Raw genomic sequence first — 57,338 nt, 5'->3', positions numbered from 1 at the left:
CGCCCAGCACCTCGATCCGCAGGCCGCGGAACTCGTCCGGCTCGTCGGCACCGGTACCCGCACCACGGTCGTCGCCGGCGACCCGGACCAGTCGATCTACGGCTTTCGAGGGGCCGACCCGACATTCCTCGCCGAACTGGCCGACAAGGGTGATCCCCGGCAGGTGTTGCTGCCGGTCAACTTTCGCAGTACGGCGGAGGTCGCGACCACGGCAGCCCGGATCACGTCCCGGCTTCCGGGGCATCTGCCGCATCGGATCTGGAGCCCGGCGCGGGACGGCGGACGGACGTCGGTCCGGGTCCTGAGCACGGCGGCGAAGGAGGCTGCGCTCATCGCCGACACCCTGCGTCGCGCCCACCTCCTCGACGAGGTGCCGTGGTCGGAGATGGCGGTGATCGTGCGCTCGGTGCCGCGCGCCCTGGCGCCGCTGCGTCGTGCCCTGCTGGGTGCAGGTGTGCCCGTCACCACCGCGGCGTCCGAGTTGCCGCTGGCCCGTCAGCACGGGGTGTCGGGACTGATGCTCGTGCTGCGGGCGCTGTCGGGGCAGGAATTCACGGGCGAGGACGCACTCGCCCTGCTCGCCGGCCCCGTCGGCGGCGCAGAACCCGTGGCGCTCCGGCGTCTTCGCCGGGGCCTGCGGCGCGCCGAGCTGGCGTCCGGCGGCGACCGCGACTCCGCCGAGCTCCTCCGTCTCGTGCTGGTGGGCGAGACCGACAGCACCCGCAGGGTCACGGCCAAGCTGACCGACGTCGAAGCGGCATCCCTGAACCGGGTGCTGTCCGTGCTGCGCAAGGCGAAGGTGCCCCTGGACCGTGGGCGCGGCATCGAGGACGTGCTGTGGGCGGCATGGCAGGCCACCGGACTCGAACGCCGCTGGTCGGCGGCCTCCGCCCGCGGAGGTCCGATCGGGGCACAGGCCGACCGCGACCTCGACGCCGTGGTCGCCCTGTTCGACGCCGCGGCGAGTTACGTCGACCGTCTCCCGCGCGCACAGCTCGCCGGGTTCGTCGACTACCTCACCGGGCAAGCCATTCCCACCACGCGGAACGTCTCCGCCGTCCCGGTCGACGCCGTCTCGGTGCTCAGCGCCCACTCGGCTGCCGGCCGCGAATGGGACGTCGTCGCGGTCGCGGGTGTGCAGGAAGGGCTGTGGCCGAGCCTGCGGGCGCGCGGCAGCCTACTCGGCACCGAGGCGCTGATCGACCTGACCGCCGGAGTGTCCGACGGCAGCGAGACGGCCGCCGACCGGATGTCGCGCACCGCACCGCTCCTCGCCGAGGAACGCAGGCTGTTCCTGGTGGCGTGCAGCCGGGCGCGGCGGAGTCTGCTCGTCACCGCGGTCGACTCGGCCAGCGGCGACGCCGATCTCGTTCACTCCCGTTTCGTCGACGAGTTGCTCGCCGGCGACCAGGATTCGGACGTCGAGGAGGCGGTCGTGCAGGCGGAGGATCCGGCGACCCGGGTCCTGGCCCTGCCTGCCCTCGTCGCCGAATTGCGCAGCGTGGTCTGCGATCCGGACGTCGCGGAATCCGATCCCGCCCGGCAGGACCGTGCGGCGCGGCAACTCGCCCGGCTCGCCCACGCCGGAGTGCGCGGCGCACACCCGGACCAGTGGTATGGCACAGCCGAACCGAGCACCGGCGTGGCGTTGTGGAACGAGGAGGACGGCCCCGTGTCGCTGTCGCCGTCCACCGTCGACCTACTCGACACGTGCCCGTTGCGGTGGCTGCTCGAACGCCACGGCGGGACGGACGGCGACAACACCCACGCCATCGCCGGAACGCTCGTGCACACGCTGGTGCAGGCGCTCGCCGGCCGCATCCCGCCCGACCAGGTGGAACGCGCACTCGAGAACGCCTGGGACTCGATCGATCTGGGGTCTCAGTGGTACTCACGACGCGAACTCGACCGCACCCGGGACATGCTCGCCACGTTCACCGCCTGGCTCGGGAACACCCGATCCGAACTCACCGAGGTCGGTGTCGAGGTGGCAGTCGACGGTGTCCTGGAACCGCAGGAAGAGGGTTCCCCGACGATCCGGCTGCGGGGGCGGATCGACCGGCTCGAGCGCGATGCCGAGGGCAGGCCCGTCATCGTCGACGTGAAGACCGCCCGCTCACCCGTCACCAAGGACGACGCCCAGCAGCACGCACAGCTGGCGGCGTACCAGGTGGCGGCGGCGACCGGCGCGATCGACGGGGAGCCCGCGTCGAAACCCGGTGGGGCGCGGCTGGTGTTCGTCGCCAAACCGCACAAGAAGGAAGGCGCGACCCAGCGGGTGCAGGCACCGCTGTCGGACGAGGACCTCGAGACGTGGCTCGCGGTCATCCACGCGGCAGCGGCGGCCACCAAGGGGCCGGAGTTCCTCGCCCGCGTCAACGACGGTTGCCGGCACTGCCCGGTGCGCACGAGTTGCCCCGCGCACGACGAGGGACGGCAGGTGACGTCGGAATGACCGTCCGTATCGACCCGGTGGAACTCGCCATCGGCCTGGGGCAGCATCCACCGACCCCGGAGCAGGCCGCCGTCATCGCGGCGCCCCTCGGCCCGACCCTCGTCGTCGCGGGGGCAGGTGCGGGCAAGACCGAGACGATGGCGGCCCGCGTCGTGTGGCTGGTGGCCAACGGTGTCGTCGACCCCGAGGCGGTGCTGGGGCTCACGTTCACCCGGAAGGCGGCGCAGCAGCTGACCGCCCGGATCAGGAAACGCCTTGCCCGGCTGGCGGGTTCGGACCTGCTCCGCAGGGTCGACCCGAGCGGCGACCTGCGATCGCGGATCCTCGCGGGCGAACCGGAAGTCAGCACCTACCACTCCTACGCCGGGCGACTGCTGTCCGAACACGGGCTCCTGCTGCCCATCGAACCCTCGGCGACACTCCTGTCGGAGACGGAACTGTGGCAGCTGGCGCACCGGGTGGTCAGCTCGTGGGACGGCGACCTCGACACCGACCGGAATCCGGCGTCCGTCACCGAAGCCGTGCTCGCGTTGTCCGGGCAGCTGGCCGAGCACCTCGTCGAACCGGACGATCTGCGGGAGGCGCACACCGAACTCGACAAGCTCGTCCACACCCTGCCCGCCGGACCGCGACAGCGCGGGGGCCCCGGCAAGGAACTGCTCGACATCCTCGACACCCAGCACCGGCGGGTGGACCTCCTTCCCCTGGTACAGCGTCTCGCGGACACGCTGCGCCGCGAAGGTGCGCTCGACTTCGGCAGTCAGATGTCGCTCGCGGCACGCGTCGCCGCGGACCACCCCGAGGTCGGAGTCGCCGAGCGGACCCGCTTCCGGGTGGTGCTGCTCGACGAGTACCAGGACACGGGACACTCGCAGCGGGTGCTGCTGTCGTCCCTGTTCGGTGGCGGTCTCGACGGCGAACTCGCGCTCACCGCGGTGGGCGACCCCATGCAGTCGATCTACGGCTGGCGGGGTGCCTCGGCGGCCAACCTGCCCCGCTTTGCGACGGACTTCCCGCTGACGAACGGAGATCCGGCGCCGACCCTGGAACTGCTCACGAGCTGGCGCAACCCGCCGGAGGCCCTGGCGCTGGCCAACATGGCGTCGGCGTCCCTGCGTGAGCGGGGCGTGTCGGTCAGCACGCTGCGGGCGCGACCACAGGCCGTCCCGGGTGATGTGCGGCTGGCCCTCACCGGTGACGTCGTGCAGGAACGCGAATGGGTGGCCGACCGCATCGCCGAACAGTACGCGGATGCCACGAACCGGGGCGAGGACCCGCCGACCGCCGCGGTGCTGATCCGCCGCAACGCCGACGCCGCACCGATCGCGGAGGTGCTGCGGTCCCGGGGTCTGCCGGTCGAAGTGGTCGGTCTCGGCGGACTTCTCCACACCCCCGAGGTGGCCGACGTGATCGCGATGCTCCGGGTGGTCGCCGACCCGATGGCGGGCAGTGCCGCCGTGCGGATGCTGACCGGGGCGAGATGGCAGATCGGGGCCGCCGACCTGACGGCGCTGTCGCGGCGAGCCTCCGAACTGGCCATCGGAACCGGTTACGGCACCACCGGCGCCGTCACCGATTCGTCCGCACTGGCCGACGCCGTCGGCGAGGCGCTGCCCGGTGAACACGCCGAGCAGGCCGGGCTGGCGGACGCACTGGCGGATCCCGGTCCCGCCGAACGCTATTCGCAAGTCGGCTACGCACGGATCACCGCCGTCGCGGCGGAGTTGGCGTCTCTGCGGGAGCGGATCGGGCAGCCGCTCACCGAGCTGGTGGCCGAGGTCGAACGGGTGCTGGGTATCGGCATCGAGGCGCAGGCCCGGACGCGCCGGTCGGCGCGGGGGAGTGCGGGCCGCGAACATCTCGACGCCTTCGCCGACGTCGTCGCCGGGTACGCGAGTCGTACGTCGGCCACCGTCACCGGACTGCTCGCCTTCCTGTCGGCCGCGGAGTCGGTCGAAAAGGGTTTGGCGCCGGGCGAAGTCGAGGTGGACCCACACCGCGTCCAGGTGCTGACGGTGCACTCCGCCAAGGGGCTGGAGTGGGAAGTCGTGGCGGTACCGCACCTGACGGCCGGCGTCTTTCCCTCGCGGACGGCGTCCGGGTCCTGGCTCGGAGCCGTCGGTGAACTGCCGCCCTCGCTGCGCGGAGACCGTGCGCGGCCGGGGGAGTCGGCCGACGGCGTGCCCGTTCTCGAGCTCGAGAACCTGTACGACCGGAAAGACCTCGAGGAGGCCGTGAAGGCGCACAAGGCGGCGCTGGCGGCCCGCAAGCTCGACGAGGACCGCAGGCTGTTCTACGTTGCACTCACCCGCACCGAACGGGTGCTGTTCGCGTCGGGTCACCACTGGGCAGAATCCGGAACCGAGCCCAAGGGTCCGTCGGAGTTCCTCACCGAACTGCGTGACACGGTGACCGACGAGGAGCACGAGGGAATCGGGATCGTCGACATCTGGGCGCCCGCACCCGAACCCGACGAGCAGAACCCGCTGACCAGTACCCCCAAGTCGGCTGTGTGGCCGCGGGATCCGCTCGGGCTCCGCCGGGAGTCGGTCGAGCGCGGCGCGGCGTTGGTCGTCGCGGCGCTGAAGAGTGCCGGCGAGACGGCACCGGTGGGCGAGGACGACGATCCCGAGAACTGGGCAGCCGACGTCGACGCCCTTCTCGCCGAGCGGGAGGCGCGGGCGAACGCCCGCACCGAGGTGGTGTTACCCGGTCAATTGTCGGTGAGCCAGCTCGTCGAACTCGAAGCCGACCCGGACGCCCTGGCCGCCCGGCTGAGGCGTCCGCTGCCGTACCCGCCGAATCCACTCGCGCGGCGCGGTACCGCGTTCCACGCCTGGGTGGAGCGCCGCTTCGGGGCCACCCGGCTGCTCGACCTCGACGAGCTGCCCGGTGCCGCCGACACCGGAGCGGGCCCCGACACCGACCTCGCGACCCTGCAGGACGCGTTCCTGCGCTCGTCCTGGGCCGACCGCAACCCGACCGAGGTCGAGGTGCCGTTCGAGACGTCAGTGGCGGGGACGGTGCTGCGCGGCCGGATCGACGCGGTATTCACCGACCCCGACGGGGGGTGGACGGTGATCGACTGGAAGACCGGCGCCGAGCCGAGCGCGGCCAACGAGAAGGCCGTCGTGATGCAGCTGGCCGCGTACCGGCTGGCGTGGGCCGAACTGATGGACGTTCCGATCGAGCGGGTGCGCGCCGCGTTCCACTACGTGCGGACCGGACGGACGATCGCACCGGATCACCTGCCCGACGCCGACGCGCTCGCCCGTCTGCTCCGTTCCGCCGGTTCTCCCGAAGAGGAGTTCAGGCCCGACGCCGAGCCTTCAGCGACTCGGTGACCAACGGGATCTGCAACGGAAGACGCAGCAGCGCACCGGCTTTCTGCACGTTCGTCGTCGTGGAGCTCTTCACCCAGTCCACTGCGATGTTGACGTTGGCGGGGAAGACGGCGACGAACAGGAGAGCAGCGAGGCCGCCACCGAGCCGGCGGGTTCGCGGCACGGCGAGCGCGGTGCCGATGGCGAGCTCGGCGACCCCCGACGCGTACGTGTAGGTCCGGGCATCGCCCGGAAGTTGGGTGGGGACCGTGGAGTCGAAGAACTTGGGGGCGACGAAGTGCATCGTCCCCGCGCCGAGCAGCAGCGCGGCAAGGCGGAGTGCGGGCTTCTGGCTCGGTCGTGGTGTGTGGCTCTCTCGTTGCATGACGTCAGCTTGCCCGAACAACTCGGTACGCGACAACGAGGCTCCGACGTGTCACCGATGGGGCAATCGGGGTTAGGCTGCCAGCCGATGTCGGAGTTCAGTGCAACGTGGAGACGAACATATGGCCGGTAGGCTGCGTGAGAGATTGAGCAGGTCGGACACCCTGACCGACCGGCCTGACTTCGCGTTGGTGGGTGTACTCCGGATTCCGGAGCTGCAGACCAGTCCGGCGCGGGCGATCTACCGCCGCGTGGGTATCGCCCTCGCGGCGTTGGCGTTGGCGGTTCTCATCGTCTACATCGACCGGGCGGGCTACCGCGACGCGCAGGACAACGAACTGTCGCTGCTCGACTGCATCTACTACGCGACGGTGTCGTTGTCGACGACGGGCTACGGCGACATCACGCCGTTCACCCCGTCCGCGAGGCTCGTCAACGTTCTCCTGATCACGCCTCTTCGAATCTTCTTCCTCATCGTCCTGGTCGGTACGACTCTCTCCGCGCTCACGCAGAGCTCCCGGCAGGCGTTCAAAATTCAGCGTTGGAGGCAGCACGTGCGCAATCACACCGTGGTGATCGGCTACGGAACCAAGGGACGCACCGCGATCGACGCGATGCTCGGCGACGACGTTCCGCCGTCGGAGATCGTGGTGGTCGACACCGACCACGCGGTGCTCGACTCGGCGGCCAGCAAGGGCCTCGTCACGGTCCACGGGTCCGCCACCAAATCGGATGTGCTGCGGTTGGCGGGCGCGCAGAACGCGTCGGCGATCATCGTCGCGGCCAACCGTGACGACACCGCGGTGCTGGTGACGCTGACGGCGCGCGAGATCGCACCGAAGGCGAAGATCGTCGCGGCGATCCGCGAATCCGAGAACACGCATCTGCTCCGGCAGTCCGGCGCCGATTCGGTCGTCGTGTCCTCCGAGACCGCGGGCCGGCTCCTCGGCATCGCCACGAAGACACCGAGCGTCGTCGAGATGATGGAGGACCTCCTGACTCCGGAGGCCGGTTTCGCGATCGCGGAACGCCCCGTGGAGCGGGACGAGATCGGCGGCTCCCCGCGTCACCTCGCGGACATCGTGCTCGGTGTGGTGCGGGAGGGGCGGTTGATCCGGGTCGGCTCGCCGGAGGTCGATTCGATCGAGGAGAACGACCGACTGCTGTACATCCGTCGGGTCGCCAACTGATCGGCAGTAGTGTCGACGGCGTGACTGCATTCCGGCTGAACGACACCCCGCTCCTGTCCCGCTCCGCCGTCGGGCGGGCCGAGGAATTGCGTTCGGACACGGACGCGCTGCGAGCGGGCTGGCGGGATGCGCTGCTACTGCGCGTCAATCACCGCGGACAGGTGCGGGTGGGCGACGACGGCCTGGTGTTCGCGGACGCCACCGAACTCGGCCCCGAGCCGCAACGGGGGGCGGTCTTCCTCGGCATCCGCAAGGATCGGCACGTGTGGGCGGTGCGGGTGCAGGCGCTGACCGGTGAGCTGGCCGATCTCCGGATGCTGGGCGGGACGCTGGACGACGCGGACGCCGGGGTACTCACCGGGGCCCTCGCGATGCTCAACTGGCACGACAGCGCAGGCTTCAGTGCGCTCGACGGCGCGCCGTCGGAGCCGACGATGTCGGGATGGTCGCGGATCTCGACGAGCACCGGGCACGAGGAATTTCCCCGCACCGATCCGGCGGTCATCTGCCTCGTGCACGACGGCGGAGATCGCGTCCTGCTGGCCCGGCAGCCCACGTGGCCGGCGCGGCGGTTCTCGATCCTGGCCGGATTCGTCGAGGCCGGTGAATCGCTCGAAACGTGCGTCGTCCGGGAGATCAAGGAAGAAGTGGGGGTCGACGTCCGTGACGTGCGCTACCTCGGCAGCCAGCCGTGGCCGTTTCCCCGTTCGGTGATGATCGGGTTCGCGGCCGTCGGCGATCCCGACGCCCCGCTGACGTTCGCGGACGGCGAGATCGCCGAGGCCCGGTGGTTCACTCGGGACGAGGTGCGCACGGCACTCGAACTCGGCGACTGGGCGTCGGACACCGACGCCCCGCTGCTGCTCCCCGGCTCGATTTCCATCGCGCGCGGAATCATCGAGTCCTGGGCGGGAGCAGCGACGGAGTCCTAGACGCCGAGGAGCTTCTTGACCTGCGACAACGACGGGTTGGTCGCGGTGCTGCCGTCGGCGAACTTGACGGTGGGGACCACGTGGTTGCCGCCGTTGACGCTGCCGACGAACTCCGCCGATGCCGGATCGTCCTCGATGTCGATCTCCATGTAGCCGATGCCGGATTCGTCCAGCTGCGTCTTCAGGCGCCGGCAGTAGCCGCACCAGGTGGTGGAGTAGATGGTCAGGGCGGGGGTGTCGGTAGCAGTCACGGCGGATATAACACCACGACTCCGTCGTGTGTTCCCACTGCGGTGTTCGTCCGCTTCGCGCCGTGTCGGTTGCCCCTGTCATGATGGACGCCATGTCAGCAGCCGGCGCAGCAGAGGTGACGAGTACCGGTCTCGATCCCGAACAGTCCGCAGCGGTACTCGCTCCCCGGGGTCCGGTGTGTGTGCTGGCGGGGGCCGGAACAGGGAAGACCCGGACCATCACCCGGCGTATCGCGCACCTCGTGGCCAGTGGGCACGTCGCCGCGGGGCAGGTGCTGGCGGTGACGTTCACGGCTCGCGCGGCAGGCGAGATGCGTGGCCGGCTGCGCAGCCTGGGGATCGGCGACGGGGGAGCGCAGGTTCAGGCGCGCACGTTCCACGCCGCCGCGCTGCGGCAGCTGAGGTACTTCTGGCCGCAGGTGATCGGCGACACGGAGTGGCGGCTGCTGGACCGCAAGTTCGCGGTCGTGTCGTCCGCCGCCGGACGGGTCGGACTGTCCACCAGCACAGAGAGCGTCCGCGACCTGGCGAGCGAGATCGAATGGGCCAAGGCCTCGCTGATCGCGCCGGAGGACTACCCGCGCGCGGTGGCGAAGTTGCGCCGGGAGGCGCCGGTCGACGCCGCGAAGGTCGCCGAGGTATATCACGGCTACGAGCAGCTGAAGGCCCGCGGCCAGGACGGGATGCTCCTCGATTTCGACGATCTCCTGCTCCACACGGCGGCGGCGCTCGAGGAGCATTCCGCTGTCGCCGAGGAGTTCCGCGACCGGTACCGGTGCTTCGTCGTGGACGAGTACCAGGACGTCACTCCGCTGCAGCAGCGAGTCCTCGACGCCTGGCTCGGGGAGCGGGACGACCTCACCGTCGTCGGTGACGCCAACCAGACCATCTATTCGTTCACCGGCGCCACACCCAACTACCTGCTCGACTTCTCGCGCCGGTTCCCGGAGGCCACCGTCGTGCGCCTCGAGCGCGACTACCGTTCGACCCCCGAGGTCGTGTCGATGGCGAACCGGGTGATCGGAGCGGCCCGCGGCAGGATCGCGGGCACCCGCCTGCAGCTGATCGGGCAACGCGACTCCGGGCCGGAGCCGAGTTTCGTCGAGTTCGACGACGAGCCGGCCGAGGCAGCCGGGGTGGCGCGCACGATCAAGCGGCTCATCGCCTCCGGCACTCCGGCCGCGGAGATCGCGGTCCTGTACCGGATCAACGCCCAGTCCGAGGTACATGAGCAGGCGCTGACGAAACTCGACATCCCGTACCAGGTCCGGGGCGGTGAGGGATTCTTCACCCGCACCGAGGTGCGTCAGGCCGTGGCGGCGCTGCGCCAGGCCGCTGGTCGTGACGACCTGCCGGATGCGGTCGGCGCCGACCTGGTCACGCTCGTCCGCGCCGTCCTCGCTCCGCTGGGGCTGACCGACGCGGAACCGGCGGGTGCGCAGGCTCGCGAACGGTGGTCGTCGCTGTCGGCGCTGGTCGCGCTCACCGAGGAACAGCTGACCCAGGATCCGGAGTTGACCCTCGACGCGCTGTTGCGCGAACTGAGTCTGCGGGCCGAGGCGCGGCATCCACCCTTCGTGCAGGGTGTGACACTCGCATCCCTGCACGCCGCCAAGGGGCTCGAGTGGGACGCCGTGTTCCTCGTCGGGCTCACCGACGGAACGCTGCCCATCCAGCACGTGCTCGGCGACTCCAACTCGGCACCGGACGAGGCGGCCGTCGAGGAGGAACGCCGGTTGCTGTACGTCGGCGTGACCCGCGCCCGGGAGCACCTGCAGATGTCGTGGGCACTGTCCCGGAACGAGGGCGGCCGCAAGTCGCGGCGCCGTTCGCGATTCCTGCACGGACTCATCCCCGAAGATTCACCGGCCTCGCGGATCGCGGCGCCCGTCAAGAGCAACAAGAAGCGTCCACGGTGCCGGCTGTGCGGAAAACAGCTGATCGGGACGACCTCGACCATGCTCGGTCGCTGCGAGGGGTGCCCGTCCAATGTCGACGTGGAACTGCTCGAATCGCTGCGGTCGTGGCGTCTCGAGAAGTCGCGGGAGCTGAAGGTTCCGGCGTACGTGGTGTTCAGCGACAACACGTTGACGGCTCTCGCCGAGCAGCGGCCGCAGGACGATCGCGGGCTCGTCGCGATCCCCGGGATCGGTGCGAAGAAGCTCGAGCAGTTCGGCGAGGACGTCCTCGGTGTGATCAAGGGAAGCGGTAGTCTCTGAACGACTCCCACGCGGCAGGGGAGTAGTGCGCATCACTGCAGGTCAAAAATAGGTTGTGCGGTTCTGGAGAATTGCCTACTGTGGTTTCAGTGCGCGGGGAGACCCGTGTGGTTCACATCGGATCGAGAAGAAATGGAGGTGGCAGTGAAATGACGAAGTTCCAAGCACATGAGACGGCAGTCGCTGCTGCCTCCGCGCTGTTCGGCATGAACGCGGCGGAAACGGCACCGGCGATTGTCTGGTCGGCAGCCCGTCGTCGTCCCGCAGCAGCAGTCGAGTCCGTGTATCGGAGTTGTCGAGGAATTCCTCGGTAGATCAACTCCCACCGTCTTTTCAAGGCCACGGACCCGCATCGCGGACCGTGGCCTTTGTAGTTCGAGCACTTTTCCCGCTCGCAGCCTCGGCTCTGGTTCGCACCCACTTCATCGAACCGAAGAGATTGACCGTCGCAATGAGAGCAGAGGAGAAGGACGTGTCTACCGTGACATGCCGAGGGGTATCCGAAACCTCAACCGCCACAAGCGGATTTGTTCAGATAGTGTCCGCGCGTGGTGACCTGCCCTGCCGGGTCGATGATCCCGACCTGTGGTTTGCGGACTCTCCCACCGAGCTGGAACAGGCGAAGGCGCTGTGCGCGTCCTGCCCGATCCGCTCCCGCTGCCTCGACGCGGCCCTCGATCGGGGTGAGCCGTGGGGCGTGTGGGGTGGGGAGATCTTCGACCAGGGCGTCGTGATCGCACGCAAGCGTCCCCGGGGACGTCCACGCAAGACGCAGACTCTGGTCTGTGCGTAGAAACCGGTACGGGGCGGGGGATTCGGGCTCAGACGGTGTCTTCGTCCTCGGGAGCGGGGTCGGCGAACCCGGGGAGCCACCGCGTGAGGATCTCCATGTACGGCGCGTATGCGTCCAGCTGAGCGCAGATTCCCACCGAGCCGACGAGAACCCGGAAGATCATCAGATACTCGGCGGGCAGATTCAGTGCCCGGGCCGTCCGGAACTGCGCACTGTTGAAGTCGGTCGCGGAACCCGCGGCCTTCTGCAGCCAGGCGCGGGTGAAGTGGAACGATTCGGTGCGGATCGGGTCGGTGACGGGACGCAGGTAGTCCGCGATCTCCTTGTCGGTGACCGTTCGGCCGGGCAGGACGAATCCGTTGGCGTGCAGCAACTCCGTCAGTTCGTCGAACTGCTCGTGGAGCGCCAGCCGGACCATGGACCCGAGCACCGGGGGTAGCCCGTGCGGAAACGGCGCCGCGGCACCGAAATCGATGACACCGAGGCGGCCGTCGCTGTGCAGCATGAAGTTACCCGGATGCGGGTCGCAGTGGAGCAGGCCGACGCGGGTGGGGGAGGCGAAGTGGAACTCCGCGAGCAGTGCGCCCGCGGTGTTGCGTTCCTCGGGGGTGCCGTCGGCGATGATGGCCGACAGCGGCTTCGCCGACATCCATTCGGTGACCACCACCTTGGGGGCACTGGCGACCACGTGCGGAATCGCGAACTGCGGATCCCCGTCGTACACCTTGGCGAAGCGGCGCTGATTGTTCGCCTCGATCCGGTAGTCGAGCTCTTCCTCGGTGCGGGCCGTGAACTCGTCGATGACCGGGCGCACGTCGACGCCGGGCATGACCGAGGCGAACAGTCCCGCGAACCGGCCGAGAGTCTTCAGGTCGGCGCGCAGGGCCTCGTCCGCGCCGGGGTACTGAACCTTGACGGCCACGTCGCGACCGTCGGCCCACACCGCGCGGTGTACCTGGCCGATGCTGGCCGATGCGGTCGGGGTGTCGTCGAACGACTGGAACCGGTCACGCCACTTGGTGCCCAGCTGCTGGTCGAGCATTCTGTGCACGGCCCGCGCGGGCAGGGGAGGCGCCTGCGCCTGCAGCTTGTTCAGCGATTCACGGTACGGCTCCGCGAACTCCTCGGGGATCGCCGCCTCCATGACGCTGAGCGCCTGCCCGAGTTTCATGGCGCCGCCCTTGAGTTCGCCGAGGACCGCGAACAATTGCTCGGCCGCCTTCGCGCTCAGCTGGGCGTCGATCTCGTCCTTGTCGCCGCCGGTCAGCTTCCGGCCGAAGCCCATCGCAGCACGCCCCGCGATCCCCAACGGGATGCTCGCGAGTTTGGCGGTGCGGGCGGAACTCCTGCGGGGGATGTCGGACACCCCACCATCATGCATCATGACCGAAGGCGGTTCGATTCGCCCACAGCGGGTGCCAGGTACGTGCAGCTGCAGCTCGCCTGCCGCGGCCAGCGCCGGGTCACCAGCCGGTGCGCGCCGAGATCGATCTCGAGCGTCGCGTCGAGACTGCTGGGCGGCGCGCCTCGCGGGGCGGCCAAGACGGCCTCGAGCTGGCCGAGGGCGACTGCGGCCGTGGCCATGATGACGGCGGGGCTCGCGTGCCCGACCGTCCCGAGGAGCTGAGCGGACAGGTGCGGCCAGTCCTCGTCGTACGCTGCACGGAGGAGATCGGCGCACCGCAGGCACCTGGTGTGGCCCGGGAGCACGAGCGGGCCGACCACACCGCGGCCGTCACGCAGCCGGACCTGCAGGTGCGGTATCCCGTTCTGGACCAGATCCGCGACGAGCCGAGGTTCGGCCACCAGATCGTCCGCGAGCACGACGCACAGGGCGTTCCACCGCCGGACGTCGCCGTCGGCGGAATAGCGGAAGGAGCGGGAGACCCGAATGCCGCCGTCCGTGAGCCCGGCCGACACCGCATCCGACAGCGGTCCGCGCCCGTGCACGCGGATCGTGACCGTGTCCGCGACGGGAGATGTGCCGGCGACATCGATCAGACCCGCCCGGTCGAGGTCGCCGAGAAGCTTCGACACGTCGGTGGGCGCCAGGCCGTACCCGACGGCAGCCCACAGAATGTGCGGCCGCGAATTCTTGCCGTCGAGAAGCCGGACGACGGCGAGGAGTTGCTCGGTGCGGACCCCGGGAGGCGGGGCGAGTACGAGAGCGCGCTCGGGATCCCAGCCGAACTGCACCCGCCCGTCGGGGCGGACGAGTACGGCGATCCGGGGATCGAGAGTGACACCGACGTGGGGTGTGGGCTGGATGGTCACACGCTGAGGATCGCAGGCCACGACCGGGCCTCAGCGCCGAAAACGCGAGTTGTCCACAGGCCGAAACGTACTTCGACCTGTGGATTTCCCGTTATTGCAAAGTGGTGGGATCAGCAGGTCAGGACTCGGGCTCGTCGTCCTTGCCGGACTTGCCGCGTTCGGCCTCCTCGGCCCGCTCGCGGGCCTCGGTCGCCTCCAGTTGCGCCATCGGATTGTCGAAGTCGCCGCCGTCGCCGCCTCCGAGCACACGTTCGACGAACGCATCCGGGCTGTCGAGATCGGACGAGTCGGGCAACAGGTCGGGGTGGGCCCACACACCGTCACGGGCGTCGACGGTCGACTCGGACGTGAGGCGAGTCCACAGCTGCGCGGCCTCCCGGACCTTGCGGGGACGCAGTTCGAGTCCGACCAGCGTCGCGAACGTCTGTTCGGCGGGTCCGCCGGTCGCACGCCTGCGGCGCAGCGTCTCGCTCAGGGCCGCGACGCCGGGGAGGCGGTCGTTCAGCGCCGACGCGACGACGACCTCGACCCAGCCCTCGATGAGGGCGAGCAGCGTCTCGAGTCGCTCGAGCGCCTGCTTCTGCTCGGGCGTGGTCTGCGGTTCGAACGCACCCTGCTGCAGGATGTTCTCGAGCTGCGACGGATCGGTCAGCGCGGACGGGTCGAGTCCCTTCGCCATGTCCTCGATGGCCGAGAAGTCCATCGTGATGCCGCGGGCGTATTCCTCGACGGTGGCGAGGAGACGCTGACGCAGCCACGGAACGTGGCTGTACAGGCGCTGGTAGGCGGCCTCACGCGCGGCGAGGAACACGAGGATCTCGCGGTCGGGCTGTTCGAGCCCCTTGCTGAACCGCTCCACCGCGGCGGGAAGCAGTGCGCCCGTGCCTGCCGGACCGAGGGGGAGACCGATGTCGGTGGAGGTCAGCACCTCCTTCGACAGCTGGCCCAGGGCCTGGCCGAGCTGGGAGCCAAAGGCGAGGCCACCCATCTGGCTCATCATGCCGATCATCGGCCCGGCCATCTGCTGCGCTTCCTCGGGCAGCCCCTGCACCCACATCCCGGACACCTTCTCCGCGACGGGGTCGCACAGCCGCTTCCAGGTGTCGAGGGTGTTGTCGAGCCAGTCGTTGGGCGTCCACGCGACGGTCTTCGTCGCGCCCGCCGGCAGCGTCGTCGCGGCGTCGAGCCACAGTTCCGCGAGCCGTGAGGCATCGGCGATCGCCTCGGAGTTGCCCTGCGTGATGGGTGCGACGGACCCCATCTGCTGGCGCGCGAGTTTCTTCGCGATCTCGTAGTTGACCGGGCCGGTCTGCTCACCGGACCCCATCGACGTGCCCATCCCGCTCAGCATCTGGCCGAACTGGGTCAGCATTTGACCGAGGGAGGCCGGATCGAAGCCCCCGGCGGGGAAACCACCCGCCCCGAAACCGAAGTCGTCGGAACCGCCCGCGTTCTTGTCGCGGTCGGGCCCGTTCTGATCCCCCGTGTTCTTGTCACGATCGGGATCGTCGTCGGGTTTGGAGAAGCCGAAGGGCGGATTGCTCATGACTCAACGGTACAAGGCGCATGGTTCCGTGGCTGTCCACCTCGTCACGCTGACGGCGAACACGCGGACGGCCGACAGTCGTGTCCGCGGGTTCGCGCTCTACGCTGGTCCAGGTGAATCGACGGATCGTGACGCTTCTGGCTGCGCTGGCCCCGATCGTGGTACTCGGAATTCTCGGCACGGTGATCACGGTGCCGTACGTGGCCCTCGGGCCGGGACCCACGTTCAACACACTCGGCGAAGTAGGTGGTGAAGAAGTCGTCGCCGTCGAGGGCACGGAGGTCGACGACACCACCGGCCACCTCAACATGACGACGGTCGCCGTGCGCGACGACCTCAACGTGTTCGAAGCGTTCGGATTGTGGGCCAGTGGGCGCCAGGGCATCGTCCCCCGCGAGGAGGTCTACCCGCCGGACAAGTCGAAGGACGAGGTCAAGCAGGAGAACGACGCCGACTTCCAGCAGTCGGAGGACAGCGCGGAACTCGCGGCACTCCATTTCCTGGGCAAGCCGGTGGACCTGCGGATCGCCAAGGTCGGTGAGGACGGCCCCTCCCAGGGACTGCTGCGCGAGGGCGACGTGCTGGTGAGTGTCGACGGAAAGCCGGTGTCGACGGTCGGTGGCGTGCAGGAGGCGGTGGCCGATGTGCCCCCGAACACGGAGGTGCCGATCGTGATCCGGCGCGACGGCGCCGAGACGACGGTGCGGGTGGTGCTCGGCGCACGCCCGGACGACGAGTCCAAGGGCTACCTGGGGATCACTCCCGAGGAGATCCCGGACGTCCCGTTCACGATCGACTTCAACCTCGCCGACGTGGGCGGCCCCTCGGCAGGTCTCATGTTCACCCTCGCCGTGATCGACAAACTCAGCCCGGGCGAACTCAACGGCGGCAAGTTCGTCGCCGGCACCGGCACGATCGACTCCGACGGCGACGTCGGGCCCATCGGCGGCATCAAGTACAAGTTGATCGCCGCGGAGGAGGCAGGCGCCGAGACGTTCCTCGTGCCGGCGAAGAACTGCGACGAGGCACGCCAGGGTGCGCCCGACGGGCTCCGGCTGGTGAAGGTCGAGAACCTCGACGGAGCCGTCGATGCGCTCGAGGCCATCAATACCGGAGCGGACGCGCCGCACTGCTGAGCGGTCAGTCCTCCTCGGTCGCGTCGAGGGTGGCGTACAACGCGCTGATGAGATTCGGTGCCAGATCCTCGTAGGTGAGAAGTTCGATCCCGGCGTACGGGTCGGCGTCCTCGTCGGGGCGCAACTGCATCAGGCACAACGACGGTCCGTCGCGCAGCACGGCGGCGATCAACCGGGCGGACCGGCGGTCGGGATGCGACTCGGCCGCGGCCCGCGCGGCGTCGTCGGCGGCGTCGCGATCGGACAGCAGGGGGACGAGCGCGTCGTCGAGATCGGACTCCGCCTCGGGCGGCAGAACGACGATCTCCTGAACGAGTGCGCACCCCACCACGGACTCCGGCCAGCTGGTGGTGGCGAGGAACTCGTCGAGTGCGCGCGACCCGCCGTCGATGTCGTCGGGGAACGGATCCTGTTCCACCGGGGTCAATTCCGCGCCGTCGGCGAGTTGGTCGAGCAGGCTCGGTTCGGCGGCCGCGAGCAGTTCGGTCGGGACGAGTGCGAACATCTGGGGCGGCTGATCCCACCCTCCGGCATCGACGAATTCGACCACCTCGCGCACACAGCGGGCGAGGGCGTCCGTCTCTCGGTTCACATTCTCTTCACTCACGAGACCCATCTTCGCACCCCCGGAACAGGACCGACGGCCGCATCTCTCGGTTGTTACGTAGAGTGGGACGAAACGGTCACGCCCGTGCTGTTCGGGTGTGGACGAACGAACGGTGCAGTTGATCGCGGCGCGTCAGCGTCGCCGAGTTCTTGGAGTGTGGCACGTGGGCATGCGGCCCCCCGCAGGTTTACCGTCGTTGTCCAAACGCAGCCGAGTGCTGCTGGTGCTGGCGCTTGTCGTCGCTGCCCTGTTGCTGGTGGGCCCTCGGCTCATCAGTACCTACACGGACTGGTTGTGGTTCGGTGAGGTCGGATTCCGTGGTGTCTTCACCACGGTCCTCGTCACCCGTCTGCTCCTCTTCCTCGTAGTCGGGGTCGTGGTCGGCGGAATCGTCTGGCTGGCACTGCTGCTCGCCTACCGTTCGCGGCCGGTGTTCGTCCCGGTGTCGGGTCCCAACGATCCGGTGGCGCGGTACCGAACCACGGTGATGACTCGGCTGCGCCTGTTCGGCCTGGCCATTCCGATCGCGGTGGGACTGCTCGCCGGGCTGATCGCCCAGTCCAGCTGGGTGACGGTGCAGTTGTTCGTCAACGGCGGCGCGTTCGGCGTCGCCGATCCCGAATTCGGCCTCGACGTCGGCTTCTACACGTTCGATCTGCCGTTCTACCGGTTCGTCCTCAACTGGCTGTTCGTCGCGGTTCTGCTGGCGTTCTTCGCGAGCCTGGTGACCCACTACATCTTCGGCGGGCTGAAGCTGGCGGGCCGGGGCGGGGCACTGACCAATGCGGCGCGAGTCCAGTTGGCGGTGCTCGCGGGAACGTTCATTCTTCTCAAGGCCGTCGCGTACTGGTTCGACCGTTACTCGCTGCTGTCGAGCAGCCGCAAGGAACCCACGTTCACCGGTGGTAGCTACACCGACATGAATGCGGTGCTGCAGGCGAAGTTGATCCTGCTGGCCATCGCGGTCATCTGCGCGGGCGCGTTCTTCGCGGCGATCTTCCTCCGCGATCTGCGGATTCCCGCAATGGCGACAGCGCTTCTCGTGCTCTCCTCGATCCTGGTCGGCGCCGTGTGGCCGCTCGTGGTCGAGCAGTTCTCGGTGCGTCCCAACGCAGCCGACAAGGAGAGCGCGTACATCGAGCGGAACATCGCCGCCACGCGGCAGGCGTACGGCATCACCGACGACAAGGTCGAGTACCAGGACTATCAGGGGTACGGAACGAAGCCGCCGCGGGACGTGCCCGCCGACGTCACGACCATCGAGAACACGCGACTACTCGATCCGAACATCCTGTCGCGGACGTTCACCCAGCAGCAGCAGTTGAAGAACTTCTACGGGTTCCCGCCGACGCTCGACATCGACCGGTACGACATCGACGGGCAGTTGCGTGACTACATCGTCGCGGCCCGCGAGTTGTCGTCCAAGAGCCTGACGGGCAACCAGACGGACTGGATCAACAAACACACCGTTTACACGCACGGCAACGGACTGGTCGCGGCCCCCGCGAACCGGGTGAACGCCGCTGCCGGCGAGTCCGCCGAGGAAGCCGCGAACAGCAACAGCGGTTACCCCGTCTACATGGTCAGTGACATCGCCTCGCAGGAGGCGGGTAACCAGGTCATCCCGGTCGAGCAGCCGCGTATCTATTACGGCGAGGTCATCGCCGACACGGACGCCGACTACGCGATCGTCGGCGGATCCCAAGGCTCGGATCCGCGGGAGTACGACACCGACACCTCGCGCTACACGTACACCGGTTCGGGTGGTGTGCCGATCGGCAACTGGTTCAACCGGCTGGCGTTCGCGGCCAAGTACACCGAGCGCAACATCCTGTTCTCCGGTGCCATCGGTTCGGATTCCAAGATCATCTACAACCGGGACCCACGGGACCGTGTCACGCACGTCGCCCCGTGGCTGACCGCGGACGGCGACTCGTACCCGGCCGTCGTCGACGGCAAGGTCGTGTGGATCGTGGACGCCTACACCACCCTGCAGGACTACCCGTACGCCCAGCGCAGTTCGCTCGACGGACTCGTCGAGGACAGCATCGACCAGAACACCGGCCGCCTGCTGCCCCGTAAGGAGGTGTCCTACATCCGCAACTCGGTGAAGGCCACCGTCGACGCGTACGACGGCACCGTGAAGCTCTACCAGGTGGACCAGAACGATCCGGTGCTCGATGCGTGGATGGGTGTCTTCCCGGATGCGGTTCAGCCGGCGGATTCGATTCCCGACGAACTGCGTGCGCACTTCCGCTATCCCGAGGACCTGTTCAAGGTGCAGCGCGAGATGCTCGCCAAGTACCACGTGGACGATCCGAAGGAATTCTTCACCAACAACGCGTTCTGGTCGGTGCCGAGCGACCCCACGATCGACACGAGCGCGAACCAGCCGCCGTACTACGTGCTGGTCGGTGATCCCGAGACCGGGAAACCGTCGTTCAATCTGACCAGTGCGATGGTGGGTTACAGTCGCGAGTTCCTGTCCGCATATCTGTCGGTGAAGTCGGATCCGGAGAATTACGGCAAGTTCACGGTGCTCCAGTTGCCGACGGACACGCAGACCCAGGGCCCGCAGCAGACGCAGAACTCGATGATCTCGGATCCCCGGGTGGCATCGGAGCGAACCCTGCTCGAGAGATCGAACAAGATTCAGTACGGCAACCTGCTGACCTTGCCGATCGCGGACGGCGGCATCCTCTATGTCGAACCGATGTATACGGAGCGAAGTTCGACGGGCCCGAACACGTCGACGTTCCCGCAGCTGTCCCGAGTGCTCGTGAGCTACCGCGAGCCACCGCCGAGTAACAGTGTGCGTGTCGGGTACGCCCCGACGTTGGCGCAGGCGCTCGACCAGGTGTTCGGTGCCGGCACGGGCTCGGTGGCGACGGCACCCAGTGCGGAAGAAGGGACGCCCCCGGAGTCCGGCACCACGCCGCCGGTCGATCAGGGTGCGGCACCGGCGCCGACCGCCCCGGCGACACCGCCGTCCGGCACGGATGTCTCGGCGGCCGTGGCGGAGTTGGACGCGTCGCTCGACGCGTTGACGTCGGCGCAGCGCAGCGGTGACTTCGCGGCCTACGGCGCAGCGCTTGCTCGCGTCCAGAAGGCGGTCGCCGCGTACGAGGCGATCCCGAAGTAGAGGCGCTTCAGCCGCAGGCAGAACGAGGCCCTGTCATCCGAACCGGATGGCAGGGCCTCGTCGTGCGAGCGGAAGATCAGCGCAGTGCGTCGACCAACTGCGGGTTGGTGTCCACCAGCTGCTGGAACTGCTGTCCGTAGCCGTTCTGCTCGGCGACCTGACGCGCGGCGTCGAGCGCCTGCTGTGCGGCGGGCTGGACCGGGGCGGGTGCCTGAACCTGAGCCGGAGCGGCGGGGGCGGGAGCCGGGGTGGGCTCCGGAGCGGGGGCCGGAGCCTCGGCGACGTCGCCGCCACCGGTGGACAGGTACTGACCGCACACCGGCCATGCACCCTGGCCCTGGGTCGCGAGAACATTCTCGGCGACGCGGACCTGCTCGGCCTTGCTGGCGTTCGATGCCGAGCCGGTGCCGCCGTTGGCCTCCCAGGTGCTCTGCGAGAACTGCAGGCCGCCGTAGTAGCCGTTTCCGGTGTTGATTCCCCAGTTGCCGCCGCTCTCGCACTGGGCGACGCCGTCCCAGTTGTGGGAAGCGGCGGAGGCGGTGCCGGTGCTCAGTCCGAGCGGGACGGCGACGACGGCTCCGGTGACGGCGATCCAGCCGAGGGCACGCTTGCTGATGCTGTGATTGGTCATGCGGGGTCAATCCTCTCCGCGCTTGCTGGCGTGGCCGGCCTGCGGGTGACGACGTTCGCGTCGTCACGCCGGGCTGCGATTTTGTGCCGCGTCCCTGCCCCTCGAAGGTTTCGGGGATTCCGAACCCGCGGGGCAGAGCTAGCAGCGGCGGGCCGGCTTTCGCCCGGTTGTTTCGGGCCGAGAGCGACCGTACGGGAGCTTTGCCCGCAGTTCACCTGGCGAAAATGGTGGACAGCTGTCCGGCGGCGAAGGCGAATTTTCCCTGTTGTTCCAGGTCAACGCGCCTCGATATCGTTTCGGAGTCCATTCGTTACCCCACTGTTATGTGGTGGGGATCACCACGAATTTGTGCAGCGGCTCACGTCGAAATGGCGGGGAAACGGATCCCGGTGGTGTAGGACGGAGCCTTGCAATGCAGGAGTGCCCCGCGCGCAGTCGTGCTGCGCGCGGGGCACTTCGAGCAAGGTGCGGATCAGAGGTACTGTCCGCAGACCGGCCAGGCGCCGGGTCCCTGGGTTGCCAGGACGTTCTCGGCGACGCGGATCTGCTCCTCGCGCGAGGCGTTGGCCGGCGAGCCGGAGCCACCGTTCGCCGCCCAGGTGCTGTCGGTGAACTGCAGACCGCCCGAGAAGCCGTTTCCGGTGTCGGCGCCCCAGTTGCCGCTGCTCTCGCACGCTGCAACGGCGTCCCAGTCTCCGGAAGCGGCCGATGCGGTGCCGGTGCTCAGACCGAGCGGCACTCCGATGACTGCTCCGGTGAGTGCGATTGCGCCCATGGTCCGCTTGACGATGCTGGAATTGGTCATGTGGTTGTTTCCTCTCCGCGCCTGCTGACGAGGTGGTGGTGCGGTAACGGCTGGTGTGCCGACCCGGTGGTCGATCTGTCCTCGTCCCTGCCCCTCGAGGTGTCGGGATTCCGAATCCCGCGGGGGCAGGTCGAGCTGCGGCGGGTCGGCGTTGCCCGGTAGTTTCGGGCTGGCAACGAACGTACGCGGTGATCACGGAATGGTCACGGGTCGATTTTCTGTGACGGGCGTCCAAATACTGGGACGAACGACCGCTGTTTTCCCAGGTCGTCCCCGAAGTTTCAGGTTTCGGCAGCGTTACAGATTTGGCACGAAATGTGACGAGCGTCATAACATTCAGGTAACGGATGTGACTCGAGTGGTGCTGAAAGGTTGCTACTCGGACGCTTTCCGGGCGATTTGCAATCCGTTCGTTCGCTCGTGTAACTTTGTTCATGCAACGCGGGGTGGAGCACCTGTCCCCGCTACCACCGAAGAACCGGCGTCCTGGAATCCAGGACGCCGGTTCTTTTTGTCTCCGCTCGCCCCCGTCGGGGCGGTTCTCACATCCGCGTCGTTCGGACCAGCAATCCCGCCACATGGGCGCATGCTGCTGCCCGCGCTCCGACCGCGTCGCCGGACTCGATGGCGCCGACGATCCGCTCGTGCTCGGTGACGGCCAGCCTCCGATTCAGATCCGCACTCCACATGTCCGACCGGTACAGATGTGATTGCCCGTCCAACCGCAGGAGGGCTTCGCTCAGTGGCTTGTTGCGGGCGGTTTCCCGGATGAGGGTGTGGAATTCGAGGTCGAGCCGTGAATCGCGGCGCTGATCGGCGGGCCCGTCCAGCAGCTCACGTTGGACCTGCACCATCTTCTTCAATTGCTGCACCGTCTCGTGGGTGGCAGCGGTAGTCGCGTGAAATGCGGCGAGCCCGTCGAGTACCTCGCGGACCTCGAAGACGGCGCGGATCGAGTCCGCGTCGAGAGAATCGACCTTGGCGCCCGCATTGCGGGTGTAGACCGCGATGCCCTCGTAGATGAGTTGCTGCACGGCCTCCCGGACGGGGGTACGGCTGACGTTCAGTTTCGCGGCCAGCGCCGGAACGCTGAGTGGCGTACCGGGGGGCAGTTCGCCGGAGAAGATCTGTTCACGAAGAGTGTCGTGAACGGATTCGGTGAGCAGGGCTCGTTCCGTGTGTGTCATCGATCCTTCCGAACCCTTCCTCGAGGCGGGTCGTGACCTCGCCGCCCGGCCCGGCTCCTGCGTCGACTCTATTCGATCGCCGGCGGGAGGGCGCCCCACCGACTGATCCTGCTAGCGGGCGGACAGGACCCGCGCGGCTTCGCGAAGTGCCGCAGTCGGTTTGACGCCCGCCTTCAGGCCGGCGACCTTGGCCGCGATGTTCTCCGCGACCGTGATCGGCGGATATCCCGGCTCCCCGTCGACGAGAGTCCCGGGGAGCGGTTCGATCACGGCGTCGTGGTTCCCGTCGAAGAAGAACGCCGCGGATCGCCGGCGAATGATCTGCCCGTCGGTGACGGGCGGATTCACCCGATGCACGGTCGAGCGCCACCGGTCGTTGGTCCACCGGGCCATGGCGTCGCCGAGGTTGATGAGAAACGCGTCGTCGGCGGGCTGCGCATCGTGCCACGCGTTGTCGGAGCCGAGGATCTGCAGGCCGGGAACCTGATCGGCCCAGAGAATCGTGAGAATACCGAAGTCGGTGTGGGCGCCCATGCCGGTGGCATCACCGTCGAATGCGACCTCGCCCTCGGGAAGCGCATAGTTGTTCATCTTCAATGCGTTGATCGAATGGTCGACCATCGCGTCGAAGTATCCCGGTTCCACCCGAAGGGCATCGGCGAACGCGGCCATGAGAATTCGCGCCAGTTCCTGGGCGTGCGCGAAGTACTCCTGCACCCCGCTGTGGAAGGACGGGGCGTCGTCCGGCCAGGTGTTGGTGGCGTAGCTGGTCTCGGGGACTTCGACGTCGGGGTAGTCGGTGGTCTCGGTTCCGACGACGAAGGCTTCGTAGAAATCGTTCATCCTGTTCGCGGACTCCACCCCGAGGCTCATGCTCAGGGACTCGGACGCGGGCGGCGAGTACCCGCGGTTCTCGGAGGAGGAGCGCCGGTACTTCTTCTTGGTCTCGAGCGGGAGTCCGAAGAATTCGTCGAGTGCACTGGCCAGGCGGTCGACCGTCGCTTCGGGAATCCGGTGACCGACGATCTGGACGAAACCGACCTCACGGCAGGCGGTGTCGAGTTCCGCCGCCACACGTGCGCATTCGGCACTGTTGTGGGCGCGGGCTCCCTCGGCGAGATACGCGCTGATGTCGACGGTCGGGACGGTGAACGGGGAAGTGGGCATGACGGCCTTTCGGGGAAGGTGTGCTCAGGACTTGTGGCCGGACGCGTGCCAGCTGCCGACCAGCAGTCGGGACAGGATGCCGAACGCGGAGAACACGGCGACACCGAAGAGCGACGCGATCACGATCGCGGCGATGAGATCCTCGGATTGGAGCCGGCTGCGGAACACGTCGAGAAGCGTGCCGATGCCGGGCTCGCCCTTGGCGAAGAACATGTCTCCGATGATCGCGCCGACCACGACGAGGCCGGACGCGGTGCGAATGCCGGTGAGAACGGCGGGCAGTGCCGCGCGAAGTTCCAGCTTCACCAGGCGATCCCATCGGGATGCCCGGCCGAGAGTGAACAGTTCGTGGAGGCCGCGGTCGACGGACTGGAGTCCGAAGTGAGTGTTGGTGATGATGGGAAAGGCGGCGATGAGGACGCACACGAGTGTGCGGGCCGTCATCCCGTAACCGAACCACAGACCGATCAGCGGGACGATCGCGAGGATCGGAATCACCTGGAGCACCACGGCGTACGGGTAGACGATCCGTTCGATCCACTTCGCGCGGCTCATCAGGACCCCCGTACCGACTCCGACGAGCACGGCCACGACGAAGCCGACCAGCGCGACGCGGGCAGTGACGGCGAGGGCCTCGAGCATCGGGGACAGGTGCTTCCAGTCCAGGAGCGACTGCGTGAGAACGCGATTCGGCGGAGGAAGGAGGAACTGTCGTTCGGGGGAGAGGACGAACCAGCTCACCGCGGACCACAGGACGAGTGCTCCCGCCAGCGACAGCACGGGAAACAGCAGTCCCGCGGCCACCCTGACCGTTCGCGGCCGCCGCGCCGAGGGGCCGCTCGGCTCCGTGACGGCCGGGGTCCGCGCGCTCACGATGGGACGGGGCAGGACAGGTGCTTCGGTCATCGTGTGCTCCCGTGCAGGCTGTTCGAGATCTGGGCGACGTACTCGGTGTACTTCGGGTCGAATCGCAGTTCGGGGCTTCGCGGGTGAGGGAAGTCGATGTCGATGACCGAGGCGATCCGTCCGGGCCGCGCGGTCATGACGACGACCCGGTTGGCGAGGTACACCGCCTCGGACACCGAGTGGGTGATGAACATCGACGTGAACCCCTTCCTGCTGTACAGGCTGTGGAGTTCGACCTGCATGTCGAGCCTGGTCAACTCGTCGAGTGCCCCGAACGGTTCGTCGAGCAGCATCACCTCGGGTGCGAGTGTCAGGGCGCGGGCGAGCGAGACGCGCATCTTCATTCCGCCGGACAGCGACCGGGGCAGCTGGTCGGCGAAACCGTCCAGTCCGACGGCGGCGATGGCCTCGGCCGCCCGTGCCCTCCGGACCGCCGCGTCGCCCCGGCCGAGTTCGGCCGAGAGTTCCACGTTGGCGCGTACGGTCCGCCAGGGCAGCAGGGTGGGTTCCTGGAAGATGAACCCCACGGAGTCGGTGGCCAGAGCCACGGATCCGTCGGTCGGACGTTCCAGTCCGGCTGCCATTCTCAGCAGTGTCGACTTCCCGCAGCCCGAAGGTCCGACCACGGCGACGAAGTCGCCGCGGTGGACGTCGAGGTCAATGCCGTCCAGTGCGACGGTTCCCGTGTCGAACCGTTTCACGACGGTGCTGAAGGCGATCGCGACGTCGTGTGTGAGCCGGCGTGCGTCGACGTCCTGCGTCGTGTCGGCGAGTCTCATCCCAACCTCCAAGGTGGCCGTGAAATGCATGCAAAGAATGGATAGTTCGATGAAAAGAGTCTGGATTGCATGCATGTCGTCCGGGTTGCGGAGTGTTAACACGTGGTGACATGTGGTCGAGCGTGCGCGGAATGCAGAGTAAGTAGACGTGATAGGGAGCGGGAGGGCGTCAGTTCACGTGAATGAAACAAAACCGATATTGCATGTAATCAGACCGGGTGCACACTTGGCGCACCGGTCGCCGACGCGTGGAGTCGGCACCGAATTCCCTTGGTCGTCATGAGTGTTCACCGCGGCTCCGCGGTACCCGGCGACCACCGACTTCGATCGTGTTCGCGAGGAGAACGATGAACCGCAACAGCAGGACCCTTCGGCAGGCGGGCATGTCCGCCGTCGTGCTGGCCACACTCGGCCTCTCGGCGTGCACTTCGTCCGACGGCGGCAGCGCCTCCGGGGTCACCCTCGAACCCGCGGCCGAATCGCAGAACCTCGCCGGGGTATGCCCGGAGAACGTCGTGGTCCAGCTGCAGTGGCAGCCGCAGTCGGACATGGGTGGGCTGTTCCGGATGCTCGGCCCCGGATACGCCGTCGACGCCGACGACAAGTCCGTGACAGGACCGCTGGTGGCCGACGGCAAGGACACGGGGGTGGATCTGACACTCCGCGCCGGCGGTCCGGCGATCGGCTTCCAGTCGGTGACTTCGCAGATGTACGTGGACGATTCGATCGCACTCGGCGTGGTTCACGGGGATCAGGTGATCGCCGCGGCCGCGAGCCAACCGGTCGTGGCGGTGACGCCGCTCCTGAAGTACAGCCCGGCGATCCTGATGTGGGATACGGAGACCCACCCGGACTGGCGGACCGTGGCCGACATCGGAAAGTCGGATGCCTCCGTCGTGGTCTCGAAGGAACAAATGTTTCCCCAGTGGCTGGTGGCGCGGGGTCTGCTGAAGGAGTCGCAGCTCGACACGAGTTACGACGGCGCGCCGTCCCGGTTCGTCGGGGATCCCGCCATCGCGCAACAGGGTTTCGCGAACTCGGAGCCGTACACCTACGAGTACGAGACACCCGCCTGGGACAAACCGGTCGCCTACGACCTCCTGAAAGACTCGGGCTTCGACATCTACGCGTCCAACGTCTCCGTCCGCGCGGACAAGGTGGAATCGCTGACGCCCTGCCTGCAGAAGCTGGTGCCGATCATCCAGCAGTCCACCGCCGACTATGTCACCGCTCCGGAGTCCACCAACGAGGCCATCGTGGACGTCGTGTCCCAGGACTCCTCGTTCTCGCCTTATACCGAGGGCGAGGCGGAGTTCAGTGCGCAACTGCTGAAGGACGAAGGGCTGATCGCGAACGAGGCCGACGGATCGGTCGGAACGTACGACATGGCGCGAGTGCAGGGGACGGTCGACGAACTGAAACCGATCCTCGTCGCCGGTGGTGCCGCGATCCCGGATTCGCTGACCGCGGAACAGATCTACACGAACCGATTCACCGATCCCGCGATCGGGATCAGCTCTCCGTAACGTCCATCTCGATCAGGACGCGACGCAGCAACTTGCCCGTCGCGTTGCGGGGAAGTTCCTCGATGAAGATGACCTCGCGGGGCACCTTGTACCGCGCCAGGTTCGACTTGACGTGGGCCTTCAACTCGTCGGCGTCCTTCGCGGATCCCGGGCCGGGTACCACGAAAGCCCTGAGGCGATGGCCGAATTCGGAGTCCTCGACACCGATCACAGCGGCCTCGAGCACGTCCTCACGGTCGGCGAGCAGGTTCTCGACCTCGAGGGGGTAGACGTTCTCGCCGCCGGACACGATCATGTCGTCGTCCCGGCCGTCCACGAAGAGGAGGCCGTTGCGGTCGAAGTGGCCGACGTCGCCGGTGGACAGCAGACCGTTGATGCGCTCCTTGTCGCGACCGTCGGTGTATCCGGAGAAGCTGAGACCGCTGGCGACGAAGATCCGTCCGACGGTCTCGGGTTCGGTGATCCGTTGACCCGACTCGTCATAGAGTTCCACGTGGCAGGTGACGGGTGCCCGCCCCGCGGTGCCCGGCGCCAGCGCGAGGTCGGCCGGAGTCGCGACGGTGGCGACGGCGACTTCGGTGGAGCCGTACAGGTTGTGGAGGACCTCGCCGAAAGCGGCGGTGGTGCGTTTGCAGAGGTCGGGGGAGAGGGCGGACCCGGCCGCGAAGATGATCTTCAGGCTCGACGTGTCGTACTTGGCCAGGGTCTCCGGCCCGAGGTCGATGATGCGCTGCAGCATGGTGGGAACGACGACCAGTGTGTCGCAGCGGTGCTTCTCGACCAGGCGGATCGTGTTCTCCGGATCGAACTTGCGATGCATCACCACGGTCTGGCCCAGTGCCAGCGCGAGTGCGAACTGGGAGACTCCCGTCCCGTGGAACGCGGGGGCCGCCATCATCATCGTCTGCCCGCGTCGCAGTGGAACCCGGTCGAGGAACTGGGCCGACGCGAGCGGCGACGTGTGTCCGCGGGGAGCGCCCTTCGGTGTGCCCGTGGTGCCGCTGGTGAGGAGGACGAATCCGCCCTGAGTGGACGGCGCGGGCAGCGAACTGCGGTCTCTGCCCTCCATCACGTCGTCGAGCGTGCGGACCTGGGACGTCGAATCGTCCTCCGCCCAGGAGCGATAGGCGATGACCTCGTCCGGAAGGGCTTCGGCGACCGCGTGGAACTCGTCGTCGTACACGAACGCCTGAACCTGCTCGCGGGCGGCGACGTCGACGAGTTGGGGCCGGGCGAACCCGGTGTTCATCAGCACCAGCTTGGTGCCGTTCTTGGCGGCGGCGAGCATCGTCAGGACCAGGCCCCGATGATTGCGGCACATGCATCCCATGACGGAACCGGGAGTGATGCCGTCGGCCTGCCACGCCCGCACCAGGGCGTTGGACTGCTCCTCGATGTCGGTGTAGGTGAGCGAGCCGCGCTCGTCGATCAGGGCCACCGCATCCAGTCCGGCCTCGGCATTGGCGTGGACCGGCCCGGCGAACGGACCGTACTTCCGCACGGCCAGAATCGATCGGACGCCCTGGTCGACGCGGGGAAAGGGAACGAGGCCTGCGCGGTTCATCACCCGCACAGCTCCCACGGTGTCCGTGATCTTGGTGAGGAAGTGCTGAGCTGGCATGGAGAACCCCTCCGGCTGCAGTGACGGATTTCCCGTCCAGCGTAGATGACGAGAGGGGTCCGGCCGCGCGGTCCGGTGAAGCCGGGCGTCCCGCACGAAGAAGCCCCCGCCGCAGCTGAGTGCGGCGGGGGCTACACCCCTCGATGAAAGTCCCCCCTCGAGCTGCTACTTCAGCTCGGCGGACGACTTTCCGAGCAGACGGCGAGCGACGATCAGCTGCTGGATCTGCTGCGTTCCCTCGAAGATGTCGAGGATCTTGGAATCGCGCGCCCACTTCTCGAGCAGCGGGCGCTCCGAGTAGCCCAAGGTGCCGGCGAGTTCGACGGCCTTGAGGGAGATGGCGGTTCCGGTGCGACCGGCCTTCGCCTTCGACATCGATGCTTCGAGAGAGTTCGGCTTCTTGTTGTCCGCCATCCACGTTGCGCGCAGCGCGAGCAGGTAGGCGGCTTCCCAGTCGGCCTCGAGCTGCAGGAACTCGGCGGCGGCCGCGTGCTGGTTGTACGCGGGAGTGTCGTAGGAGATCTCCACACCGGCGTCGGAGAGGATGCTGCGTAGTTCCTCGAGCGCGGCGCGGCCGAGGCCGACCGCCATGCCGGCGACGATCGGACGGGTGTTGTCGAACGTCTGCATGACGCCGGCGAAGCCCTTCTCGACGTTGACCTCCGGCGTGCCGAGCAGGTTGTCCTTGGGGATCCGGCAGTCCTGCAGCAGCAGGACCGCGGTGTCGGACGCCTTGATGCCCAGCTTGTGCTCGAGGCGGGCGACGCTCAGGCCCGGGGCGTCGCGCGGGACGACGAACGACTTGATCGCGGCGCGGCCCTTCGTCTTGTCGACGGTGGCCCACACGACGATGTGCGTGGAGCGCTCGCCGGCCGTGACGAAGATCTTCTCGCCGTTGAGCACGTACTCGTCGCCGTCGAGCACCGCGGTGGTGGTGACGGCGGCGGAGTCGGAACCGAAACCGGGTTCGGTGATGGCCATCGAGGCCCACACCTTGCCGAAACGCTCGAGCTGCTCGTCGGTGGCGACGGCGGCGATGGCCGAGTTGCCGAGGCCCTGGTACGGGATCGCCAGTGTGAGACCCACGTCGCCCCAGCAGGTTTCGATGACGTTCATCAGCGACGACATGTTGCCGCCGTTCACGTTCCCGATGACCTTCGGCTCGTCGCCCCGTCCGAGGGCGGCGCCCGCCGCGCCCTTACCGGAGTCGTTGAGTCCCTCCACCATGGCGGCCATGGTGTCGAGTTCCTTGGGGTAGGCGTGCTCCGCGAGATCGTACTTGCGGGAGATCGGCCGGAAGATTTCCGCGGCGACCTGGTGCGCCTGATTCGCGGAGGCTTTGAGCTTCTTGGGAAGTTCGAGGTTGATCATGACAGTTTCCTTAGTTCGAATCCGGCCGCTCAGATCAGGACGATGCCCTCGGCGACGCCGACGGCGCGCAGATCGCGGTACCAGCGCTCCACGGGATGTTCCTTGGTGTAACCGTGGCCACCGAGCAGCTGGACGCCGTCGAGGCCGATCTGCATGCCCTTCTCGGATGCCAGCTTTCGGGCGAGGGCCGATTCGCGGGCGAAGGAGAGCCCCTGCTCGGCGCGCGAGGCGCCGCGCAACGTCACCAGACGCAGGCCGTCGAGTTCGATGCCGATGTTCGCGACCATGAACGCGACCGCCTGACGGTTGCTGATCGGTTCGCCGAACGCGACCCGCTCGTTGACGTACGGGATCACGTAGTCGAGAACGGCCTGTCCGGTTCCGACCGCGAGCGACGCCCAGCCCAGGCGGGCCAGCCGGATGGCGTCGGCGTATTCGGCCTTCCGGACGTCGGCGTCGGCGTCACCGAGCAGACCCGACTCGGGCACTGCGACGTCGGTCAGGTTGAGCCGGCCGAGGCCCGCGGCGCGCAGACCCATGCTCGGGTCCGCCTCGACGACGAGCCCCTTCGTGTCGGCCTCGACGATGAAGAAGGAGGGCTTGCCGTCGAGTTCGGCTGCCACGATGAACAACTCCGACGACGCGGCGGCGGGAACGAGGCTCTTGACGCCGTTGAGCTTGTAACCGCTGGGCGAGCGAACCGCCTTGGTCTGCAACGCGAACGGATCGAACAGTGCGCGGGGCTCGTTGACGACCACGGCGGCGTTCGGAACCTGCTCGCCCGTGAACGAGGGCAGGTAGGTCTTCTGCTGGGAGTCGGTGCCCCACTGGGTGAGGGCGACGGCGACCCCGCTCGGCGCGAGGATCGGCAGGGCGAGTCCCATGTCGCCGTGGGCGAGAGCCTCGGCGACGAGGGAGTTGGTGACGGCCCCGCGCTCACTGGCGGCCCCGTCGAGTTCCTCGGGAACATTGATCAGGGTGATGCCGAGTTCGGCGGCGCGCTTCACGAGATCCGCAGGGGCCGCGGCGGCAGCGTCGGCGTCGTGGCCCGCGGGTCGCAGGATCTCGGCCGCGAACTCCCGCACGGTCTCGACGATCATCTGCTGCTCGTCGCTCGGGGTGAGGTCGAAGTAGCCGGCCTTGGCGGTCGGGTTGTCGGGGAGGCGCTTCGGCGCACCGCCGCCGGACACCTTCTGGAACCCGCGGGTCGCGGCGCCGAGCGTCTTGAAGCCGGTCTTCGTGCCTTCGTAGGTCACCCGGTCGATCGTCTGGCGCAGGTTGTACTTCTCGGCCAGATCGGAACCGGTGATCTTGGTCAGCACGCGCATCGCGGCACCCATGGCGTCGCGCTTGACCGGATTCAGTCCGACGGCGGACGTGTCGCGGGGCTTCCGCTTCGCGCTGTCGTTGGGGGCAACAGTGTCTTGCTTGCTCATGATCACCAGCTGTTTCTCGGTGTTCGGGCGTGGACACGATCTATCTTACTCAGCAGTAAGGTAGGTGTCTACTATCGAGTAAGTTCGAGTGCCTGCGATCGTCCGCGGAAGCGTCCCGGCGCCTGTTCGGGGAGGAGGTGGCGGCGAATCCGCACCCACGGTGAAGCGGGTGATCGAGATCCGCGCGATTCGTCGGCTCCGTCCCCGCCGGGGCGAGTCGAGGGACGGCGCGAGCGAGGGCGGAATCGGCTCGACCGAGCAGCGGTTCGCCGCAACCCCAGGTGGGGGTCCTGCGACCAGGCAGGATCCCGAACCTGCCCGCGCGTGCGGTGGGCGTGAAGTAGCGGCCCCGGAATCGTCGACGGTGGACGCGGTCAAACGGTGGAATCGGGGAGTCTCGCGGCCGAGGATGGCGGAGGCGGACTCCTCTGTCGGAGTCTTGTCAGAACCCGCTGTCTGTGCCGGCCCTTACGTCAGTTCGAGCGCAGACGGGACAGCGCCTCGTCGTGCAGCAGCGTGTTGGTGGCCAGTGCGCTGCCTCCGTGCGGGCCGTCGGCGCCGGCGAGGTTGGTGAAGCGGCCGCCGGCCTCGCGCACCAGAACGTCGAGGGGCGCGAGGTCCCACAGCGACACCTCGGGCTCGGCGGCGATGTCGACAGCGCCCTCGGCGAGCAGGCAATAGGAGAAGAAGTCACCGAAGCCCCGGACCCGCCACACGTCGTCGGTGAGGGAGAGGAACTGTTCGCGGATGCCCAGTTCCTTCCATCCCGACAGGCTCGAGAATGTGAGGCTGGCAGATCCGAGTCGGTCGACGGCGGAGACGGCGAGGCGAGTGGGCTCCGATCCGTCGAACGTCGACCAGGCGCCCGCGCCCGAAGCGGCCCACCAGCGGCGTGCGAGTGCCGGGGCGCTCACCACGCCGACGGTGGGAACGCCGTCCTCGAGCAACGCGATCAGGGTGGCCCAGATCGGGACGCCGCGGACGAAGTTCTTGGTCCCGTCGATCGGGTCGACCACCCACTGGCGTCCTGTGAACTGCGCGTCGCCGCCGAACTCCTCACCCAGGACGGCGTCGGCGGGCCGCTCGGCTTCCAGCGTCGCGCGCACTGCCCGTTCCACGGCCAGGTCGGCGTCGGTGACCGGGGTGAGGTCCGGCTTGTCGTCGACCGACAGGTCGAGCGCCCCGAATCGGGCCCTGGTGATCGCGTCCGCCTCGTCCGCGATTCGGAGGGCGAGTTGCAGGTCGGCGTGGAGGTCGGTCACGGTCGCCCAGATTACTCGTACCGCTTACTCCTGCCGCGCAGGCGCGAACTCAGTCGATCTTCACTTCGGCGAGTTTTCCGGTGGCGACGTCGAAGACGAATCCGCGAAGGGACGTGGTCGCCGTGATGAACGGGCTGGACCGGATGCGGCGCAGCGACTGCCGGACGTCCTCGTCGAGGTCGGAGAACGCCTCGGCCGACCAGGCCGGCTTGATACCGACCTCGTCCTGGATGGACTTCTTGAAGTCGTCGTCCGTGAACGTGAGCATTCCGCAGTCCGTGTGGTGGATGAGGATGATCTCGGTGGTGCCGAGCAGTCGCTGGCTGATCGCGAGCGACCGGATCTCGTCGTCCGTCACCACACCGCCGGCATTGCGGATGACGTGCGACTCACCCTCCTGGATGCCGAGGGCCCGGTAGACGTCCAGACGCGCGTCCATGCAGGCGAGGACGGCGACGTGCTTGCTCGGGGGGAGGGGGAGCGGCCCGGTGAATCCGGCGGCGTACTCCTCGTTGTTCTTCAGGTACTGGTCGGTCACGGTCATCGTCGACTCCGTCCGGAATGGCGGCACAAACATGTGCGTACTCGTGCATGTAACAAGGAGCGTCCGGGGTGCGCAAGGGTTCGACTCGACGTGAACGGAAGGGGTGACTTCGGCAGGGAAGCAGGGGTGAGAGGGCCCGCGCGCGCACCCGGTAACCTTGGGAACCGTGCATCCCGACGTATCCGCAGACCTCAGCGAGCTCGACACCACCCTCCGTACCGTCGAATCGGTGCTGGACGTGGAGGAGTTGCGCCGCCGCATCGACGAGCTCGAACACCAGGCCGCCGATCCGGAGCTGTGGAACGACCAGGAGCACGCCCAGCAGGTCACCAGCCAGCTCTCGCATTCGCAGGCCGAACTGCGCCGCGTCGAGGAACTGCGGTCGCGGCTCGACGACATGCCGGTGCTCTACGAACTCGCCGAGGACGAGGGCGCGGAGGCCATCGCGGACGCCGACGCCGAGCGGCACAGCCTGCGCGAGGACATCGCCGCGATGGAAGTCAAGACGATGCTCTCCGGCGAATACGACGAGCGTGACGCGCTGGTCAACATCCGCTCCGGCGCGGGTGGCGTCGACGCCGCCGACTGGGCCGAGATGCTGATGCGCATGTACGTCCGCTGGGCGGAGAAGCACGGCTACGGCGTCGAGGTCTATGACACGTCCTACGCGGAAGAGGCCGGCATCAAGAGCGCGACGTTCGCGGTCAAGGCGCCGTACAGCTACGGAACCCTGTCCGTCGAGATGGGCACGCACCGGCTGGTCCGGATCAGCCCGTTCGACAACCAGGGTCGCCGCCAGACGTCGTTCGCCGAGGTCGAGGTCCTGCCCGTGGTCGAGACCACCGACCACATCGACGTCAACGAGAACGACGTCCGCGTCGACGTGTACCGATCCTCGGGGCCCGGTGGGCAGTCCGTCAACACCACCGACTCCGCGGTCCGGTTGACGCACATCCCGACAGGCATCGTCGTGACCTGTCAGAACGAGAAGTCGCAGCTGCAGAACAAGGTGTCGGCGATGCGCGTTCTGCAGGCCAAGCTGCTCGAGGTCAAGCGCAAGGAGGAGCGCGCCGAGATGGACGCGCTCAAGGGCGACGGCGGCAGTTCCTGGGGCAACCAGATGCGGTCGTACGTGCTGCACCCGTACCAGATGGTCAAGGATCTGCGCACCGAGTACGAGGTCAATAACCCGTCGGCGGTGCTCGACGGTGACATCGACGGATTCCTCGAATCGGGCATCCGCTGGCGGATGCGCGAGAATCAGGCGTCCTAATACCTATGGAAGCGACGGCGGCGATGTTCGCTCCCACCCAGAACCTGCTCGACTGGCTCTCGTCGACGGGGCTTGCGGTGTCGCTCACCGTCCTCGGGGCGATCCTGATGGCGCGATTCGTCAGTTGGGGCGGCAGCAAGGTCACCGACCGGATCGACAGTAACTACATGCAGGGCGACGCTCTTGTGCGGTCCGAGGCGACCAAGCATCGGCACTCGGTGGCGCAGGTGATCACCTGGGTGATCATCACCATCATCTACGTCATCGCGACGATGAAGGTGCTGGATCAGCTGAGCCTGCCGATCGGCAGCCTGGTGGCCCCGGCCACCGTGCTCGGTGCGGCGCTCGGTTTCGGCGCGCAGCGCGTGGTGCAGGACATCCTCGCCGGCTTCTTCATCATCACCGAACGGCAGTACGGGTTCGGCGACACGGTGCAGCTCGCGGTGACAGGGTCGTCGGAAGACGCCGAGGGTGTGATCGAGGACGTCACGCTCCGGGTCACCCGGATGCGGAACTCGGACGGTGAGGTCATCACCGTTCCCAACGGCCAGATCGTGAAGGCGATCAACCTGTCCAAGGACTGGGCGCGCGCCGTGATCGACGTTCCCGTCCCGGCGACGTCGGACATCAACCGGGTCAACGAGGTGCTGCACCAGGTCGGTGTCGAGGCCTTCGCGGATCGCGGGCTGAAGAAACTACTGCTCGACGAACCGACGGTGATGGGAGTGGAGAGTCTGACGGTCGACGAGGTCAGCGTTCGCGTCGTGGCGCGAACCCTGCCGGGTAAGCAGTTCCAGGTGGGGCGCGCACTGCGCGTGCGCATCGCCACCGCGATGAGACGGCAGGGGATCACCGTCGAACCGGACCTCCAGACGGTCCGGGCAGCGGAGGGCGAGGGATGACCGACGAACCCCGGCGCGGACTGGACCGGATTCTGCACTCGTCGTTCCTTCCCGCGAAGATCTTCGGCGGACGGGTACGGACGTCGACGCTGGTGCTGTGCATCCTCTGGGTGGTGCTGTACACGTTGTACACGTACCTGAACCCTGTCGAAGAGGTGGTCCAGGGACCCGTCGCGCCGGCAGTCGTGCCCACCCGGGAAGCGCCCCTTCAGGAGACCACGCTGCCGACATCGGAGATCGAGACGACGACCGAGTCGACGTCGGAGACGGTCACGACCACCGAGACGACGCCCGAGCCGACCCCGCAGGAGACGACGCCCACCGGGACCAGTCAGGTGACGTCGACCCCGACGTTGCCGTTCGGGATTCCCAACCCGTTCCCGCCTCCGCCGACGGGCACACCGCCGACCACGTCTTCCGTCCCGACGACGTCGGCGACACCGCCGAGTGGGCGATGACGTCCGCGCGTCGCTCCATTTGGTCACTGTTCGATAACGTCTAGACTGGCTCCTCGTGATCAGCGTCGAGAATGTGTCGAAGTCGTACAAGACCTCCACGAGGCCCGCCCTGGACAAGGTGAGCGTCGAGGTGGACAAGGGCGAGTTCGTCTTCCTCATCGGCCCGTCGGGCTCGGGAAAGTCGACCTTCATGCGCCTGCTCCTCAAGGAGGAGTCGCCGACGTCGGGTGACATTCACATCGCGGACTTCCACGTCAACAAGCTTTCCGCCCGGCGCGTGCCGAAGCTGCGGCAGAGCATGGGCGTCGTCTTCCAGGACTTCCGGCTCCTGCAGAAGAAGACCGTGTCCGAGAACGTCGCGTTCGCGCTCGAGGTGATCGGGAAGCCCCGCGCGATGATCTCCCGGACCGTCCCCGAGGTGCTCGAGATGGTCGGGCTGTCCGGGAAGGCGGACCGTCTCCCCACCGAACTGTCGGGCGGTGAGCAGCAGCGTGTCGCCATCGCGCGTGCGTTCGTGAACCGGCCGCTGGTGCTGCTGTGTGACGAGCCCACCGGAAACCTGGACCCGGAGACCAGCCAGGACATCATGCTGCTGCTCGAACGGATCAACCGCACCGGAACGACGGTGGTGATGGCCACCCACGACCACCACATCGTCGACTCGATGCGCCGTCGGGTGGTGGAGCTGGACCTCGGCAGAGTGGTGCGCGACGAGGCTCGGGGTGTGTACGGCGTGGGGCGTTAGCCGCCCTCCCTGCACTCCAGCTTCAGTATTGTCCCCAAGTCTCCTACGAAGGACTCTGATTCCCCGATGCGTGCCAGTTTCATTTTCAGTGAGGTCCTGACCGGCCTCCGTCGCAACGTCACCATGACCATCGCGATGATCCTCACCACCGCGATCTCCCTCGGCCTGTTCGGCAGCGGGTTGCTGGTGGTGCAGATGGCCGGCAAGACCCAGCAGATCTTCCTGGACCGCGTCGAGGTGCAGATCTTCCTCACCGACGACATCTCCACGTCGGACCCGGGGTGTGAGGGTGAGATCTGCAAGACGCTGCGCACCGAGCTGGAGGAGACGCCGTCGGTGGTGTCGGTGGAGTACCTCAACCGGGACGACGCCGTGAAGGACGCGACGGAGCGGGTGTTCAAGGATCAACCCGAGCTCGCCGCACTCGTCAGCCCCGACAGCTTCCCGGCCTCGTTCAAGGTCAAGCTCAGCGACCCCGAGCGCTTCGGCGTGATCAACGAGAAGTTCGGCACCCGCCCGGGAGTCGAGAGCGTCCTCAACCAGCGCGAGCTGGTGGAGCGGCTGTTCAGCGTCCTCAACGGCGTGCGCAACGCGGCGTTCGCGATCGCGATCGTGCAGGCCGTGGCGGCAATCCTGCTGATCGCGAACATGGTTCAGATCGCGGCATTCACCCGGCGCACCGAGGTCGGCATCATGAGGCTGGTCGGAGCCACCCGCTGGTACACGCAGTTGCCGTTCCTCCTCGAGGCGGTGGTCGCCGCGCTGGTGGGTGCCGTCCTCGCCATCGTCGGCCTGTTCACCGCGAAGAACATGTTCATCGACGACGTGCTCGCGGACGTCTACGAGGCCAACATCGTGGCCCGGATCTCCAACAGTGACGTGCTGTTCGTCTCACCGGTGCTGATCCTCGTGGGCGTCGGAATGGCGGCGGTCACCGCGTACGTGACCCTGCGCTTGTACGTCCGCGAATAATTCGGCTTGCCTCTTCTCCTATGCTGGAGGGTACGAACTGTTCACCTCGGACATCGCGGACTGAAAGGCCCGGAACGTGAAGGAAAAGGGCCGCAAGGTCATTGCGACCAATCGCAAGGCGCGTCACAACTACACCATCCTCGACGTGTACGAGGCGGGGATCGCCCTCGTCGGTACCGAGGTGAAGAGTCTGCGCGAGGGCAAGGCGTCGCTGGTAGACGCGTTCGCCACCGTCGACGACGGTGAGGTCTGGTTGCGCTCACTGCACATTCCCGAATACACGCAGGGCACGTGGACCAACCACGCGCCGCGCCGTACCCGGAAGTTGCTGCTGCACAAGCGGGAGATCGAACACCTCGTCGGCAAGACGCGGGAGGGAAACCAGACTCTGGTTCCCCTGTCCATGTACTTCTCCGACGGCAAGGTCAAGGTGGAGCTCGCGCTCGCGAAGGGTAAGCAGGACTACGACAAGCGCCAGGATCTGGCCAGGCGGACCGCCGAGCGCGAGGTGACCCGCGAACTCGGCCGCCGAGTCAAGGGCATGCGCTGACGTCCATCCTGCTCGCGCTCGTGGCCGCGATCGGTTACGGCGTGAGCGATTTCATCGGTGGAGTCGCGTCCCGCAGGGTCGCGGCTCTACGCGTCGTCATCGTGTCGTACCCGCTGTCGCTGCTGATCGTGCTCGTGATCGCCCCGTTCGCCGGGGGCACCCTCACCTCGTCCTCCCTCGTCTGGGGCGCCCTGGCGGGAGTGGCCGGTGGCGTGGCGGTCTGGTGGTTCTACCTCGCGCTGGCCTCGGGACCGATGTCGGTGGTGTCGCCGCTGACGGCCGTGCTGGTCGCGGGCATTCCGGTACTGATCGGGCTCGCGTTCGGCGAGCGACCCGGGCCCATCGCGTACATCGGGATCGCCGTGGCCCTCGTTGCCGTCGTCCTCGTCAGCAGGGAATCTCCCGACGAGACCGCGGGGGAGGTCGCCGGAGGCAGGGTGCTGCGCTTCACCCGCACCGTGGCGCTGCTCACCGTCGGATCCGGCATCGCGTTCGCGCTCTCCTTCGTCTCGCTGCACCAGATCGGTGACGACGGCGGGATGTGGGCGCTCGCCGTGTCCCGTGCCGCGGCGACCGCGGTGGTGTGGCTCGTCGCATTGTCCGCCGGCCACTTCGTGCTGCCGCACGGCGAACCCCTCAAGCTCGCCGTGTACGTGAGTTTCCTCGACGTCCTGGCCAACGCGGCGATGATGTACGCGTTCCAGGGCGGTCTGCTGTCGCTCGTCAGCGTGATCGGATCGCTGTACCCCGCCGCCACCGTGCTGCTGGCGATGGTGATGCTCGGTGAACGGGTGAGCAGAATGCAGCAGGCGGGGATGCTCCTCGCCCTCGCGGCCGTCGGAATGATCGCCGTGGCCAGCTGAAATACGGCCGCCGACACTCGGGAGGAAAACCGGGATGAATCCGGACCGGGTTCGCGTTACACTGAGTGGCCCCGCGAGACTCGTGGGGCACGTACGGGGCTGAACGGTTTCGACTGCGTACGTTGAGGTAGGGGAAGCGTGTCGGTGCAGGCAAGAGACCACCGTAAGCGTCGCTGCAAACATATAAGCGCCGATTCCAATCAGCGCGACTACGCACTCGCTGCCTAAGTAGCGACTGCGTGTCTGTCAGTCCGGGTTCGCCCTCGGCCCGGGTACTGGCATCAGCTAGAGGGCTTTACCGTTCGACTCGGTCGCGGAGTCGAATGGGACAACCAACAGCGACTGGGATCGTCATCCTGGCTTGTTTGCGAGACTGGGAGATCCAAGTAGAGACATAGCAAACTGCACACGGAGAAGCCCTAGCTTTGCTGCGGAGGACCCGGGTTCAATTCCCGGCAGCTCCACCGAGTCCGGGCCGGACACCACCAGGTGTCCGGCCCGGATTTTTTTGTGCCCTGCGGAGTTCGAACGCCCGCCCCTCAGCCGTGACACGATGTGTGCCGTGTCCCTGACGAAACCGGTGGCCGTGGTCGCCCTGGGTGGTGCACTCGGTGCGTCCGCGAGATTCCTGCTGGCCGAACTGTGGCCGGGCATCTGGACCGTCCTGCTGATCAACGTGGTCGGATCACTGATGCTCGGGTACCTCGCCGAGACGGTCGGACCGGACCGGTTGTGGCGACTGTTCCTGGGAGTCGGGGTCCTCGGCGGTTTCACCACGTTCTCGACGTTCGCCGTCGACGCGGTGCGGGAGGACGCCGTCACCGCGACGCTCTACGTGGTGGCGACCCTGATACCGGCTCTGCTCGCGGCGCGACTCGGGATGCTCGTCGGTCACCGGCACCGGCTGGCGCGACAGGCGGCGGCGGCATGACCGTCCTCCTCGTCGCCCTGGGCGGCGCGCTCGGTGCGACGACGCGGTACCTCACCGGCCGGTACGTCGACTCGTACCGCAGCTTTCCGGTGGCCACCTTCCTGGTGAACGTCGCCGGGTGCCTGATCCTCGGACTGCTGTCGGGGGCGTCGATGTCCGTGCAGACGTTCGCCTTGCTGGGCACGGGTTTCTGCGGCGGACTGACCACGTACTCGACGTTCGCGGTGGAATCGGTGGGACTGCTGCGGATCCGGCGGGCGCTCCCGTCCGTCGTCTACGTGGTCGCGAGTGTGGCGGCCGGACTGGCCGCCGCCTGGCTGGGATTCCGATTGACGTCTTGAGGGCAGACTCCGGTGCGAGGGTGCAGGATGGGTGGGTAGTCGAGTTCGATCCCGATGAGTTTGCAGGAGGTCTCGTGGCGCACGACAGAGCGGGTCAGGTGGCACTGCCGGAGGATCTCGTAGACATCGCGCACCTGGTGACCGCGTACTACAGCGGGGTGCCCGACCCCGAGAATCCCTTGCAGCAGGTGGTGTTCGGGACATCGGGGCACCGGGGGTCGAGCCTGGACAACGCATTCAACGAGGCACACATCCTGGCCACAACCCAGGCCATCGTCGAGTACCGGGCGTCCCAGGGCATCGACGGACCGCTGTTCGTCGGGCGCGACACCCACGCCCTGTCGGAGCCGGCGTGGACGTCGGCTCTCGAAGTGCTGGCCGCGAACGACGTGACGGTGCTGATCGATTCGCGGAACCGGTACACCCCGACCCCCGCGGTCAGTCACGCGATTCTCCGCTACAACCGCAGCGGCCCGGAGTCGCAGGCCGACGGCATCGTCGTGACGCCGTCGCACAACCCGCCCCGCGACGGCGGCTTCAAGTACAACCCGCCGCACGGAGGCCCCGCCGGCTCCGAGGCGACGACGATCATCGCCGATCGTGCCAACGAGTTACTCCGCCGGGACCTCTCGGGGGTGCGGAGAACGTCCGCGGACCGGGCGATCCAGCGGGCCGAGCGGTACGACTTCCTCCGCTTCTACATCGACGACCTGCCGAGCGTCCTCGATCTCGACGCCATCCGGACCGCCGGAGTGCGGATCGGCGCCGACCCGCTGGGCGGAGCGAGCGTCGACTACTGGGGTGCGATCGCCGACACCCATCGACTCGATCTCGAGGTCGTCAATCCGCTCGTCGATGCCACGTGGCGGTTCATGACCCTCGACACCGACGGCAAGATCCGCATGGACTGCTCGTCGCCGGACGCCATGGCGTCGCTGATCGGAGCCCGGGACCGGTTCGACATCTCCACCGGAAACGACGCCGACGCGGACCGGCACGGGATCGTCACTCCCGATGGGGGACTGATGAATCCCAATCACTACCTCGCGGTGGCCATCGACTACCTGTTCTCGCACCGCAGGGGGTGGGGTTCGACGGTGAAGGTGGGCAAGACGCTCGTCAGTTCGTCGATGATCGACCGGGTGGTCGGGAGCCTCGGCCGCGAACTGCTGGAGGTGCCGGTGGGTTTCAAGTGGTTCGTCCCCGGACTTCTCGAGGGCTCGCTCGGCTTCGGTGGCGAGGAGAGCGCGGGTGCGTCGTTCCTGCGTCACGACGGCGGGGTGTGGACCACCGACAAGGACGGGATCATCCTGGCCCTGCTCGCTTCGGAGATGACGGCGGTGACCGGCAAGACACCGTCGGTCCGGTATCGGGAACTGGCAGAGCAGTTCGGCAGCCCCGCCTACGCCCGCATCGATGCCCCCGCCACCCGCGAGCAGAAGGCGGTACTGGCGAAACTGTCGCCCGAACAGGTGTCGGCCACCGAACTGGCGGGGGAGCCGATCACCGCGACGCTGACGAGTGCCCCGGGTAACGGCGCGGCCCTCGGCGGCCTGAAGGTCACCACCGAGTCGGCGTGGTTCGCGGCGCGGCCGTCGGGCACCGAGGACGTCTACAAGATCTACGCCGAATCCTTCAAGGGCCCGGATCATCTCGCGGAGGTGCAGGCGGCGGCCAAGGAACTGGTGGCCGACGTCCTGAGGTAGGTGTTCGGCCGGGGTAGGTGCCGCCGCCGAAGCGGGGGCACCTACCATCGGATTCAACTATGAACACTCGCGCAGCCGGGCTGCCCGCCGGGCGCAGCCCGCGGCTCCCATCGGAAATCTGGGTGCTGGTCTCGGCCAGCTTCGTCATCGCACTCGGATTCGGGATCGTCGCACCCGCCCTCCCGCAGTTCGCCCGCAGTTTCGACGTGAGCGTGACGGCGGCCACCGTCGTGATCTCGTCGTTCGCGTTCATGCGCCTGGTCTTCGCCCCGGTCAGCGGCCGGCTCGTGCAGAAACTGGGGGAGCGGCCGGTCTACATCACCGGTCTCCTGATCGTCGCCGCCTCGACCGCCGCCTGCGCGGTCGCGGGGGACTACTGGCAGTTACTCGTCTTCCGCGCACTCGGGGGCATCGGCTCGACGATGTTCACGGTGTCGGCGATGGGCCTGGTGATCCGCATCGCACCGGTGGACAGCCGCGGCCGAGTGTCCGGGCTCTATGCGACGAGCTTCCTGATGGGATCGATCTCCGGACCCCTCGTCGGCGGGCTGCTCGTCGGATTCGGACTGCGGGTTCCGTTCGTCATCTACGCGATCGCCCTCGTCATCGCGGCCGCGGTCGTCTTCGTGAGCCTGCGCGGTTCGCACCTGACGGCGCCCGACGCCACCGCCGCCGGAGCTGCCATGACGCTCCGGGGGGCGCTCGGGCAGCCCGTCTACCGCGCCGCGCTCGGCTCCAATTTCGCGTTCGGCGGGGTGATCTTCGGCGTGCGGGTCGCGATGGTCCCGCTGTTCGTCGTCGAGGCGCTGCACCGCGACGCCGCCCTCGCCGGCATCGCCCTCACCGTCTTCGCCGTCGGCAATGCACTCGTCCTCATCGTGTCCGGGCGGTTGTCCGACGTCTACGGCCGGAAGCTGTTCGTCCTGCTCGGACTGCTGGTGTGTGGCGCCAGCACCGTCGGGATGGGACTCAGCGAGAACCTGCTGGTTTTCCTGGTGCTGTCCGGTATCGCGGGCATCGGTTCCGGAGTGATGAGTCCCGCGCAGCAAGCCGCGGTCGCCGACGTCGTGGGCGCGAAGTCCCGGGGTGGTCCCGTGCTGGCGACCTTCCAGATGGTCGCCGACGTCGGCGGAGTCCTCGGACCGGTCGGAGCGGGTCTGCTCGCCCAGCACCTGTCCTACGCGGTCGCATTCGGCGTCACCGGCGGGGTCATGCTCCTCGCCGCAGTGGGCTGGCTGCTCGTGCCGAACAAGCCGGCGCCCAAGGTGTCGGTCGAGGCAGTCTGACCGGCGCCTTCGGTACGCTCGTTCGAGTGTGGATCAAGGTCGTCTCCCTTCTCGCCCGGCTGTCTCTCGCCGCCGTCTGGCTGGTTTCCGGCGCACTCAAAGTCGCCGACCCCGCCCAGACGATCATCGCGGTCCGCGCCTACCAGCTGCTTCCCGAGGACCTCGTCCGGCCCGTCGCCAACACGTTGCCGTTCTTCGAGATCGCGCTCGGGCTGCTCCTGCTGATCGGGCTCGCCGTCCGCGCCACTGCCGCGGTGTCCGCCGCGCTCCTGCTCGTGCTCATCGCTGTGATCGTCTCGGTGTGGGCCCGCGGGCTGTCCATCGACTGCGGATGCTTCGGCGGCGGCGGTGCGGCCGACGTGAACGGCTGGGACTACACCAAGGAGATCCTCCGGGATGTGGGCTTCCTCGCACTGGCCGTGTGGCTGATCGTGTTCCCCCGTTCCCCGTTCGCGCTGGGGCTCGGCTCCCGCGCCACTTTCTCAGTGACCCCTCAGCAGACGGTGGCAGAGTAAGCATTCGGTAAATCGATCCGACGTCGAAGGACTGCATCCACGTGAGCTCGAAGAACAAGTACAACCCGCAGCCGGAGTCCAGCCGGTCCACCTACATTCTCGGTGGGCTCGCGGTACTGGTCATCGCCGTACTGGTCATCGGTGGTGTGATCTGGCAGAGCAACCGCAGCAAGCCGCGCAACGACGGTTACGGCGGGGTCCAGAACTCCGAGGTCCAGGTGGCGCTGCAGGACGACGGTGTCGTACTTCTCGGCCGCCCCGACGCGGCCACCACGGTCGACCTGTTCGAAGATCCCATGTGCCCGTACTGCGCCGAGCTCGAGAACAAGAACGGCCAGGAACTCGCGCAGGCCATCGACGACGGCAAGGTGGCCGTCCGGTATCACGTCCTGAACTTCCTCGACCAGCTGTCGGCCAGCGGTGACTACTCCACCCGGGCCGTCGCGGCATCCGAGTGCGTCGCAGAAACCGGTGACGCCGTGGCGTATTCGGCGTTCCACGCCGCGCTGTTCTCCCCGTCGAACCAGCCGAAGGAGAACGGCAGTTCCGATCACACCAACGAGGAGCTGGCGCAGATCGCCGGCGACGCCGGAGCCTCCGACGAGGCCGTCCAGTGCATCACCACCGGTGCGAAGGTCGAGCAGGCCCGTGCGCACGCCGAGGCGGGCCGTCAGGCCCTCGCCGCGAGCGGCGCTACCGGCACCCCTGCCGTGGTCAAGGACGGCACCGTGATCGATGCACTCTCCAATGAGAACTGGGTGTCGCAGCTGTAGGCGGCTCCGCCGCCCGTGCGCGGTTGACGAGTGTCTGGACTCCTTAACCACGCACGGGCGCGAAGCGCCTCTGACCAGGCGATTTGTTGGCCAGGTCGGCAATGGTGTAACTTTCTTCGAGCACGGAGGAAGTCATTCCGAGTGCGGAGAACAACCGAATACGGGGCTATGGCGCAGCTGGTAGCGCACCACACTGGCAGTGTGGGGGTCAGGGGTTCGAGTCCCCTTAGCTCCACTTTCGAGAGAAGCCTCTCATCCGCAGACAATGCGGGTGGGAGGCTTTCCTCATTCATCCCCCTTGTCCCGGTGGGACACTGGCGTCATGACATTCACTGTGACGCATCGATCATTCGACCAATTGGCGGAGTTCGCCGTCACCGACTTCGGCGACGACGACAGCTATAGCGTTCACGAGTCCGGGGCGCTCGTCATCGTCCGTGCCGCCCGGGAGTTGATCTACGCCCCTGGAAGCTGGTTCCTGGTGGAGCGGGAGGACGGGCAGGAGGACGGTTCGCCGGGCAACTACATGTGACCGACCAGCGCAGCGACGGCACTCAGGGTCGAACTCGCACATACGTTCGATAACCGGGTAGATTCGACGTGTGGCCGCCAGAACCGAAACCGCGCCGGGGCGCTGTCCGAACGGGCACACGCTGGCCGCCAACACGTGCCTGGTGGGGTGGGAGGTGTGCGGGTGCGCGACGCCGAACAACGGCGGGCACCGCACCCATTTCTGCCGGCGATGCGGCGCGACCGTCCGGACTCCGCCGTGCAGTGGCGCGGCGTCCGGCGACGGTCGGTGAGCGGGCGGTTATCGGATCGGTTGCCTCGCGGCCGTGGGGTTGCCCCAGATCGTGTCGGATTCGTCCTGGAGCACGAGTGCGACCAACCTCTCGGTGCCTGCCATGAATGTGGACGCCGCGACGCGCACCCAGATCCAGTGGCCTTCCCGGTGGCGGATTCGCAGATATGCTGTCGCGCTGGTGCTTTCCGTGCCCAAGACCCGTGCGAGCATGGTGCCCCACAGTTCGGCGTCGTCGGGGTGGAACAGATGCTCGTGTTCGAGGTCTGCGAATTCTTCGGTGTCGTAGCCGATCAGGGCCGCGCAGGCGGGGTTGCTGAACACGAGGTTTCGTTCCCGGTCGTGAACGCTGATCGCGTGGGGGATGGACTCCATCAGTGCAGCGAATCCGTCGCTATCCAGTTGTCTCACTGTCCCCCCTCGGGCATCTTCGATGGCGCCCACATCGTACGCCGCGCCTCGGATCTTCGGGCGGTGTCGCAGTTAACGACGAGCAACGTCCGATAGCGAACCTGATCCGTGGGGATAGGGTGACGGGATGCGGTTCGTCACCATCGTCCAGGCCTCCGCGTTCGTCCCCGTGTGGCTGCGGGTTCTCCTGCTGATGGCGGCAGGCGCGAAAGTGTGGGGAGCCGGCATCTATTCAGGCTGCCACTTCGGCAGCAAGGACGTCACGATGGGGCTGGGGACGTTCGTCAACCGCGGAGTGCTGTTCGACGGCACCGCGCCCATCACGCTCGGCAGGCAGGTCGCTGTCGGGCACCGGGCCCAATTCATCACGAGCACGCACGAGATCGGTCCGAGCTCCGGCCGGGGCGGGCGGGTGGTCGACCGTCCGATCGTGATCGGCGACGGATGCTGGATCGGCGCAGGCGCGATCATCCTCCCCGGAGTGACGGTGGGGGACGGATGTGTCATCGGGGCGGGCACGGTGGTCACCCGCGACTGCGAGCCGAACGGGCTCTACGCCGGGTCGCCCGCGCGTCGTGTCCGCGACCTCGACTCGTCGCCGTCCGTGCGCTGAGCGCCGGCCCGGCGTTCGACGGCGACCGCTCGGTTCACGCCGTCGAGAAACCGTGAAATGGTGGCTCTTTCGACAACGTCGAAGTCGTCGAGGACGGCGGCCGTCCGGTCGATGAGCGGTCCGAAGAACGTCTGACCGAGATCGACGGCGCGGGGTGTCACGGCGAGCAGCGACCTGCGACGGTCGTCGGCGTCCCGGTCGCGCCGGATCAGGCCGGCTTTCTCCATGCGGTCGAGGAGGGCGGTGACCGAGGCGGAGTTGATGCCAAGCTGACCTCCGAGCCATCCGGGAGTGGCGGCGAGTCCCGCGCGGTCGGCGTCGAGGATGCAGATCAGGGCGCGCAGATCGGTGGTGTGCAGTCCGTGTAGTTGCGCGAATTCGGCACCGAGCAGGTTCAGCTCGACTGCGAGTGCACGCAGCCGGTGCACGGTCCGTGCGCCTTCGTCCGGGTTCACGCCCTGCAATCTACTGCGCCTTTTCGTTCGATTGTCTAGTATCTCGATAGTCGAGATAATTGGAGGAGGGCTGATGTCGGCAGTCGACGACTTCTTCGCCGCCTACGACGCGCTGCTGGACGACTGGCCGGTGAACGTCACCCCCGTCGACGTCCCGACACCGTTCGGGTCCACCCGGGTGAACGCGTGCGGACCCGAGTCGGGGGCGCCGCTTGTCCTGCTGCCGGGAGGCGGGGCGACGTCGACCGTGTGGATCGCGAATGTCGCGGCGCTCGCCCGCAGTCACCGGGTGCTCGCGGTGGACGTCATGGGCGACGTGGGGCGCAGCGTGAACGACGGTGCACCGCTGCCGCTGCGCACGGCCCTGAATCTGTTCGAGTGGCTGGATGCGGTGCTCGACCACCTCGGAGTGAACGCGTCCGCGGTGGTCGGTCATTCGTACGGCGCCATGATCGCCCTCGCCTACGCGCTGCACGGTTCCCGTCGCGTCGAGAGCCTGGTGCTGCTCGACCCGACGTCCTGCTTTGCGGGCATGAGTCCGAAATACCTGCTCCGCGCGGTGCCGGTGCTGATCAGGCCGACACAGAAGCGGCAGCGGAGCCTGATCGACTGGGAGACGGCAGGCGCCGGAGTCGACCCCCGGTGGCTTCGTGTCACCGCGCTCGGGACGGCCGCCTTCGGCCGCACCACGCTCGTGGTGCCGCCACGCCCGAAGCCGGACGCGCTGGCGAGGCTGACCGCCCACACGGCGGTGGTGCTGGCAGGAGAGAGCCGGGCGCACGATCCGGGCAGGGTGGCGGCGAACGTTCGCCGGTTGCTCCCGTCGGCCACGGTCACGACGATTCCCGGAGCCACACATCACGGGCTGCCGATGGCGCCCGCTGCCGACGTCGACGCGGCGATCCTCTCCGCGGGGGCGGGGCGTTAGGATGGGCGCCCGGTAGATCGTCGAGGTCCCACGGAGGTCGCAGCGTTGGCGAAGAAGCGGATTCCCGTCGTCATCGTCGCCGGATTCCTCGGTTCGGGAAAGACCACTCTGCTCAACCACGTGCTGCGCAACAACCGCGGGGTCCGGGTCGGCGTCATCGTCAACGACTTCGGTGCCGTGAACATCGATTCGATGATGGTGGCCGGTCAGGTCGATTCCATGGTGTCGCTGAGCAACGGCTGCATGTGCTGCGCCGTCGACGTCAGCGACATGGACGAGATGCTGGACCGCCTGGCCCATCCCACGTCGCAGATCGACGTGATCATCGTCGAGGCGAGCGGACTCGCCGAGCCGCGCAACATGATTCGACTCGTTCTCGGTAGCACCAACCCGCACGTCGTGTACGGCGGTCTCGTCGTGATGGTCGACGGTGAGCAGTTCGAGGACATGTCGGCGCAGCACCCGGACCTCGGCAAGCACGTCACACTCGCCGACCTCGTGATCCTGAACAAGACGGACCGCATCGACGACGGCCGACGCGCCGCCGTGCAGGCGATGGTCCGCGACTACAACGACCGCGCGCCCGTCCTGACCACCGACCACGGCCGGATCGAGCCCACCCTGTTGTTCGACCGGGAACCCGGGCGTGAACCGGCGGCGGGGGAGCAACTCACCCTCGACCAGCTCCTGCTGGACCAGCACGACCACTGCGAAGACCACGATCACCTGCACTCGTCCTACGAGGCAGTCGATTTCGCCTCGGACGACCCGATCGATCCGCGGCGGCTCGTCGAGTTCCTCGAGAAGCGGCCGGTCGGGATCTACCGGATCAAGGGATTCGTGCACTTCGCGGTGCCCGGGCAGTCGCGGAAGTTCGAGGTGCAGACGGTCGGTCCGCACATCAGATTCACGTCGACGCGGTGGGAAGCCGGCGAGGAGCGGGCGACCCAGCTGGTGCTCATCGGCGCCGACATCGAGGCCGAGCAGGTGCGGACCCGGCTCGCGGACTGTGTCGTGGCGGAGGGAGAAGAGGCGGACCCCGGCGCGATGCTGGGCGTGCACCGCTATACCGTGACCGCGTGACCGAGTCTGCGTGTAGTCCTGAAACGAATCCCGAGCCAGCGCTGTCCGTGTACGACGCGATCCGTCGTCGCCGCGACGTGCGGGCCGAGTTCACCGGGGAGCCGATCGCGGCCGACGTGCTCGACCGCATCCTGGGCGCGGCGCACTGCGCCCCCAGCGTCGGCAACACGCAGCCGTGGGATTTCGTCGTCGTGCGCGACACCGAGACACTGACCACGTTCGCCGACCACGTGGCGGGCGCGCGGCGACGTTTCGCGGACTCGCTGCCCGAAGACCGGAAGAAGACGTTCGATCCCATCAAGATCGAAGGGATCTGCGAGAGCGGCATGGGCATCGTCGTCACCTACGACCGGAGCCGCGGCGGCGAACACATCCTCGGCAGGCACACGGTCGACGACACCGGTCTGTTCTCCGCGGTGCTCGCGATCCAGAATCTGTGGCTCGCCGCGGCCGCCGAGAACGTCGGCGTCGGCTGGGTGTCGTTCTACGACGAGCCCTATCTCACCGAGCTGCTGGGAATCCCCGACCCGGTGCGTCCCATCGCCTGGCTGTGCGTGGGGAAGGTTGCCGAGTTCCAGCAGGTGCCGGACCTCGAGCGCTTCGGGTGGCGGGGGCGCCGGCCACTGGCCGACGCCGTCCACCTCGAGAAGTTCTAGCCCTGACGGCGGCGTGAGCCACCGGCGGACGCCGTCCGGGTGCCGCCGCCCGTGGACGCAGCGGCACGCGGGCGTCCGGCCGCACCCGAGCGGGAGCGACGTGCGCCGCCGCCCTGACCGTGTGCGCGACCGCCCTGGCCGCGTCCACCCTGGGCGCCGCCCGGTCGCTGATTGCGTCCGCCGCCGTTCGACGCCGGTGCCGCCTTGGGGGCGGGGGCGACGTGCGGTGCGATGTCGCCGACGAGGTCGAGCACGTGTGCGGAATCCGCGGTGCTGCGGACGGGGGTCACCTTGATCGCGGCCTTGCGCATGAGCACGGCGAGGTCCTTGCGCTGCTCGGGCAGCACGACCGTCACGACGTCGCCTGCGCTGCCCGCGCGTGCGGTGCGACCGGAACGGTGCAGGTACGCCTTGTGCTCGGCGGGCGGATCGACGTGGACGACCAACTGCACGTCGTCGACGTGGACGCCGCGCGCGGCGACGTCGGTGGCCACCAGCACGCGTGCCTCACCGGCGGAGAACGACGCGAGGTTGCGGTCACGGGCCGCCTGCGACAAGTTGCCGTGCAGGTCGACCGAGGGGATTCCCGCCTCGGTGAGCTGACGGGCCAGCTTGCGGGCCTGGTGCTTGGTGCGCATGAACAGGATCCGGCGTCCGGTTCCGGACGCCAGTCGCTCGACCAGCTTGCGCTTGGCTTCGACGCCGTCCACGTCGAACACGTGGTGCGTCATGGCCGCGACAGGCGAGTTCGCCTCGTCGACCGAGTGCAGGACCTCGTTCTTCAGGAACCGCTTCACCAGCTTGTCGACGCCGTTGTCCAGGGTGGCGGAGAACAGCAGCCGCTGCCCCTGCTGGGGAGTCGCGGTGAGGATGCGGGTGACGACAGGCAGGAAGCCGAGGTCGGCCATGTGATCGGCCTCGTCGAGCACGGTGATCTCGACGGCGTCGAGGCTCACGAACTTCTGCTTCATCAGGTCTTCGAGCCGTCCGGGGCACGCGACGACGATGTCGACGCCGGCCTTGAGAGCGCTCACCTGACGGTTCTGGGAGACACCACCGAAGATCGTGGTGACCCGCAGGTCGTAGGCGGCTGCGAGGGGCTCGAGGGTTGCGGTGATCTGCGTGGCGAGCTCGCGGGTGGGGGCCAGGATCAGGCCCACCGGGCGGCCCGGGCGACGCTTTCCGCCCGACAGTTCACCCGCGAGGCGGGACACCATCGGGATGGAGAAGGCCAGCGTCTTACCGCTGCCCGTCTTGCCCCGGCCGAGCACGTCGCGGCCCGACAGCGTGTCGGGGAGGGTGTCGACCTGGATGGGGAACGGGGAGGTGATCCCCTTGTCGGAGAGTGCTTTCACCAGTGGTTCACGGACACCGAGCGCGGCGAACGTCGTGTCGGGAGTATGTGTATCAGACAAGTGGTCAGGCCTTTCGGGCACAGGGTTGTGCCCGGAGGGCCGATACGGAAGGTCTCCGTCGGAGCTCGAGCACAGGTTGGCGGCGTTGCCGGTCGGCAAGCTTCTTCGCCGTAAGAAGAGCGGATGCGGTGGTGCACATCCAACAGGATTCGGGTGACCGAACTGAATGCGTTCTACGACGCTGGATGACCGTCGTGGTCACCTAGTGATCGCCACTCTACCCGGTGGCAGCCGAACGGTCCGACCGAGGAGTCACAAACCGACCCATTCCGAGGCCCCGTCGGCGAATTTCTGCCGCTTCCAGATCGGTACCTCATGCTTGATGCGCTCCACCAGTTCGGCGCACGCGGCGAACGCCTCGGCGCGGTGTGGTGCGGCGACCGCGGCGACCACCGCGAGGTCGCCGACGGTGAGGGATCCGACCCGGTGGATGGCCGCCACGGGCAGTCCGGTGGACGCCGCGACCTCCTCGCAGACGGTACGGAGGAAGCGTTCGGCGTCCGGGTGCGACTGGTATTCGAGGTCCGAAACGGATTGTCCGCCATCGTGATTGCGCACGACTCCGGTGAACACCACGACGGCGCCGTGCTCGGGCCCGGCCACGGCGGCGTCGACGACGGCGGGATCGAGGGGTTGATCCGAGATCTGGGCGAGGATGTCAGGCATCGTGCGCACCTCCGCCGGCGACCTGAGCGAGGAGATGGTCGACGATGGGGTCGAGGACGGACAATCCGTCCTTGACGCCGCCCGGCGAACCGGGGAGATTCACCACGACTGTGCCGTTCGCCACACCCGCGAGTCCGCGGCTCAGCGAGGCGTGTGGGGTGACCTCCGTCCCGCGATTACGGATGGCGTCGGCCACACCGGTCAGTTCGCGGTCGAGCACCGCACGGGTGGCCTCCGGGGTCGCATCCGTGGGGGAGACGCCGGTGCCACCGGTGCTGATGATCAGCGCCGGATTGCCGGACAGTGCGTCGGCGAGGCCGGCCGCGATGTCGGCGTCCGCGTAGACCAGCGGACCCCGGGTGGTGAAGCCACGGTCCTCGAGCCACGCGGCGATCACCGGGCCGGTCGTGTCTTCCCGAGTGCCCTTCGCGGCGCCGGTCGAGGCGACCAGAACGGCCGCGGATCGCGGCGTCACCGTGGGGGTTCCGGTGCTCTGCTGCTCACGCGTCCAGTGTCCGCGTTTGCCGCCGTCCTTGGTGAGCAACCGGACACCGTCCAGTGTCGCGGCAGGGTCGACGGCTTTCACCATGTCGTGCAACGTCAATCCGGCCACCGCCACGGCGGTGAGGGCCTCCATCTCGACACCCGTCGGGCCCTTCGTCTTCGCCGTGGCCTCGATCGTGATGGCATCGTCGGTGAAACCGAACTCCAGCTTCACCGACGACAGCGCGAGCTGATGGCACAGCGGGATCAGCTCGGACGTCTTCTTCGCCCCCGAGATCCCGGCGATCCTGGCCGTCGCGAGAACGTCCGCCTTGGGCAGATCGTCGGCCCGGACCAGCTCGATCACCGCAGGTGTGGTGACCAATTGCCCGGCGGCCACCGCGATTCGGGTCGTGTCCGCTTTCGCGCTCACGTCGACCATGCGGGCGCGGCCCTCACTGTCGAGGTGCGTCAGGTCGCTCATAGGGGTATCACCTTCACGAGTTGGCCGGCGTCGAGCGCGGTGACATCGGCGGGAACGTCGACGAGGACGTCCGCCCATGCCATCGCGGCGACGAGATGGGAACCGGGGCCGGACACGAGTTCGACTCCGGCGTCGGTGCGGCGTGCGCGGAGGAACTGCCGCTTGCCGGGAATGGAGGTGACGGCCGCGGCGAGCGGCAGCTCCTCGGGTTCCGTCACGGGGAGCCCGGCCGCGCGCCGGATCTCGGGACGCGCGAACACCTCGAACGAGACGAGCGTGCTCACCGGGTTCCCGGGAAAGTTGAGGACGGGCGTGCCGTCCACGACGGCGGTGCCCTGCGGGCCGCCCGGTTGCATCGCGACGTGACCGAACTGTGCGCCGAGCGGGGAGAGCGTCTCCTTGACCACCTCGAAGTCGCCCATCGACACCCCGCCGGAGGTGAGGACGAGATCGGCGGTGGTGGTCGCCTCCGCGAGCAGGGTCCGGAACTCGGCCGGGTCGTCGCCGCTGCGGGTGATCGAGACGACCTCGGCGCCGTTGGCCCTGGCGCTCGACGCGAGGGCGATGCCGTTGGAGTCGTAGATCTCTCCGGGGTGCAGCGTGGTCCCGGCGTCCACCAGTTCGGCCCCCGTGGTGATCACGGCGACGCGGGGACGCGGACGCACCGGGACGCGCTGCAGCCCGACGGCGGCAAGGACGGCGATGTGCCGGGCGGCGAGAACACTGCCTGCGGGCAGCAGGAGCGTGCCCTCCCGGACGTCGCTGCCGCGCTCGCGCACGAATTCGCCCGCGGCGCGTGAGCGTTCGATGCGGACCTGTCCGTCCGCGGCCTCCGTGTCCTCCACCGGGACGACGGCGTCGGCACCGTCGGGGATCGGCGCACCGGTCATGATCCGGTAGGCGGTCCCGGGAGTGTGGGTGGTGGTGCCGGCCGGTCCCGCGGCGATCACGCCCAGCACCGGCAGCACAGCAGGCACCGACGCGACGGATTCGGCGTCGACCGCGTACCCGTCCATCTGCGAATTCCGGAACAACGGCAGGTCGACGGGGGAGTGGACGTCGGCGGCGAGGGCGCGCCCGAGTGCCTCGCCGAGCGGAATCTCCTCGGCCGGGCGCTCATGGAGCGTCGCGAGGAGTTCGGCGACGTGCTGGGTGTGCTGCTCCACAGAGCGTGCGGTCACGATGTTCCTCCGGCCATGGTCACCAATCCTAGGCATCCCTCCAACAGGGCGACGAGGGCACCGCGCCGGACAACGGTCACCCCCTCGCGGCATACTGGACAGATGCAGCGAAAGGCAACTCGATGACGGCGGTGGCGATGGGCATCCCGACCGTCCGGTCGTCGGTCTCGCTCGCGGGCAGGCCCGACGTCGACCAGCTGGTCGACCGGTTCGGCCGGGTCGCGCGTGACCTGCGGGTGTCCATCACCGAGAAGTGTTCGCTGCGCTGCACGTACTGCATGCCCGAGGAAGGCCTGCCCGCCATCCCGGCGGAGAACCTCCTCACCGCGGATGAGATCGTCCGGCTCGTCGACATCGCCGTCCACCGCCTCGGTGTGCGCGAGGTGCGGTTCACCGGGGGCGAGCCGCTGATGCGCGTGGATCTCGAGCAGATGATCGCCGGGTGCGCCGAGCGCGCGCCGGGGATCCCGCTCGCGATGACCACCAACGCGGTAGGTCTCGAGCACCGCGCGGCCGGGCTCGCGCGCGCCGGACTGACGCGGGTCAACGTCTCCCTCGACTCGGTCGATCGTGAGCACTTCGCGAGACTGACGCGGCGCGACCGGCTGCCGTCGGTGATCGCCGGTATCCGCGCCGCCGCCCGAGCCGGACTGGCGCCGCTGAAGATCAATGCGGTGCTGATGCCCGAAACGCTCAGTGGAGCGGCCGATCTCCTGGAGTGGTGCCTGAGCGAGGGCGTCGCACTGCGGTTCATCGAGGAGATGCCGCTCGACGCCGATCACGAGTGGGCACGCGAGAACATGGTCGCCGCCGACCGGTTACTGGCCGTCCTCGGCGAGCGGTTCACCCTCACCGAACACGGGAGGGAAGATCCGTCGGCGCCCGCCGAGGAGTGGCTCGTCGACGGCGGACCGGCCACGGTCGGGATCATCGCGTCCGTCACTCGCTCGTTCTGCTCCGACTGCGACCGCACCCGCCTCACAGCCGAGGGAACGGTACGGTCGTGCCTGTTCAGCGATCAGGAGATCGACCTGCGGGCGGCCCTGCGGTCGGGTGCGGGCGACGAGGAGCTGGCGCAGTTGTGGCGCGGCGCGATGTGGAACAAGTGGGCAGGCCACGGAATCAACGCGGACGGCTTCGCCCCGCCGCAACGGAGCATGGGAGCAATCGGTGGTTGACGTGACAGGCATTTCCGTTCGGTACTTCGCGGCCGCCGCCGACGCGGCCGGCTGCACCAAGGAAACTCTCGACCTCCCGGTCGGCGCCGACCTCGGCCAGGTGAAAGAACATCTCCTCGCCAAGTACGGACCCGAGATGCAGCAGGTGCTGTCGGTCTCCGCGTTCCTGGTGGACTCCGAGCTGACACGCGATCTAACCCGCACCGCCGGTACGCAGGTGGACGTGCTGCCGCCGTTCGCCGGCGGCTAGCGGGCCGCGTTCACGGAGTCGGCCAGCCACCGGTCGAACGTGATCGTTCCGAACCGATTGTCGGGCACCAGGTTCGATCCCTCCCGAAAGAACTGGCCCATCGCGCCCGGAAAAGGCACGGTCACGACGAACCCGTGCGTCCCGGTGGCCTTCTTCCACGCCGCCGTCAGATCGCGGGCGGTGCGGACCTCCGGGCCACCGATCGTGATCGGCCCCTCCGGCGCCGGTTCGGCGGCCAGGGCGGCGTCGACCAGCGCGGTCGCGACGTCCCTGGTATCGATGGTCTGGAAGCTCGTCTTGGAGAAGGCGGGGATCAACCCGGTCCGGCTCGCCGGCTTCGCGATCATGGGAATGAAGTCGTGGAACTGGGTCGCCCGTACGATCGACGTCTCCATCGCGGCACTCTCGTAGACCCGTTCCTGCTTCCGCTTCGCCTGGTAGTACGGGAATTCGCTTCGGTCGACGTTGACGATGGAGAGCAGCACGGCGCGCCCGACTCCCGCGCCGTCCGCGGTGGCGAGGAGGTTCTCGGCGCCTTTCTCCAGCACGGCCCGGGTGCCGCGGGTCTTGCCGTCGGTGGTGTCCACCACGACGTCGACCCCGTCGAGTGCTTCGGCGAGGCCGTCACCGGTCACGAGATCACCGTGGAAATGGGCGATCTCGCTGCCCGGCGCACCGCCGTGCCGGGTCAGGACCCGGACGGAGTGACCGCGCGCGAGGAACTCCTTGACCACCTGCCGGCCCGCAGTGCCGGTACCGCCCGCGACGAGCGCCTGGACCATCGGGTCACCGCCACCACGTGTCGAGCGGGGTCACCGGGACCGTGCGCTTGTGGCGGGTATTCAGGAACATCGTCTCCAGCTTCTGCGCGACGGCGTCCGGCACGTCCTTGCCTTCGAGGTAGTCGTCGATCTGGGCGTACGTGACTCCCAGCGCTTCCTCGTCCGGGAGGGCGGGCCGATCGTCCTCGAGATCGGCGGTGGGGACCTTCTTCCACGTGCTCTCGGGTGCGCCGAGTTCGCGCAGGAGCGCGGCGCCCTGACGCTTGGACAACCCGGTCAACGGGGTGACGTCCACGCCGCCGTCGCCGAACTTGGTGAAGAAGCCGGTGATCGCCTCCGCGGCATGGTCGGTGCCGACGACGAGATACCCGAGCTGGCCGGCGATCGAGTACTGGATCACCATGCGTTCGCGGGCCTTGATGTTTCCGCGGACGAAGTCGCGGAGTTCGCCGCCGTCGCCGATGATGTCGCGGAGTGCCTCGGACGACTCCTTCGCGGTGGCGTCCGCGCCGGGCTTCACGTTGACGACCACCGACCGGTCGGGCTTGATGAAGTCGAGCGAGATCTGCGCGTCGGACTCGTCCGCCTGTGTGCCGTAGGGCAGCCGCACGGCGACGAACTCGGCGTCGTGGCCCTCGTCACGCAGTTCGCTCGCCGCGAGCTGGGCGAGGCGTCCGGTGAGGGTGCTGTCCTGACCGCCGCTGATACCCAGGACGAATCCCTTGGCCGGGGTCGACAGCAGGTAGTCCTTCAGGAACTGAACACGTTTGCGGATCTCGTCAGCCGCATCGATGGTGGGCCGGGCACCGAGTTCCTCGAGGATCTGCGCACGTAGATTCGCCATGACAGAACTCTAGCGAGTGCCCCTGACGAGCGCAGGGTACGGTTCCGCGCATGAGTAGATCGGACGTTCTGGTGGTCAGCGCGACCAAGGCGGAGGCGGTGCACGTCCCGGCCGAGTTCGAGGTCCTGATCACCGGGATCGGCAAGGTGAGCGCCGCCGTGGCCGTGGCGTCCGCACTCGCCGACTACCCGCGAACCGACAAACCGCTCGTCGTCAACATCGGCACCGCCGGTGCGTTGCACGAGCACCACAGCGGCCTGTTCACGCCGTCGACGGTCCTCAACCACGACATCAGTGGCGACGCC

Annotated in this window: 54 protein-coding genes, 1 tRNA gene, 1 other RNA gene and 1 pseudogene (2 of these 57 cut by a window edge); 32 read left to right on the top strand and 25 right to left on the bottom strand. The window is 67.9% G+C overall.

Annotated elements, in window-relative coordinates:
* Together AZG88_RS03975 and AZG88_RS03970 are read left to right on the top strand one after the other, a co-directional pair.
* On the top strand, positions 1-2,455 hold the 3' portion of the coding sequence (locus AZG88_RS03975) for an ATP-dependent helicase (RefSeq protein ID WP_061041163.1). Its footprint begins 842 nt before the window's first position; the window shows 2,455 of its 3,297 coding nt (coding positions 843-3,297); its start codon lies off the left edge, out of view; the stop codon is at positions 2,453-2,455.
* On the top strand, positions 2,452-5,799 hold the full coding sequence (locus tag AZG88_RS03970) for an ATP-dependent helicase (protein ID WP_005240158.1): 3,348 nt from the start codon (positions 2,452-2,454) through the stop codon (positions 5,797-5,799). The genes AZG88_RS03975 and AZG88_RS03970 overlap by 4 nt, the downstream gene beginning before the upstream one ends.
* Here the strand turns inward: AZG88_RS03970 and AZG88_RS03965 are convergent.
* Positions 5,765-6,163 carry a DoxX family protein gene (locus AZG88_RS03965; protein WP_061041161.1) on the bottom strand — a complete coding sequence of 133 codons (399 nt, stop codon included), beginning with the start codon at positions 6,161-6,163 and terminating at the stop codon, positions 5,765-5,767. The genes AZG88_RS03970 and AZG88_RS03965 overlap by 35 nt on opposite strands.
* Positions 6,164-6,284: 121 nt before the next feature.
* On the opposite strand from AZG88_RS03965, the gene AZG88_RS03960 reads away from it, so the two are divergent.
* Together AZG88_RS03960 and nudC are read left to right on the top strand one after the other, a co-directional pair.
* Positions 6,285-7,352, top strand: a complete 1,068-nt coding sequence (locus AZG88_RS03960; protein WP_005259666.1) for a potassium channel family protein — start codon at positions 6,285-6,287, stop codon at positions 7,350-7,352.
* A 20-nt stretch (positions 7,353-7,372) separates the two neighbouring features.
* Positions 7,373-8,284: an NAD(+) diphosphatase gene (gene nudC / locus AZG88_RS03955; RefSeq protein ID WP_005240164.1), complete on the top strand. Its 912-nt coding sequence runs from the start codon at positions 7,373-7,375 to the stop codon at positions 8,282-8,284.
* On the opposite strand, the gene AZG88_RS03950 is transcribed toward nudC, so the two are convergent.
* A complete protein-coding gene (locus tag AZG88_RS03950) occupies positions 8,281-8,535 on the bottom strand; it encodes a mycoredoxin (RefSeq protein ID WP_005240166.1) in 255 nt (84 codons plus the stop codon). The genes nudC and AZG88_RS03950 overlap by 4 nt on opposite strands.
* Positions 8,536-8,615: 80 nt before the next feature.
* On the opposite strand from AZG88_RS03950, the gene AZG88_RS03945 reads away from it, so the two are divergent.
* Positions 8,616-10,754: an ATP-dependent DNA helicase UvrD2 gene (locus tag AZG88_RS03945; protein ID WP_061041160.1), complete on the top strand. Its 2,139-nt coding sequence runs from the start codon at positions 8,616-8,618 to the stop codon at positions 10,752-10,754.
* A gap of 451 nt (positions 10,755-11,205) precedes the next feature.
* Positions 11,206-11,547 (top strand): WhiB family transcriptional regulator, encoded by a 342-nt coding sequence (locus AZG88_RS03940; protein WP_016883149.1) that lies wholly within the window; start codon positions 11,206-11,208, stop codon positions 11,545-11,547.
* A 28-nt stretch (positions 11,548-11,575) separates the two neighbouring features.
* Here the strand turns inward: AZG88_RS03940 and AZG88_RS03935 are convergent, their stop codons facing one another.
* The 3 genes from AZG88_RS03935 to AZG88_RS03925 all read right to left on the bottom strand — a co-directional run bounded on the left by AZG88_RS03935 (position 11,576) and on the right by AZG88_RS03925 (position 15,367).
* Positions 11,576-12,931, bottom strand: coding sequence for an ABC1 kinase family protein (locus AZG88_RS03935; protein WP_005564833.1), 1,356 nt, complete (start codon positions 12,929-12,931; stop codon positions 11,576-11,578).
* On the bottom strand, positions 12,928-13,821 hold the full coding sequence (locus tag AZG88_RS03930; protein ID WP_061041187.1) for a hypothetical protein: 894 nt from the start codon (positions 13,819-13,821) through the stop codon (positions 12,928-12,930). Before AZG88_RS03930 ends, AZG88_RS03935 begins: the two co-directional genes overlap by 4 nt.
* Before the next feature lie 118 nt (positions 13,822-13,939).
* On the bottom strand, positions 13,940-15,367 hold the full coding sequence (locus tag AZG88_RS03925) for a zinc-dependent metalloprotease (RefSeq protein WP_005240179.1): 1,428 nt from the start codon (positions 15,365-15,367) through the stop codon (positions 13,940-13,942).
* A 113-nt stretch (positions 15,368-15,480) separates the two neighbouring features.
* Between AZG88_RS03925 and AZG88_RS03920 the strand changes: the two genes are divergently transcribed.
* Positions 15,481-16,503, top strand: coding sequence for a YlbL family protein (locus tag AZG88_RS03920; protein ID WP_037179365.1), 1,023 nt, complete (start codon positions 15,481-15,483; stop codon positions 16,501-16,503).
* A gap of 4 nt (positions 16,504-16,507) precedes the next feature.
* On the opposite strand, the gene AZG88_RS03915 is transcribed toward AZG88_RS03920, so the two are convergent.
* Positions 16,508-17,119 (bottom strand): PPA1309 family protein, encoded by a 612-nt coding sequence (locus AZG88_RS03915; RefSeq protein ID WP_005240184.1) that lies wholly within the window; start codon positions 17,117-17,119, stop codon positions 16,508-16,510.
* A 154-nt stretch (positions 17,120-17,273) separates the two neighbouring features.
* On the opposite strand from AZG88_RS03915, the gene AZG88_RS03910 reads away from it, so the two are divergent.
* The gene (locus tag AZG88_RS03910; RefSeq protein WP_025432310.1) at positions 17,274-20,252 is read left to right on the top strand and encodes a UPF0182 family protein; all 2,979 of its coding nucleotides are present in this window, start codon (positions 17,274-17,276) and stop codon (positions 20,250-20,252) included.
* 76 nt (positions 20,253-20,328) lie between these two features.
* Here the strand turns inward: AZG88_RS03910 and AZG88_RS03905 are convergent, their stop codons facing one another.
* The 6 genes and pseudogenes from AZG88_RS03905 to AZG88_RS03880 form a co-directional block, all read right to left on the bottom strand.
* Positions 20,329-20,883, bottom strand: a complete 555-nt coding sequence (locus tag AZG88_RS03905) for a transglycosylase family protein (RefSeq protein WP_005240188.1) — start codon at positions 20,881-20,883, stop codon at positions 20,329-20,331.
* A 475-nt stretch (positions 20,884-21,358) separates the two neighbouring features.
* Positions 21,359-21,688, bottom strand: a pseudogene (locus AZG88_RS03900) (transglycosylase family protein); the annotation flags it as partial.
* Positions 21,689-22,230: 542 nt separating this feature from the next.
* On the bottom strand, positions 22,231-22,875 hold the full coding sequence (locus tag AZG88_RS03895; protein WP_061041159.1) for a GntR family transcriptional regulator: 645 nt from the start codon (positions 22,873-22,875) through the stop codon (positions 22,231-22,233).
* A 111-nt stretch (positions 22,876-22,986) separates the two neighbouring features.
* Positions 22,987-24,042, bottom strand: a complete 1,056-nt coding sequence (locus AZG88_RS03890; protein ID WP_061041158.1) for an isopenicillin N synthase family dioxygenase — start codon at positions 24,040-24,042, stop codon at positions 22,987-22,989.
* Between the two features lie 24 nt (positions 24,043-24,066).
* On the bottom strand, positions 24,067-24,948 hold the full coding sequence (locus tag AZG88_RS03885; protein ID WP_061041157.1) for an ABC transporter permease: 882 nt from the start codon (positions 24,946-24,948) through the stop codon (positions 24,067-24,069).
* Positions 24,945-25,727 carry an ABC transporter ATP-binding protein gene (locus tag AZG88_RS03880; RefSeq protein ID WP_025432312.1) on the bottom strand — a complete coding sequence of 261 codons (783 nt, stop codon included), beginning with the start codon at positions 25,725-25,727 and terminating at the stop codon, positions 24,945-24,947. Before AZG88_RS03880 ends, AZG88_RS03885 begins: the two co-directional genes overlap by 4 nt.
* Before the next feature lie 347 nt (positions 25,728-26,074).
* Between AZG88_RS03880 and AZG88_RS03875 the strand changes: the two genes are divergently transcribed.
* Positions 26,075-27,253, top strand: coding sequence for a hypothetical protein (locus tag AZG88_RS03875; protein ID WP_061041156.1), 1,179 nt, complete (start codon positions 26,075-26,077; stop codon positions 27,251-27,253).
* Here the strand turns inward: AZG88_RS03875 and AZG88_RS03870 are convergent.
* The 5 genes from AZG88_RS03870 to AZG88_RS03850 form a co-directional block, all read right to left on the bottom strand.
* Positions 27,240-28,874, bottom strand: a complete 1,635-nt coding sequence (locus tag AZG88_RS03870; RefSeq protein ID WP_025432314.1) for an acyl-CoA synthetase — start codon at positions 28,872-28,874, stop codon at positions 27,240-27,242. The genes AZG88_RS03875 and AZG88_RS03870 overlap by 14 nt on opposite strands.
* A gap of 165 nt (positions 28,875-29,039) precedes the next feature.
* Positions 29,040-30,245 carry an acyl-CoA dehydrogenase family protein gene (locus AZG88_RS03865; protein WP_005240205.1) on the bottom strand — a complete coding sequence of 402 codons (1,206 nt, stop codon included), beginning with the start codon at positions 30,243-30,245 and terminating at the stop codon, positions 29,040-29,042.
* Between the two features lie 29 nt (positions 30,246-30,274).
* Positions 30,275-31,687, bottom strand: coding sequence for an acyl-CoA dehydrogenase family protein (locus AZG88_RS03860; protein WP_025432315.1), 1,413 nt, complete (start codon positions 31,685-31,687; stop codon positions 30,275-30,277).
* Between the two features lie 467 nt (positions 31,688-32,154).
* Positions 32,155-32,943 carry a histidinol-phosphatase gene (hisN, locus tag AZG88_RS03855; RefSeq protein WP_005240212.1) on the bottom strand — a complete coding sequence of 263 codons (789 nt, stop codon included), beginning with the start codon at positions 32,941-32,943 and terminating at the stop codon, positions 32,155-32,157.
* 49 nt (positions 32,944-32,992) lie between these two features.
* Positions 32,993-33,487, bottom strand: a complete 495-nt coding sequence (locus AZG88_RS03850) for a beta-class carbonic anhydrase (protein ID WP_005240214.1) — start codon at positions 33,485-33,487, stop codon at positions 32,993-32,995.
* A gap of 166 nt (positions 33,488-33,653) precedes the next feature.
* Between AZG88_RS03850 and prfB the strand changes: the two genes are divergently transcribed.
* The 16 genes from prfB (at position 33,654) to AZG88_RS03770 (ending at position 45,334) form a co-directional block, all read left to right on the top strand.
* Positions 33,654-34,760, top strand: coding sequence for a peptide chain release factor 2 (gene prfB / locus AZG88_RS03845; protein ID WP_005572212.1), 1,107 nt, complete (start codon positions 33,654-33,656; stop codon positions 34,758-34,760).
* A gap of 5 nt (positions 34,761-34,765) precedes the next feature.
* The gene (locus tag AZG88_RS03840) at positions 34,766-35,662 is read left to right on the top strand and encodes a mechanosensitive ion channel family protein (protein WP_061041155.1); all 897 of its coding nucleotides are present in this window, start codon (positions 34,766-34,768) and stop codon (positions 35,660-35,662) included.
* Positions 35,659-36,120 carry a hypothetical protein gene (locus AZG88_RS03835; RefSeq protein WP_005240220.1) on the top strand — a complete coding sequence of 154 codons (462 nt, stop codon included), beginning with the start codon at positions 35,659-35,661 and terminating at the stop codon, positions 36,118-36,120. The genes AZG88_RS03840 and AZG88_RS03835 overlap by 4 nt, the downstream gene beginning before the upstream one ends.
* Positions 36,121-36,175: 55 nt before the next feature.
* Positions 36,176-36,865: a cell division ATP-binding protein FtsE gene (ftsE, locus tag AZG88_RS03830; protein WP_005240222.1), complete on the top strand. Its 690-nt coding sequence runs from the start codon at positions 36,176-36,178 to the stop codon at positions 36,863-36,865.
* Between the two features lie 66 nt (positions 36,866-36,931).
* Entirely contained in the window at positions 36,932-37,837 is a 906-nt protein-coding gene (ftsX, locus tag AZG88_RS03825) for a permease-like cell division protein FtsX (protein WP_005240225.1), read from the top strand.
* Between the two features lie 76 nt (positions 37,838-37,913).
* Entirely contained in the window at positions 37,914-38,387 is a 474-nt protein-coding gene (gene smpB / locus AZG88_RS03820; protein WP_005240226.1) for an SsrA-binding protein SmpB, read from the top strand.
* Between the two features lie 8 nt (positions 38,388-38,395).
* A complete protein-coding gene (locus AZG88_RS03815; protein WP_080578160.1) occupies positions 38,396-39,250 on the top strand; it encodes a DMT family transporter in 855 nt (284 codons plus the stop codon).
* Positions 39,251-39,345: 95 nt separating this feature from the next.
* Positions 39,346-39,717, top strand: a transfer-messenger RNA (tmRNA) gene (gene ssrA / locus AZG88_RS03810).
* A gap of 86 nt (positions 39,718-39,803) precedes the next feature.
* Complete coding sequence (locus tag AZG88_RS03805) at positions 39,804-40,181, top strand: fluoride efflux transporter FluC (protein WP_005240230.1); 378 nt, start codon at positions 39,804-39,806, stop codon at positions 40,179-40,181.
* Positions 40,178-40,522, top strand: a complete 345-nt coding sequence (gene crcB, locus AZG88_RS03800; RefSeq protein ID WP_005240232.1) for a fluoride efflux transporter CrcB — start codon at positions 40,178-40,180, stop codon at positions 40,520-40,522. Before AZG88_RS03805 ends, crcB begins: the two co-directional genes overlap by 4 nt.
* A gap of 74 nt (positions 40,523-40,596) precedes the next feature.
* Complete coding sequence (pgm, locus tag AZG88_RS03795) at positions 40,597-42,228, top strand: phosphoglucomutase (alpha-D-glucose-1,6-bisphosphate-dependent) (protein ID WP_025432316.1); 1,632 nt, start codon at positions 40,597-40,599, stop codon at positions 42,226-42,228.
* Between the two features lie 59 nt (positions 42,229-42,287).
* Positions 42,288-43,514, top strand: a complete 1,227-nt coding sequence (locus AZG88_RS03790; RefSeq protein WP_005240244.1) for an MFS transporter — start codon at positions 42,288-42,290, stop codon at positions 43,512-43,514.
* Between the two features lie 26 nt (positions 43,515-43,540).
* The gene (locus tag AZG88_RS03785) at positions 43,541-44,029 is read left to right on the top strand and encodes a MauE/DoxX family redox-associated membrane protein (protein ID WP_005240245.1); all 489 of its coding nucleotides are present in this window, start codon (positions 43,541-43,543) and stop codon (positions 44,027-44,029) included.
* A 41-nt stretch (positions 44,030-44,070) separates the two neighbouring features.
* Positions 44,071-44,802: a DsbA family protein gene (locus tag AZG88_RS03780; protein WP_005240246.1), complete on the top strand. Its 732-nt coding sequence runs from the start codon at positions 44,071-44,073 to the stop codon at positions 44,800-44,802.
* 162 nt (positions 44,803-44,964) lie between these two features.
* Positions 44,965-45,037: transfer RNA gene (locus AZG88_RS03775), tRNA-Ala, on the top strand.
* An 87-nt stretch (positions 45,038-45,124) separates the two neighbouring features.
* Positions 45,125-45,334: a hypothetical protein gene (locus AZG88_RS03770; protein ID WP_005240247.1), complete on the top strand. Its 210-nt coding sequence runs from the start codon at positions 45,125-45,127 to the stop codon at positions 45,332-45,334.
* 279 nt (positions 45,335-45,613) lie between these two features.
* On the opposite strand, the gene AZG88_RS03765 is transcribed toward AZG88_RS03770, so the two are convergent.
* Positions 45,614-46,015 (bottom strand): PAS domain S-box protein, encoded by a 402-nt coding sequence (locus AZG88_RS03765; RefSeq protein WP_005240249.1) that lies wholly within the window; start codon positions 46,013-46,015, stop codon positions 45,614-45,616.
* 127 nt (positions 46,016-46,142) lie between these two features.
* On the opposite strand from AZG88_RS03765, the gene AZG88_RS03760 reads away from it, so the two are divergent.
* A complete protein-coding gene (locus AZG88_RS03760; protein ID WP_005240250.1) occupies positions 46,143-46,628 on the top strand; it encodes an acyltransferase in 486 nt (161 codons plus the stop codon).
* On the opposite strand, the gene AZG88_RS03755 is transcribed toward AZG88_RS03760, so the two are convergent.
* The gene (locus AZG88_RS03755) at positions 46,568-47,092 is read right to left on the bottom strand and encodes a MarR family winged helix-turn-helix transcriptional regulator (protein WP_025432317.1); all 525 of its coding nucleotides are present in this window, start codon (positions 47,090-47,092) and stop codon (positions 46,568-46,570) included. The two genes, AZG88_RS03760 and AZG88_RS03755, sit on opposite strands and share 61 nt — an antisense overlap.
* A 64-nt stretch (positions 47,093-47,156) precedes the next feature.
* On the opposite strand from AZG88_RS03755, the gene AZG88_RS03750 reads away from it, so the two are divergent.
* From AZG88_RS03750 to bluB, 3 genes are read left to right on the top strand one after another with little or no spacing between them, the layout of a single operon-like run.
* Positions 47,157-48,011 (top strand): alpha/beta fold hydrolase, encoded by an 855-nt coding sequence (locus tag AZG88_RS03750; RefSeq protein WP_061041154.1) that lies wholly within the window; start codon positions 47,157-47,159, stop codon positions 48,009-48,011.
* 45 nt (positions 48,012-48,056) lie between these two features.
* Complete coding sequence (locus AZG88_RS03745; protein ID WP_005240256.1) at positions 48,057-49,094, top strand: CobW family GTP-binding protein; 1,038 nt, start codon at positions 48,057-48,059, stop codon at positions 49,092-49,094.
* On the top strand, positions 49,091-49,750 hold the full coding sequence (gene bluB / locus AZG88_RS03740; protein ID WP_005240257.1) for a 5,6-dimethylbenzimidazole synthase: 660 nt from the start codon (positions 49,091-49,093) through the stop codon (positions 49,748-49,750). Before AZG88_RS03745 ends, bluB begins: the two co-directional genes overlap by 4 nt.
* Here the strand turns inward: bluB and AZG88_RS03735 are convergent.
* From AZG88_RS03735 to AZG88_RS03720, 4 genes are all read right to left on the bottom strand, one after another.
* Complete coding sequence (locus tag AZG88_RS03735; RefSeq protein WP_025432318.1) at positions 49,747-51,165, bottom strand: DEAD/DEAH box helicase; 1,419 nt, start codon at positions 51,163-51,165, stop codon at positions 49,747-49,749. The genes bluB and AZG88_RS03735 overlap by 4 nt on opposite strands.
* Positions 51,166-51,417: 252 nt before the next feature.
* A complete protein-coding gene (locus AZG88_RS03730; protein ID WP_025432319.1) occupies positions 51,418-51,831 on the bottom strand; it encodes a molybdenum cofactor biosynthesis protein MoaE in 414 nt (137 codons plus the stop codon).
* Positions 51,824-52,798 (bottom strand): bifunctional molybdenum cofactor biosynthesis protein MoaC/MoaB, encoded by a 975-nt coding sequence (moaCB, locus tag AZG88_RS03725; protein WP_005240264.1) that lies wholly within the window; start codon positions 52,796-52,798, stop codon positions 51,824-51,826. Before moaCB ends, AZG88_RS03730 begins: the two co-directional genes overlap by 8 nt.
* A complete protein-coding gene (locus AZG88_RS03720; protein ID WP_005240266.1) occupies positions 52,795-53,979 on the bottom strand; it encodes a molybdopterin molybdotransferase MoeA in 1,185 nt (394 codons plus the stop codon). Before AZG88_RS03720 ends, moaCB begins: the two co-directional genes overlap by 4 nt.
* Positions 53,980-54,101: 122 nt before the next feature.
* Here AZG88_RS03720 and moaA point away from each other — a divergent pair, with 122 nt between their 5' ends.
* Positions 54,102-55,157 (top strand): GTP 3',8-cyclase MoaA, encoded by a 1,056-nt coding sequence (gene moaA / locus AZG88_RS03715; RefSeq protein WP_005259589.1) that lies wholly within the window; start codon positions 54,102-54,104, stop codon positions 55,155-55,157.
* On the top strand, positions 55,150-55,407 hold the full coding sequence (locus AZG88_RS03710) for a MoaD/ThiS family protein (protein ID WP_025432320.1): 258 nt from the start codon (positions 55,150-55,152) through the stop codon (positions 55,405-55,407). Before moaA ends, AZG88_RS03710 begins: the two co-directional genes overlap by 8 nt.
* Here the strand turns inward: AZG88_RS03710 and AZG88_RS03705 are convergent.
* Together AZG88_RS03705 and nadE are read right to left on the bottom strand one after the other, a co-directional pair.
* Positions 55,404-56,189 carry an SDR family oxidoreductase gene (locus tag AZG88_RS03705; protein ID WP_005240271.1) on the bottom strand — a complete coding sequence of 262 codons (786 nt, stop codon included), beginning with the start codon at positions 56,187-56,189 and terminating at the stop codon, positions 55,404-55,406. The genes AZG88_RS03710 and AZG88_RS03705 overlap by 4 nt on opposite strands.
* A gap of 4 nt (positions 56,190-56,193) precedes the next feature.
* Positions 56,194-57,033 (bottom strand): ammonia-dependent NAD(+) synthetase, encoded by an 840-nt coding sequence (nadE, locus tag AZG88_RS03700; protein ID WP_005240272.1) that lies wholly within the window; start codon positions 57,031-57,033, stop codon positions 56,194-56,196.
* Between the two features lie 50 nt (positions 57,034-57,083).
* On the opposite strand from nadE, the gene AZG88_RS03695 reads away from it, so the two are divergent.
* Positions 57,084-57,338 carry the 5' portion of a nucleosidase gene (locus AZG88_RS03695; protein ID WP_005240273.1) on the top strand. The gene runs 297 nt beyond the window's last position, so 255 of the gene's 552 nt are visible here — the first part of the coding sequence; the start codon lies at positions 57,084-57,086; its stop codon lies beyond the right edge, outside the window.

This window comes from Rhodococcus sp. LB1 (assembly GCF_001583455.1).
In the GTDB taxonomy this organism is placed as follows: Bacteria; Actinomycetota; Actinomycetes; order Mycobacteriales; family Mycobacteriaceae; genus Rhodococcus_F; species Rhodococcus_F opacus.
Note: the sequence above shows the minus strand (reverse complement) of the source record. Positions and strands in the feature narration are given on the sequence as shown.

Bases quoted from the DNA above. Each gene is read 5' to 3' on its own strand.
- AZG88_RS03970 (WP_005240158.1), top strand. From the start codon at position 2,452: ATGACCGTCCGTATCGACCCGGTGGAACTCGCCATCGGCCTGGGGCAG.
- AZG88_RS03965 (WP_061041161.1), bottom strand. From the start codon at position 6,163: ATGCAACGAGAGAGCCACACACCACGACCGAGCCAGAAGCCCGCACTC.
- AZG88_RS03960 (WP_005259666.1), top strand. From the start codon at position 6,285: ATGGCCGGTAGGCTGCGTGAGAGATTGAGCAGGTCGGACACCCTGACC.
- AZG88_RS03945 (WP_061041160.1), top strand. From the start codon at position 8,616: ATGATGGACGCCATGTCAGCAGCCGGCGCAGCAGAGGTGACGAGTACC.
- AZG88_RS03940 (WP_016883149.1), top strand. From the start codon at position 11,206: ATGAGAGCAGAGGAGAAGGACGTGTCTACCGTGACATGCCGAGGGGTA.
- AZG88_RS03935 (WP_005564833.1), bottom strand. From the start codon at position 12,931: ATGATGCATGATGGTGGGGTGTCCGACATCCCCCGCAGGAGTTCCGCC.
- AZG88_RS03925 (WP_005240179.1), bottom strand. From the start codon at position 15,367: ATGAGCAATCCGCCCTTCGGCTTCTCCAAACCCGACGACGATCCCGAT.
- AZG88_RS03915 (WP_005240184.1), bottom strand. From the start codon at position 17,119: ATGGGTCTCGTGAGTGAAGAGAATGTGAACCGAGAGACGGACGCCCTC.
- AZG88_RS03905 (WP_005240188.1), bottom strand. From the start codon at position 20,883: ATGACCAATCACAGCATCAGCAAGCGTGCCCTCGGCTGGATCGCCGTC.
- AZG88_RS03895 (WP_061041159.1), bottom strand. From the start codon at position 22,875: ATGACACACACGGAACGAGCCCTGCTCACCGAATCCGTTCACGACACT.
- AZG88_RS03890 (WP_061041158.1), bottom strand. From the start codon at position 24,042: ATGCCCACTTCCCCGTTCACCGTCCCGACCGTCGACATCAGCGCGTAT.
- AZG88_RS03885 (WP_061041157.1), bottom strand. From the start codon at position 24,948: ATGACCGAAGCACCTGTCCTGCCCCGTCCCATCGTGAGCGCGCGGACC.
- AZG88_RS03880 (WP_025432312.1), bottom strand. From the start codon at position 25,727: ATGAGACTCGCCGACACGACGCAGGACGTCGACGCACGCCGGCTCACA.
- AZG88_RS03875 (WP_061041156.1), top strand. From the start codon at position 26,075: ATGAACCGCAACAGCAGGACCCTTCGGCAGGCGGGCATGTCCGCCGTC.
- AZG88_RS03870 (WP_025432314.1), bottom strand. From the start codon at position 28,874: ATGCCAGCTCAGCACTTCCTCACCAAGATCACGGACACCGTGGGAGCT.
- AZG88_RS03865 (WP_005240205.1), bottom strand. From the start codon at position 30,245: ATGATCAACCTCGAACTTCCCAAGAAGCTCAAAGCCTCCGCGAATCAG.
- AZG88_RS03850 (WP_005240214.1), bottom strand. From the start codon at position 33,487: ATGACCGTGACCGACCAGTACCTGAAGAACAACGAGGAGTACGCCGCC.
- AZG88_RS03840 (WP_061041155.1), top strand. From the start codon at position 34,766: ATGGAAGCGACGGCGGCGATGTTCGCTCCCACCCAGAACCTGCTCGAC.
- AZG88_RS03835 (WP_005240220.1), top strand. From the start codon at position 35,659: ATGACCGACGAACCCCGGCGCGGACTGGACCGGATTCTGCACTCGTCG.
- ftsX (WP_005240225.1), top strand. From the start codon at position 36,932: ATGCGTGCCAGTTTCATTTTCAGTGAGGTCCTGACCGGCCTCCGTCGC.
- AZG88_RS03805 (WP_005240230.1), top strand. From the start codon at position 39,804: ATGTGTGCCGTGTCCCTGACGAAACCGGTGGCCGTGGTCGCCCTGGGT.
- crcB (WP_005240232.1), top strand. From the start codon at position 40,178: ATGACCGTCCTCCTCGTCGCCCTGGGCGGCGCGCTCGGTGCGACGACG.
- AZG88_RS03790 (WP_005240244.1), top strand. From the start codon at position 42,288: ATGAACACTCGCGCAGCCGGGCTGCCCGCCGGGCGCAGCCCGCGGCTC.
- AZG88_RS03770 (WP_005240247.1), top strand. From the start codon at position 45,125: ATGACATTCACTGTGACGCATCGATCATTCGACCAATTGGCGGAGTTC.
- AZG88_RS03760 (WP_005240250.1), top strand. From the start codon at position 46,143: ATGCGGTTCGTCACCATCGTCCAGGCCTCCGCGTTCGTCCCCGTGTGG.
- AZG88_RS03750 (WP_061041154.1), top strand. From the start codon at position 47,157: ATGTCGGCAGTCGACGACTTCTTCGCCGCCTACGACGCGCTGCTGGAC.
- AZG88_RS03730 (WP_025432319.1), bottom strand. From the start codon at position 51,831: ATGCCTGACATCCTCGCCCAGATCTCGGATCAACCCCTCGATCCCGCC.
- moaCB (WP_005240264.1), bottom strand. From the start codon at position 52,798: ATGAGCGACCTGACGCACCTCGACAGTGAGGGCCGCGCCCGCATGGTC.
- moaA (WP_005259589.1), top strand. From the start codon at position 54,102: ATGACGGCGGTGGCGATGGGCATCCCGACCGTCCGGTCGTCGGTCTCG.
- AZG88_RS03705 (WP_005240271.1), bottom strand. From the start codon at position 56,189: ATGGTCCAGGCGCTCGTCGCGGGCGGTACCGGCACTGCGGGCCGGCAG.
- nadE (WP_005240272.1), bottom strand. From the start codon at position 57,033: ATGGCGAATCTACGTGCGCAGATCCTCGAGGAACTCGGTGCCCGGCCC.